The sequence below is a fragment of the Comamonas sp. genome (assembly GCF_036643215.1).
GTDB lineage: Bacteria > Pseudomonadota > Gammaproteobacteria > Burkholderiales > Burkholderiaceae_C > Comamonas.
Window position 1 is genome coordinate 57,672 of sequence record NZ_JAVXSJ010000002.1, and the last position, 56,378, is coordinate 114,049.

52 protein-coding genes and 1 pseudogene (2 of these 53 cut by a window edge) are annotated in these 56,378 nt (G+C 59.0%); 31 read left to right on the forward strand and 22 right to left on the reverse strand.

Features of this window, described 5'->3' with window-relative positions:
* The 3 genes from RSF91_RS02060 to RSF91_RS02070 form a co-directional block, all read right to left on the reverse strand.
* A protein-coding gene (locus RSF91_RS02060) for a type I secretion system permease/ATPase (protein WP_332566857.1) crosses the window boundary here: on the reverse strand, positions 1-1,113 show its 5' portion. The gene continues 1,029 nt to the left of window position 1, outside the view; 1,113 of the gene's 2,142 nt are visible here — the first part of the coding sequence; it begins with the start codon at positions 1,111-1,113; its stop codon lies beyond the left edge, outside the window.
* Positions 1,110-2,483: a TolC family outer membrane protein gene (locus tag RSF91_RS02065; protein WP_332566858.1), complete on the reverse strand. Its 1,374-nt coding sequence runs from the start codon at positions 2,481-2,483 to the stop codon at positions 1,110-1,112. Before RSF91_RS02065 ends, RSF91_RS02060 begins: the two co-directional genes overlap by 4 nt.
* Positions 2,484-2,826: 343 nt before the next feature.
* Positions 2,827-5,436, reverse strand: a complete 2,610-nt coding sequence (locus tag RSF91_RS02070; RefSeq protein WP_332567038.1) for a hybrid sensor histidine kinase/response regulator — start codon at positions 5,434-5,436, stop codon at positions 2,827-2,829.
* A 306-nt stretch (positions 5,437-5,742) separates the two neighbouring features.
* Between RSF91_RS02070 and RSF91_RS02075 the strand changes: the two genes are divergently transcribed.
* Positions 5,743-7,059 (forward strand): dicarboxylate/amino acid:cation symporter, encoded by a 1,317-nt coding sequence (locus tag RSF91_RS02075; RefSeq protein WP_332566859.1) that lies wholly within the window; start codon positions 5,743-5,745, stop codon positions 7,057-7,059.
* A gap of 104 nt (positions 7,060-7,163) precedes the next feature.
* On the opposite strand, the gene RSF91_RS02080 is transcribed toward RSF91_RS02075, so the two are convergent.
* Together RSF91_RS02080 and RSF91_RS02085 are read right to left on the reverse strand one after the other, a co-directional pair.
* Complete coding sequence (locus RSF91_RS02080) at positions 7,164-7,973, reverse strand: hypothetical protein (RefSeq protein WP_332567039.1); 810 nt, start codon at positions 7,971-7,973, stop codon at positions 7,164-7,166.
* A 68-nt stretch (positions 7,974-8,041) separates the two neighbouring features.
* Positions 8,042-9,790 (reverse strand): FMN-binding glutamate synthase family protein, encoded by a 1,749-nt coding sequence (locus tag RSF91_RS02085; RefSeq protein WP_332566860.1) that lies wholly within the window; start codon positions 9,788-9,790, stop codon positions 8,042-8,044.
* 198 nt (positions 9,791-9,988) lie between these two features.
* Here RSF91_RS02085 and RSF91_RS02090 point away from each other — a divergent pair, with 198 nt between their 5' ends.
* The 14 genes from RSF91_RS02090 (at position 9,989) to RSF91_RS02155 (ending at position 23,627) form a co-directional block, all read left to right on the forward strand.
* A complete protein-coding gene (locus RSF91_RS02090) occupies positions 9,989-10,786 on the forward strand; it encodes a YecA/YgfB family protein (RefSeq protein ID WP_332567040.1) in 798 nt (265 codons plus the stop codon).
* Between the two features lie 131 nt (positions 10,787-10,917).
* On the forward strand, positions 10,918-11,235 hold the full coding sequence (locus RSF91_RS02095; protein ID WP_332566861.1) for a helix-turn-helix domain-containing protein: 318 nt from the start codon (positions 10,918-10,920) through the stop codon (positions 11,233-11,235).
* A gap of 423 nt (positions 11,236-11,658) precedes the next feature.
* Positions 11,659-11,847: a Flp family type IVb pilin gene (locus RSF91_RS02100; protein ID WP_332566862.1), complete on the forward strand. Its 189-nt coding sequence runs from the start codon at positions 11,659-11,661 to the stop codon at positions 11,845-11,847.
* A 9-nt stretch (positions 11,848-11,856) separates the two neighbouring features.
* Positions 11,857-12,324 carry an A24 family peptidase gene (locus tag RSF91_RS02105; protein ID WP_332567041.1) on the forward strand — a complete coding sequence of 156 codons (468 nt, stop codon included), beginning with the start codon at positions 11,857-11,859 and terminating at the stop codon, positions 12,322-12,324.
* A 13-nt stretch (positions 12,325-12,337) separates the two neighbouring features.
* Entirely contained in the window at positions 12,338-12,835 is a 498-nt protein-coding gene (locus RSF91_RS02110) for a TadE/TadG family type IV pilus assembly protein (RefSeq protein ID WP_332566863.1), read from the forward strand.
* A gap of 45 nt (positions 12,836-12,880) precedes the next feature.
* On the forward strand, positions 12,881-13,876 hold the full coding sequence (gene cpaB, locus RSF91_RS02115; RefSeq protein ID WP_332566864.1) for a Flp pilus assembly protein CpaB: 996 nt from the start codon (positions 12,881-12,883) through the stop codon (positions 13,874-13,876).
* Between the two features lie 45 nt (positions 13,877-13,921).
* Positions 13,922-15,244 carry a type II and III secretion system protein family protein gene (locus RSF91_RS02120; RefSeq protein ID WP_442878780.1) on the forward strand — a complete coding sequence of 441 codons (1,323 nt, stop codon included), beginning with the start codon at positions 13,922-13,924 and terminating at the stop codon, positions 15,242-15,244.
* Between the two features lie 28 nt (positions 15,245-15,272).
* Positions 15,273-16,619, forward strand: coding sequence for an AAA family ATPase (locus tag RSF91_RS02125; RefSeq protein ID WP_332566866.1), 1,347 nt, complete (start codon positions 15,273-15,275; stop codon positions 16,617-16,619).
* Complete coding sequence (locus tag RSF91_RS02130; RefSeq protein ID WP_332566867.1) at positions 16,616-17,938, forward strand: CpaF family protein; 1,323 nt, start codon at positions 16,616-16,618, stop codon at positions 17,936-17,938. Before RSF91_RS02125 ends, RSF91_RS02130 begins: the two co-directional genes overlap by 4 nt.
* Positions 17,931-18,899 (forward strand): type II secretion system F family protein, encoded by a 969-nt coding sequence (locus RSF91_RS02135; RefSeq protein WP_332566868.1) that lies wholly within the window; start codon positions 17,931-17,933, stop codon positions 18,897-18,899. Before RSF91_RS02130 ends, RSF91_RS02135 begins: the two co-directional genes overlap by 8 nt.
* Positions 18,899-19,843: a type II secretion system F family protein gene (locus tag RSF91_RS02140; protein WP_332566869.1), complete on the forward strand. Its 945-nt coding sequence runs from the start codon at positions 18,899-18,901 to the stop codon at positions 19,841-19,843. The genes RSF91_RS02135 and RSF91_RS02140 overlap by 1 nt, the downstream gene beginning before the upstream one ends.
* Positions 19,840-21,549, forward strand: coding sequence for a tetratricopeptide repeat protein (locus tag RSF91_RS02145; protein ID WP_332566870.1), 1,710 nt, complete (start codon positions 19,840-19,842; stop codon positions 21,547-21,549). Before RSF91_RS02140 ends, RSF91_RS02145 begins: the two co-directional genes overlap by 4 nt.
* A 30-nt stretch (positions 21,550-21,579) precedes the next feature.
* Positions 21,580-22,029, forward strand: a complete 450-nt coding sequence (locus tag RSF91_RS02150; protein ID WP_332566871.1) for a DUF3613 domain-containing protein — start codon at positions 21,580-21,582, stop codon at positions 22,027-22,029.
* A 23-nt stretch (positions 22,030-22,052) separates the two neighbouring features.
* Positions 22,053-23,627, forward strand: coding sequence for a pilus assembly protein TadG-related protein (locus tag RSF91_RS02155; RefSeq protein WP_332566872.1), 1,575 nt, complete (start codon positions 22,053-22,055; stop codon positions 23,625-23,627).
* Here the strand turns inward: RSF91_RS02155 and RSF91_RS02160 are convergent.
* From RSF91_RS02160 to apaG, 6 genes are all read right to left on the reverse strand, one after another.
* Entirely contained in the window at positions 23,610-24,098 is a 489-nt protein-coding gene (locus tag RSF91_RS02160; RefSeq protein ID WP_332566873.1) for a CinA family protein, read from the reverse strand. The two genes, RSF91_RS02155 and RSF91_RS02160, sit on opposite strands and share 18 nt — an antisense overlap.
* A 23-nt stretch (positions 24,099-24,121) precedes the next feature.
* A complete protein-coding gene (locus RSF91_RS02165; protein WP_332566874.1) occupies positions 24,122-24,715 on the reverse strand; it encodes a phosphatidylglycerophosphatase A family protein in 594 nt (197 codons plus the stop codon).
* A 99-nt stretch (positions 24,716-24,814) separates the two neighbouring features.
* Positions 24,815-26,440, reverse strand: coding sequence for a DUF4139 domain-containing protein (locus RSF91_RS02170; RefSeq protein WP_332566875.1), 1,626 nt, complete (start codon positions 26,438-26,440; stop codon positions 24,815-24,817).
* Between the two features lie 59 nt (positions 26,441-26,499).
* Positions 26,500-27,477: a thiamine-phosphate kinase gene (gene thiL / locus RSF91_RS02175; RefSeq protein WP_332566876.1), complete on the reverse strand. Its 978-nt coding sequence runs from the start codon at positions 27,475-27,477 to the stop codon at positions 26,500-26,502.
* A 268-nt stretch (positions 27,478-27,745) separates the two neighbouring features.
* Positions 27,746-29,707 carry a site-specific recombinase gene (locus RSF91_RS02180; RefSeq protein WP_332566877.1) on the reverse strand — a complete coding sequence of 654 codons (1,962 nt, stop codon included), beginning with the start codon at positions 29,705-29,707 and terminating at the stop codon, positions 27,746-27,748.
* 20 nt (positions 29,708-29,727) lie between these two features.
* Positions 29,728-30,135: a Co2+/Mg2+ efflux protein ApaG gene (apaG, locus tag RSF91_RS02185; RefSeq protein WP_332566878.1), complete on the reverse strand. Its 408-nt coding sequence runs from the start codon at positions 30,133-30,135 to the stop codon at positions 29,728-29,730.
* A gap of 31 nt (positions 30,136-30,166) precedes the next feature.
* Between apaG and rpe the strand changes: the two genes are divergently transcribed.
* The 3 genes from rpe to speE all read left to right on the forward strand — a co-directional run bounded on the left by rpe (position 30,167) and on the right by speE (position 33,091).
* Positions 30,167-30,847 carry a ribulose-phosphate 3-epimerase gene (gene rpe / locus RSF91_RS02190; protein WP_099735431.1) on the forward strand — a complete coding sequence of 227 codons (681 nt, stop codon included), beginning with the start codon at positions 30,167-30,169 and terminating at the stop codon, positions 30,845-30,847.
* Between the two features lie 147 nt (positions 30,848-30,994).
* On the forward strand, positions 30,995-31,678 hold the full coding sequence (gph, locus tag RSF91_RS02195) for a phosphoglycolate phosphatase (protein WP_332566879.1): 684 nt from the start codon (positions 30,995-30,997) through the stop codon (positions 31,676-31,678).
* Positions 31,679-31,816: 138 nt separating this feature from the next.
* Positions 31,817-33,091 (forward strand): polyamine aminopropyltransferase, encoded by a 1,275-nt coding sequence (speE, locus tag RSF91_RS02200; RefSeq protein ID WP_332566880.1) that lies wholly within the window; start codon positions 31,817-31,819, stop codon positions 33,089-33,091.
* 1 nt (position 33,092) lies between these two features.
* Here the strand turns inward: speE and RSF91_RS02205 are convergent, their stop codons facing one another.
* Complete coding sequence (locus RSF91_RS02205) at positions 33,093-33,698, reverse strand: chalcone isomerase family protein (RefSeq protein WP_332566881.1); 606 nt, start codon at positions 33,696-33,698, stop codon at positions 33,093-33,095.
* A gap of 424 nt (positions 33,699-34,122) precedes the next feature.
* Between RSF91_RS02205 and trpE the strand changes: the two genes are divergently transcribed.
* The 6 genes from trpE to trpC all read left to right on the forward strand — a co-directional run bounded on the left by trpE (position 34,123) and on the right by trpC (position 38,651).
* A complete protein-coding gene (trpE, locus tag RSF91_RS02210; RefSeq protein WP_332567042.1) occupies positions 34,123-35,622 on the forward strand; it encodes an anthranilate synthase component I in 1,500 nt (499 codons plus the stop codon).
* Positions 35,619-35,954, forward strand: a complete 336-nt coding sequence (locus RSF91_RS02215) for a chorismate mutase (RefSeq protein WP_332566882.1) — start codon at positions 35,619-35,621, stop codon at positions 35,952-35,954. The genes trpE and RSF91_RS02215 overlap by 4 nt, the downstream gene beginning before the upstream one ends.
* Before the next feature lie 4 nt (positions 35,955-35,958).
* Positions 35,959-36,540, forward strand: coding sequence for an aminodeoxychorismate/anthranilate synthase component II (locus RSF91_RS02220; protein WP_332566883.1), 582 nt, complete (start codon positions 35,959-35,961; stop codon positions 36,538-36,540).
* A gap of 119 nt (positions 36,541-36,659) precedes the next feature.
* A complete protein-coding gene (trpD, locus tag RSF91_RS02225; protein ID WP_332567043.1) occupies positions 36,660-37,700 on the forward strand; it encodes an anthranilate phosphoribosyltransferase in 1,041 nt (346 codons plus the stop codon).
* Positions 37,697-37,858, forward strand: a complete 162-nt coding sequence (locus tag RSF91_RS02230) for a hypothetical protein (RefSeq protein WP_332566884.1) — start codon at positions 37,697-37,699, stop codon at positions 37,856-37,858. The genes trpD and RSF91_RS02230 overlap by 4 nt, the downstream gene beginning before the upstream one ends.
* Positions 37,851-38,651, forward strand: coding sequence for an indole-3-glycerol phosphate synthase TrpC (trpC, locus tag RSF91_RS02235; protein WP_332566885.1), 801 nt, complete (start codon positions 37,851-37,853; stop codon positions 38,649-38,651). The genes RSF91_RS02230 and trpC overlap by 8 nt, the downstream gene beginning before the upstream one ends.
* Before the next feature lie 22 nt (positions 38,652-38,673).
* On the opposite strand, the gene RSF91_RS02240 is transcribed toward trpC, so the two are convergent.
* Entirely contained in the window at positions 38,674-39,078 is a 405-nt protein-coding gene (locus RSF91_RS02240) for a winged helix-turn-helix domain-containing protein (protein WP_332566886.1), read from the reverse strand.
* 172 nt (positions 39,079-39,250) lie between these two features.
* Between RSF91_RS02240 and RSF91_RS02245 the strand changes: the two genes are divergently transcribed.
* The gene (locus RSF91_RS02245; protein WP_332566887.1) at positions 39,251-39,988 is read left to right on the forward strand and encodes a uracil-DNA glycosylase; all 738 of its coding nucleotides are present in this window, start codon (positions 39,251-39,253) and stop codon (positions 39,986-39,988) included.
* A 9-nt stretch (positions 39,989-39,997) separates the two neighbouring features.
* Here the strand turns inward: RSF91_RS02245 and RSF91_RS02250 are convergent, their stop codons facing one another.
* The 4 genes from RSF91_RS02250 to RSF91_RS02265 form a co-directional block, all read right to left on the reverse strand.
* Complete coding sequence (locus RSF91_RS02250; RefSeq protein ID WP_332566888.1) at positions 39,998-40,900, reverse strand: DMT family transporter; 903 nt, start codon at positions 40,898-40,900, stop codon at positions 39,998-40,000.
* 127 nt (positions 40,901-41,027) lie between these two features.
* Positions 41,028-41,888, reverse strand: coding sequence for a Wzz/FepE/Etk N-terminal domain-containing protein (locus tag RSF91_RS02255; protein ID WP_332566889.1), 861 nt, complete (start codon positions 41,886-41,888; stop codon positions 41,028-41,030).
* Positions 41,889-42,015: 127 nt separating this feature from the next.
* A complete protein-coding gene (queA, locus tag RSF91_RS02260) occupies positions 42,016-43,104 on the reverse strand; it encodes a tRNA preQ1(34) S-adenosylmethionine ribosyltransferase-isomerase QueA (protein ID WP_332566890.1) in 1,089 nt (362 codons plus the stop codon).
* 87 nt (positions 43,105-43,191) lie between these two features.
* The gene (locus tag RSF91_RS02265; protein WP_332566891.1) at positions 43,192-44,412 is read right to left on the reverse strand and encodes an HD-GYP domain-containing protein; all 1,221 of its coding nucleotides are present in this window, start codon (positions 44,410-44,412) and stop codon (positions 43,192-43,194) included.
* 122 nt (positions 44,413-44,534) lie between these two features.
* Between RSF91_RS02265 and recG the strand changes: the two genes are divergently transcribed.
* The 4 genes from recG to RSF91_RS02285 all read left to right on the forward strand — a co-directional run bounded on the left by recG (position 44,535) and on the right by RSF91_RS02285 (position 49,773).
* Positions 44,535-46,760 carry an ATP-dependent DNA helicase RecG gene (gene recG, locus RSF91_RS02270; protein WP_442878783.1) on the forward strand — a complete coding sequence of 742 codons (2,226 nt, stop codon included), beginning with the start codon at positions 44,535-44,537 and terminating at the stop codon, positions 46,758-46,760.
* 143 nt (positions 46,761-46,903) lie between these two features.
* Positions 46,904-47,872 (forward strand): LysR substrate-binding domain-containing protein, encoded by a 969-nt coding sequence (locus RSF91_RS02275; RefSeq protein WP_332566893.1) that lies wholly within the window; start codon positions 46,904-46,906, stop codon positions 47,870-47,872.
* Between the two features lie 145 nt (positions 47,873-48,017).
* The gene (gene ubiA, locus RSF91_RS02280; RefSeq protein ID WP_442878784.1) at positions 48,018-48,908 is read left to right on the forward strand and encodes a 4-hydroxybenzoate octaprenyltransferase; all 891 of its coding nucleotides are present in this window, start codon (positions 48,018-48,020) and stop codon (positions 48,906-48,908) included.
* A 211-nt stretch (positions 48,909-49,119) separates the two neighbouring features.
* Complete coding sequence (locus tag RSF91_RS02285; RefSeq protein WP_332566894.1) at positions 49,120-49,773, forward strand: DUF1269 domain-containing protein; 654 nt, start codon at positions 49,120-49,122, stop codon at positions 49,771-49,773.
* A 93-nt stretch (positions 49,774-49,866) separates the two neighbouring features.
* Here RSF91_RS02285 and proC read toward each other — a convergent pair whose 3' ends face one another.
* Complete coding sequence (proC, locus tag RSF91_RS02290) at positions 49,867-50,706, reverse strand: pyrroline-5-carboxylate reductase (protein WP_332566895.1); 840 nt, start codon at positions 50,704-50,706, stop codon at positions 49,867-49,869.
* 63 nt (positions 50,707-50,769) lie between these two features.
* Positions 50,770-51,959: pseudogene (locus tag RSF91_RS19795) on the reverse strand (esterase-like activity of phytase family protein).
* A 97-nt stretch (positions 51,960-52,056) separates the two neighbouring features.
* Between RSF91_RS19795 and aqpZ the strand changes: the two are divergent.
* Positions 52,057-52,755: an aquaporin Z gene (aqpZ, locus tag RSF91_RS02305; RefSeq protein WP_332566897.1), complete on the forward strand. Its 699-nt coding sequence runs from the start codon at positions 52,057-52,059 to the stop codon at positions 52,753-52,755.
* A 115-nt stretch (positions 52,756-52,870) separates the two neighbouring features.
* On the opposite strand, the gene glpK is transcribed toward aqpZ, so the two are convergent.
* From glpK to RSF91_RS02320, 3 genes are read right to left on the reverse strand one after another with little or no spacing between them, the layout of a single operon-like run.
* Positions 52,871-54,367 carry a glycerol kinase GlpK gene (gene glpK, locus RSF91_RS02310; RefSeq protein ID WP_332566898.1) on the reverse strand — a complete coding sequence of 499 codons (1,497 nt, stop codon included), beginning with the start codon at positions 54,365-54,367 and terminating at the stop codon, positions 52,871-52,873.
* Positions 54,364-54,861, reverse strand: a complete 498-nt coding sequence (locus RSF91_RS02315) for a GNAT family N-acetyltransferase (RefSeq protein ID WP_332566899.1) — start codon at positions 54,859-54,861, stop codon at positions 54,364-54,366. The genes glpK and RSF91_RS02315 overlap by 4 nt, the downstream gene beginning before the upstream one ends.
* On the reverse strand, positions 54,858-55,622 hold the full coding sequence (locus tag RSF91_RS02320) for a DeoR/GlpR family DNA-binding transcription regulator (RefSeq protein ID WP_332566900.1): 765 nt from the start codon (positions 55,620-55,622) through the stop codon (positions 54,858-54,860). Before RSF91_RS02320 ends, RSF91_RS02315 begins: the two co-directional genes overlap by 4 nt.
* A 525-nt stretch (positions 55,623-56,147) precedes the next feature.
* On the opposite strand from RSF91_RS02320, the gene RSF91_RS02325 reads away from it, so the two are divergent.
* Positions 56,148-56,378, forward strand: partial view of a glycerol-3-phosphate dehydrogenase/oxidase gene (locus tag RSF91_RS02325; RefSeq protein ID WP_332566901.1) — the start only. 1,365 nt of this gene lie beyond the right edge of the window; only the first 231 of its 1,596 coding nucleotides appear in the window; the start codon lies at positions 56,148-56,150; the stop codon falls past the right edge of the window.

Genomic DNA, 56,378 nt, shown 5'->3' on the forward strand with positions numbered 1-56,378 from the left:
CAGCCCTGATTCCGCACTGACGGCGTTGTAGTGGTTCCACTGGTTCTGGAATCTGGCCTCTGCCTGCAGCAGCTTGATGTCTTCAATGCCTTGCACGGTTTCCACCAGCATGGCGCTGCGCAGAGCAGATTCGCGCGTGCTGGCCTGCGCCAGCTGACGCAGCTTGGGCTGTGCCAGCAAGCTGGGAAGCAACAGGGCGACGAAAGCCGCCGCAGGGACCCAGACCAGTTCGCCAGCGATGAGCCAGAAAATTACGCTGAACAGCAGAAAGAAGGGAAGGTCTGCGACGGCTGCGATCGTGGTGGAGGTGAGCATTTCGCGCACAGGCTCCAGCTCACGGATCTGAGAGATGAAGGTTCCGGTTGCCTTGGGGCGGGCGCTGTTGCGAACGCGCAGCGCATGGCCAAAGACACGGTCGGAGATGCGCATGTCGGCGCGCTTGCCCAGAATGTCCGTGATGTGCATGCGCGCACTGCGCATGACCCAGGCAAACACCATGGAGAGCACAACACCACCAAACAGTACCCACAGTGTGGGCAGCGACTGGGAGGGAACCACGCGGTCATAGACCTGCATGGAGAACAGCACGCTGCCCAGCGCCATGAGGTTGGTGACGAGGGAGGCCAGCAGAATGTGGGCGTAGGGGCGCAGGTCTGCCAGGACCAGTTGGCGCAGCCAGTTGGGCTTGACGGGCTGGATATAGCTGTCGACCCGTGAATCCGGTGCGGATTGCAGGGGCCTGAGCACGGCCATGGCTTCAACCTGTGGTTGCAGCGCTTCGGCGGTGATGTTGCTTTCGGCGCCTTGGTCGCCGCTGAAGCTGATGCGCAGCCCATCCGTGGTCTTGGCCGTGATGACCGCAACCTGGTCATCTTTCAGCACCACCACGACTGGCAAACGCCAAGGGGTCAATGAGGCTAGTAACGGCTCTACTTGCTTGAAGCTGAGGCCGGCCTGCAGCGCCAACTGGTGGATCAGCTCCAGAGTGCTCTGGTTGCCACTCCATTCCGCCGCGACTCGAAGGTGCTCGCGCGAGGTGTTGAGCTGGTAGTGTGCGGCGACGGATAGCACGGTATCCAGCACGTCAGAGGTGGTGGCGTTTTTGACGGTCATGGCTTGCTTCCGTTGTTGGCGATGGGCATGTCCAGGTGGAAGGTATCGCGCAGGTGTCCGCTTTGGTACAGGCACTCCACACCCAGTCTCAGTTGCTCGTACTGGTTATCCAGCTGATCAAAGCGCGCACCGTGGTATTCCTGCTCTGCGTTGAGAAGCTCCAGCAAAGAGCGGGTGCCGAGTTGCAGATACTGATCCGCATAGAGCTGTTTGGTACCCTTGATGCTTGCTGTGCGTTGAGCCAGCAGAGGCTCTCTGGAGCGTTGACCCATAAACTGAGCCTGTGCATCCTGCAGGCCTTGCTGGGTTTGCAGTTGCGCCTGCTCGATCGAGGCTTCTGCCGCATCCAGCGCATACATGGCGGCGCGCAGGCGGGCCTGGTTGCCTCCTCCTTCATAAAGAGGGGCGCTGAAGTTCACGGTCACAGAGGTGTTCAGTCCGCTTGGGCTGTTGCTGCGGGACTGGCTGTCGATGCCGCGCTGCACGGATCCGTCCAGTGACAGGGTGGGCATGCGGGTGCTGTCAGCCACATCCACGCCGGCCCGGGCCGCATCACGCAGCGCCTGGGCGCGCAAGATGAGAGAGTTGGGCGCAGCCAGTGCTGCAGCGTTGCAAGCCTGCAAGAGGAACTGCGGCGCAGCACTGTCGGAGGAGACAAGCGTCTTGGCACCCGTGAGCTGCATGAGGCTGATGCGGTTGCGCTGAACCTGCGCAGCAATATTGATGGCCTGGGCGGCAGCAGATTCCACGCGTGACTGCGCTTGCAGGGAGTCAGAGCGGGTGCTCGCGCCTTTTTTCTCGCGCTCCATGGCCAGATTGGCCAGCGCCTTGACCCCTTCGACCTGCGAGGAGGCGATCTGGCTCATGGTCTGCTGGCGGCTGAGTTCTACCCAGACCAGTGCGGTTTCACGCGTGACCGCTTCCTGGGTCAATTGAAGCTGGTAACGGGCCGCTGTGGCCTGCGCCTGTGCCTGCGTCACCGAGTGGGAGACTTTGCCAAAGTCATACAGCATTTGTGAAACCGTCACCTTGCCCAGATTGGTGCGCGTGGAGCCGGTGCTGGTGTTTCTTTGGCTGCTGGATTCGCTGCTGATGCCCGCCCGGACTTGTGGGTAGTAGGCGGCTTTGGCGGCTGAAATGCCTTCCTGGGTCTGCTGCAACTGCCCTGTGGCGTTGCGTAAAGACGGATGCCAGTCATTGGCCGCTTTGACCGCTTCAGTCAGGCTCAAGGCCACAGGCTGGGCGGCACGCGCCGAAGGGGAGGGTGCGTCTGCCTGTGCGGCAAACGCAGGCTGCAGGCTTACGCTCAGCAGCAACGCTGTGCTGACGGTGCACAGCGGCGTAAGGTAGGGAGACTTGAATAGGGACATGGTGGACGCATGCTTGTGATGGCCGTGCGGCTCATCACAAGAAGCAACAGGCAGTTGCTGCGCCATGCTGGAGCACCAGGCAGCCTGTTGTGTTGAGGCAGCAGTGCTATTTCCAATGGCAAGTTATCCAGCCTTTTGATAGGGTGCTGCCAAATAGGATAATTCCTACATGCTAACAACTGGGTGCATGTTTGTCACCCGGCCCAAAGTAAATCCTGAGGCCAGGTATGCGCTTGTGTTGGGGCAGGGCGACAGCAAAGATTGAAAATGACAATGTCTTGCAATCGCTTTGATTTGCATAGCATTTAGCGCTTGATGGATAAGCGCTTTAGCCATAACGCATTCAGTCTCCCCCACCCTCCAGGCCGCGCAAAAACGTCTGACTCATCAGCGCCCGCAGCGCAGGCGGCCGCACCGGCTTTGCCAGAAAGCCCCAGCCGCGCTCGGCGGCCTGGCGGCGCAGGGTGCTGTCGCCTTCGGCGGTGAGCAGAATGACGGGTGGCTGCTGGCCCCAGCGGTCGCAGAGCTGGGCATAGACATCGGGGCCGTAGAGCTGGCCCAGATGTACGTCCAGCAGCACCAGTTGTGGGGCGTTGCCGGGTTTGGCGTATGCCAGCGCCTCGGGGGCGTTGGCGGCCAGCAGTACCTCGCATCCCCAGCGCTGTAACAGGGCGCAGGTGGCATCGCGCGTAGGAGGGTCGTCTTCTACGTACCAGATGGCGGCGCCTTGCAGCGGGCTGTCGCTGCGGGCGCTGGGTGATGGTTCCTGCAAGGTGGGCGCCACGGCTGCGGCATTGCCCAGTGGCACGCTGACCCAGAAGATGCTGCCTTTGCCAAGCGTTGAGCGCAGGCCGATTTCATGGCCCAGCAGCTTGCCAAGGCGCTCGACGATGGCAAGGCCCAGGCCAGTGCCGCGGTCGTCGGCATGGCCTTCGTCGAGGCGGCGAAATTCTTCGAAGATTTCTTTTTGCAGACCGGGTGGAATGCCGGGGCCTTGGTCGTGCACTTCGATGCGGACATGGTCGCCATTGGGTCGGTGTTCACGGCGGCAACCGACGACGATGCGGCCCTTGTGTGAGTAGCGGATGGCGTTGGAGACAAAGTTCTGCAGAATGCGGCGCAGCAGGGCTTCGTCACTGCGCACCACCAGCTGGCTGGGGATGCAGCGCAGGCTCAGGCCTTCATGCTCGGCCTGCAACGCAAAGTTGTTGTGCACCACTTCCAGCAGCGAGCTGACGGTGAAGTCGCGCACATGGACTTCGAGCTGGCCCGATTCCATGCGCGAGATATCGAGCAGGCTGGTGAGGATGGCGTCTTGCGATGCCAGTGATTTGTCCACGCGCTGGGCCAGCAGGCGGCCGGCATCGTCTTGCAGATAGGCGGGCAGCAGGCTGGTGAAGATGCGTGCTGCGTTCAGCGGTTGCAGCAGGTCGTGCACGGCGGATGCGACAAAGCGGGTTTTATAGCGGTTGGCACGTTCTGCCTCTTGCTTGGCCTGCGCCAGATCGTGCGTGCGTTCGGCAATGCGCTGCTCCAGCGTGTCGGCCAGATTGCGCAGCTCGCGAGCGGTGTTCTTGTAGCTGGTGATGTCGGCGTAGCTGGTGACAAAGCCGCCGTCTGGAAGTGGGTTGCCACGAATCTCCAGCACCGTGCCGTCGCCCTTGGCGCTTTCATGCAGGTGCGGGCTGCCGCTGCGCAGGTGCTCCAGCCGGCGCTGTATGGCCTGATCCACATCGCCCTTGCCCAGCAAGCCGCGCTTGGCGTTGTGGCGTATCAAGGTCTCAATGGGCTGGCCCACATGCATCAGCTCGGGTGGGTAGCGAAATAGCTCGATATAGCGTGAATTCCATGCAACCAGCCGCAATTGCGGATCGACCACCACCACGCCCTGGGGCAGATGCTGCAGGCTGCGTGAGAGGCCGGTATCGGCCTGTTTGGCGGCCTGAACAATGCCGTCTTGTGCGGTGCGCAGCTCTTGCGCGTGCTGGTGCAGCACGGTTTCCAGTTCTTTGCGGCTGCGCTGGCGCAGTGCGGCCAGCCGCTGGCGCTGGCGTATGTAGAGCACCAGCAGCGATGCAGCCAGCCACAGGCCGCCTGCGGCAATGGCGGCCCAGTGGCTGGTGGACTGGTTGTGGCCTATGTCGTGCAGCAGGTGCAGCTGCCAGCTGCTTTCTGGCAAGTCCATGCGCAGCCAGAGCACCGGGTCGGCCAGCTGGGGCTGGCTGAAGGAGGCCAGTACGCCACTGCCTTCAGAGGTCTGGTTGATGCGGTAGCTCAGCGGTTGCAGCGTCTGGTCTGCGTACTGGTGCGTGTCCTGTACTTCCTGCTCGTCTTTGGCGGAAAGCGGCTGCAGCAGGCGGTAGCGCCATTCATCGCGGTTGGACAGGAAGACCACGCCATGCTCATCGGATGCCAGCACGATGTCTGGCGACTGGCGCCATTCGCCTTCCAGCTCTTGGAGCAAAATTTTGATAGCTATGAGGCCAAGTACAGAGCCGTCATCCGCACGAATGGCTTGAGACAGAAAGTAGCCGGGCAGGCCAGTCGTCATGCCGATGCCGTAAAAGCGGCCGCTGCCATGGCTCAGCGCCTGCGTGACGTAGGGGCGAAAGCTGTAATCCTCGCCCACATTGGTGTGCGAGCCGCGCCAGTTGCTGGCGGCCAGTGCCTTGCCATTTTTGTCGATGAGGGTGAGGGTGGATGCGCGGCTGGCGCCGTTGGCTTGCTCCAGCTTGCGGTTGAGCTTGTCCACCTCCGCTGCGCTCAATGGGTGGGTGAGTGCGTCTTTGAGCTGGTGATCAAGCGCCAGCACCTCGGGCAGGGTGCGGTAGCGGTCCACGCGCTGCACCATGGCCTGCGCGTAGAGGGTGAGCTGGCGCTGCACGCTCTGGCTCTCGTCGTGCAGCGAGGTCTGCAGCGCAATGCGGCTGGCGGCAAACATGCACAGCAGCATGCCGGCCAGCACGACAAGCAAGGTCAGGAGCAGGCGGTTTCGCGCGAATTTTTGAACGAGATTGGGCACAAGGTTGGACTTGGAGCGCGGGGTGTATGGACGGTCAGGCGTCTCAGTGTGGGTGGGTAGACGCGTTCAAAGGGATTGTGGTGTACTAGGGGTTTCCCTAGGTTTGTACTCGCTCTCCTAGGGAGGCAGGCTGCATCTAATACCAATAGGTTATCGGCACAAAAACGGCGCGGGGGTACAAACGGCAACAAATCGGTGCACCACGGTGGTGCCCCCCCTAATTTTGGGAGATGCAGCATGCACTCAATACCCACTGAATCCGCTCCTCGCGAGAACCTGCCGTTTTACCGCCAACTGTACTTTCAGGTGGTGTTTGCCATCATCGTGGGCGTGCTGCTGGGTCACTTCTCGCCTGCTTATGGCGAGGCCATGAAGCCGTTTGGCGACGCGTTCATCAAGCTCATCAAGATGATCATCGCGCCGGTGATCTTCTTGACCATCGTGACCGGCATTGCCAGCATGACGCACCTGAGCGCCGTGGGCCGCGTGTTCGGCAAGGCCATGGCGTACTTCCTGACCTTCTCCACACTGGCGCTGGTTGTCGGTCTGGTGGTGGCCAACGTGATGCAGCCAGGCTCTGGCATGCACATCAACCCCGCCGATCTGGATCAGAGCGCCGTCAAGGGCTATGTGGCCAAGTCGCATGAGATGACGTTGACCGGCTTTGTGATGGACATCATCCCCAAGACCCTGGTCAGCCCATTTGTGGGTGACAACATTCTGCAGGTGCTGCTGGTTGCGGTTCTGTTTGGCGTGTCGCTGGCGCTGGCTGGCGAGGGCGGTAAGACCGTGCTGAACTTCCTGGAGTCGCTGACCAAGCCCATCTTCAAGCTGGTGAACATCGTCATGAAGTTCGCCCCCATCGGCGCTTTTGGAGCCATGGCCTTCACCATTGGCAAGTTTGGTCTGGGCTCGCTGGTCAATCTGGCCGAGCTGGTGCTGACCTTCTACATCACCTCGGCGCTGTTCGTGCTGGTGATTCTGGGCGCTGTGGCCCGTGCCTGCGGCTTCTCGGTCATCAAGCTGATCAAGTACCTGAAGGACGAGCTGCTGCTGGTGCTGGGTACATCGTCGTCCGAGTCGGCTCTGCCTTCGCTGATGCACAAGATGGAAAAGGCTGGCTGCAGCAAGTCGGTGGTGGGTCTGGTGGTTCCTACCGGTTACTCCTTCAACCTGGACGGCACCAACATCTACATGACGCTGGCTGCGCTGTTCATCGCTCAGGCCACCGATACGCACCTGACGCTGGGCCACCAGATCGCACTGCTGCTGGTTGCCATGCTGTCGTCCAAGGGCGCAGCGGGCGTGACTGGCGCGGGCTTCATCACTTTGGCCGCCACTCTGGCCGTGGTGCCTGAAGTGCCAGTGGCCGGTATGGCGCTGATTCTGGGTGTGGACCGCTTCATGTCTGAATGCCGTTCGCTGACCAACTTCATCGGCAACGCCGTTGCGACCGTGGTTGTCTCTAAGTGGGAAAACGCGCTGGACTACGACAAGCTGGATGCCGCGCTGTCGGGCAAGCCTGTTACCGCTGAAGCGGCTGCGCATGCCTGATCACGCTGCGTGCTGAACGAAAAAAGCCCTGCTCGAAAGATCAGGGCTTTTTTGCTGTCTGACGCAATCACATCAAGCGCGAGTAGCTATGATTTTTGCAGTGATCAGGGTGGCGTTCCCAGCAAGTCATACGCAGCCAGCACGCGCAGCGTATCGCGGCCCAGTCGTTTGCTGCGGGGCAGAACGCGCACCCAGCCCAGTTTTTTGACCGTACGGGCCAGAACCTGCTGTGCATCAGCAGGCAGTTGCTGAACAAAGGCTAGCCAATGCTTTTGCGCTTCTTCCATCGCCCCCGCCTGCTGCAAAAACAGAGCGGTGGACTGGGCGTAGTTCAGAGCATCACGGGCCATGCACACGGCGCGGGGCAGGTGGGCTGCGGGGTCGTCTTCAAAGTCGATAAAGCCAATTACCCCATCGGCGCAGACCACCATGTTGCGGGCCACGGCCTGGCTCAGCACCTCGCCCCTGGTGTGCGCATCATGAATCGCATCCAGCCCCTGTCGCCATAGCTTGAGTGTGGCGGCTGAGCCTTTGGGGATGGCGTCTTCAATGGCGTTGCTCAGCGACGGCGCTTCTTCGCCGGGTCTGCCCAGATGGCGCATGACAAAGGCTTGCTCCGTCGTGGCCAGCACTTCAGGCACGCGCAGGCCTTTGGCCTTGAAGTTGCGCAGGCGGCGCGCCTCGGTCTGAATGGATTCGGCCCCGCCGGGGTTGGGCACGGGTTGCAGCACGGCGGCGCCGAAGAGCTTGGCCAGCGCGCTCAGCAACCAGTAGTTCAAGGCCGGGTTGCCTTTGCTGGCGCACTTCACCCAGAGGGTTTCATGCGCCAGTTCATAACGCATGATGCTGTGGGGCTGGTTCAGATGCTCGCGCAGAAATGCTTCGTAATTGATAGCTGTCTGCGCTTTTTGCATATGGGCTTGAGCGGAATTATCCTGAGATGTCACGGCGAAGGGTCTGGCTGGCGCTGGGTTCTGGCTTCTCAGGTCCAGATACCGTTGCGCAAAGGCAAAGTCTGCGATTGTGCCGCGTTGTCGGCACTGCCCGGCGCAGATGGGCGCAGAACCGGCTCATGCAGTGGCTGAAAGCTCTGCGCTGTGGCCAGTGGCCAGTAATTCTGAAAGACCTTGTGCTGGCGCTGCAGGTTCTGGAGCAGGCAACCCGGCTCTACGCGCAGGATCAGGTTAGAAAGCAGACTGACCTGCGTATCGTCCAGCCTTCGCACAATGTGATGGGCGGTGATTTCGTTGGGGTGTTTGAGTCCGGCGGCTTGCACCAGCTCCTGCAGCGCGTGCAGCGTGTTTTTGTGGAAGTTGGCCACGCGCGTGGCTTTGTCGGGCACCACCAGCGCCTGCTGGCGCACGGCATCCTGAGTGGTTACGCCGGTGGGGCAGGTGCCCGTGTGGCAGCTCTGGGCCTGAATGCAGCCCAGCGCCATCATGAAGCCGCGCCCCGAGTTACACCAGTCGGCGCCCAGAGCCATCATGCGGGCGATATCAAAGGCGGTGATGACCTTGCCTGCAGCGCCGATCTTGATGCGGTGGCGCAGATTCACCCCCAGCAGCGTGTTGTGGACCAGCAGCAAACCTTCTTGCAGCGGCACGCCCACATGGTCCACAAACTCCACAGGTGCTGCGCCGGTGCCGCCTTCAGCGCCATCGACCACGATGAAGTCGGGGGTGATATTGGTCTCCAGCATGGCCTTGACCATGGCAAACCATTCCCAGGGGTGGCCCACGCAGAACTTGAAGCCCGTGGGCTTGCCGCCCGAGAGGCGACGCAGCTTGCCTATGAACTGCGTCAGCTCCACAGGGGTTGAGAATGCGCTGTGGCTGGAGGGCGAAATGCAGTCCACGCCCACAGGGATGCCGCGAGCTGCTGCAATTTCAGGAGTGACCTTGGCCCCGGGCAGCATGCCGCCGTGTCCAGGTTTGGCACCTTGGCTGAGCTTGAGCTCAATCATCTTGACCTGCGGATCAGAGGCGTTGGCGACGAATTTCTCTTCGCTGAATGTGCCGTCCGCATTGCGGCAACCAAAGTAGCCGGAAGCAACTTCCCAGATCAGATCACCGCCATGCATGCGGTGGTACTGGCTGATGGAGCCTTCACCCGTGTCGTGAATGAATCCGCCCATCTTGGCACCTTGATTCAGCGCCTGAATGGCGTTGCCCGATAGCGCGCCAAAGCTCATGGCCGAGATATTGAAGACGCTGGCGTGATAGGGGCGAGAGCAGGGCTCGTGCCCTTCTTGCGCCTGCTCTGGCGAGCCACCAATCCACACGCGAAAGTCGTGCGAGCCCAGCTTGGTCGGTTGCATGGAGTGGTTGACCCACTCATAGCCTTGCTGGCCTACGTCAAGCTGGGTGCCGAAAGGGCGGTTATCCACCTGCCCCTTGGCGCGCTGATAGACCAGCGAACGCTGAGCGCGGGAGAAGGGTTGAGCTTCGGTGTCGCCTTCGATGAAGTACTGGCGAATCTCGGGCCGGATGAATTCAAAAAAGAAGCGAAAGTGACCCATGATGGGGTAGTTGCGCAAGATGGCATGGGGCTTTTGCAGCAGATCGTGAAGGCCCACCAGCACCAGCACAGCCGAGGCAATCAGCCACCACAAGCCCTTGCCAGCGGTCGCTTGCGTGTAGAGCGATGCTCCAAAAACGACCACGGAAACGATCAGCGCACCGTAGCGCAGGGGCAGGCTATTGAGAAAACGATTCACTGCAGATACTCCCATGGCAGGGGGTGTTGATGGTGGCCCGTTAAAATTCAGTCCTGTACGGGGCGCATCCACACCAGATGCTTCAGTCCCCTTGGTCCATCGCCCGGCCCTGCTCTTCGATAGTGATGAAAACAGTCCGGGCCATCATAAAAGCCTTTCCCTATGCAAGAACAAGCACCTAACCCCGCCGTAGAAGATGCGGCCTCCGCCGACATGCCTGAGGGCGCACTGAGCAACGATCAGCTCGAAGAGCTGGATGCCCTGCTCGACGAAATGCGCACCCGTGGCGACGAAATCCCCCAGTGGGAGTTCTGCGACGGTTTTCTGACCGCTCTGGTCTGCACACGCCGCCCCATTGAAGCCGCCGAATACCTGCCCATGCTGCTGGGCGACGGTGAAACGCTGGACGTGGCCGCTGGTCAACCCCTGCCTAAGCTGGAAGCCTTCAAGGACGAGGCCCAGCAAGCCCGTTTCATGGAGCTGTTCGAGTTGCGCCTGAACGAAGTGCGCACCCAGCTGAATACGGACATCAAGTCTCTGGCTGACGAAGTCGCCTTCCAGCCTGAAGCGCTGGACACCCGTGGCGCCATCCTGATCCTGCCGGAAGCAGAACAGGCCGAGCTGGCTGACGAAGAGATTCCTTCCTTCTCGCAAGTGTGGGCTCTGGGCTTCATGTTTGTGGTGGAAAACTGGGCCGAAGAATGGGCTGCTCCCCGTGACAAGGAAGCTGCTCAGTGGCTGGACGCTGCAATGGAGTTCATCGTCAATCTGACCGAAGACGACACCGACACTCCAGCTCTGAACCTGTACGAAGAATCTGGCCCCGCATCGACCAGCCAGGAGCGCGTGGACGCCTTTGGCGAAGCCATCTGGGCCGTGTATGACCTGCATCGCCTGTGGAAGAGCATGGGCCCCCGTCAGGAAACCATCGTCAAGGGCGAGCAGCTCGGCCGTAACGACCCTTGCCACTGCGGTAGCGGCAAGAAGTTCAAGAAGTGCCACGGTGCATAAACCGGCTACCCCCTGAGCGGCGCTGCAGTTTCCCCTGATGGGGATGGCAGCATTGCTGCGGGGCGGCGCTTGCTAGTTGCCTCTGACAAGTCAGAGGTGGCGGCAAGCGTTGTGAGACAGGTTTTTGGTTGATGACGACGCATTTAGGTGAGCGCATACGCGCGCGGCGGCAAGAGCTGGGCTTAAGCCAGGGGCGGCTGGCGCAGATGGCGGATGTCACGGCTTCCGCTATCTCTCAGATTGAATCGGGTGCCATTCGCACCCTCAAGAACGACACGCTTTCCCGCCTTGCGGTGGGATTGCAGACAACGGCGCTGGAGCTGATGGAGGGTCTGTACAGCGAGACAGCATCGTTGCCAACCGACGAGCAGCGCTTGCTCGACAGCTATAGAAAGCTGGGGCCGCCGTTACAGGACATTGCCCTGAAACTGATTAAAGCCTTGCAGTGAATTTTTGAATTTCTGCAATTCAGGCTACGCCTTTGCTTTTCTAAAGACCTGCTGCTGGCAGGTCTTTTTGTTTTTGCAACAGATACAAAGGGTTAACCCGATTAGTCAATGTAGGACTAAATCCAATAATCTGTAGGAAACAAATGAAGATTGTGTAGCTATAAAGAGGGCTGCAGTGTGAGAGTTGTACTTGAGAGCGGTCTTCTGATCTCGCTCAGGCAAGAAAAGCGATTGTTTTTATTAGGTTTTTTGGTTTTTGAAAACTACTTATCAATGAAAAATAATTGCCAAGAGCTATGTTTTGAAGTTGTTGATAGCTATTTCAAATATTTCAAAATGTTTCCATCTCCGTAAGATCAGTTCCGCGGTGGTCGAAAAGGTCGCCACAGCGATTCTTAAACCTGAATGTTGAAGGAGCTGATCATGAAAGATCAAATCGTTAAATTCTGGCGCGATGAAGAAGGGGCAACGGCTATTGAATATGGGCTGATTGCGGGACTGATTGCTGTGGGGCTGATTGTTTCTTTGGAAGGCGTGCAGAAAGCAATAGCTGAGCTTTTTAAGAGAATTTCTGATATTTTGGGTGGTGTTTCCCCTTCAAAAGGAGGGTGAGTAGTGCTTATGGTTTTTTTATTGTGGCTTTGTGTGGCTGCAGTAATAGATGCCATATATAGAAAATTTTTTAACTGGCTTGCGATATCGGGTGGATTGGCTGCAGTTCTATGCATTTCAATCTATCCTGATTCGCATCCAGTAAATATTGAAATTTTTGACTCTTTTATTGGTGCTGCAGTTGCATTTTTTGTGCTATTGGTTTTTTATGGGCTAAAGATGATGGGCGCAGGAGATGTGAAGTTTGCAGCGGTGCTTGGGTTTTGGGTTGGGTGGAAGCTACTGCTTCCAATATGGCTCATAAGTTGTTTTTTTGCAGTGCTTCATGGGGCCTTTTCTCGAAGTTCATTGAAATATTATTTTGTGGCAACTTCATCCATGAAAGATGGGGTTGAAGGTGGTAACAGAAAATTTATTCCGTACGTGACGTATTTGAGTTTTGCATCAATTATTGTGATGGGGTTTTATAAAAATTAAAGAAGGGGGATGCATGAAGATTCAGAAAAAACAAAAAGGCGCGGCTGCGATTGAATTTGCCATCATCTTCCCAATTTTCTTTTTGATTTTCTACGCCGTTGTGACTTATGGCTTGATTTTTGCTGCACAGCAAACCATTACCCTGGCTGCTTCTGAAGGGGCTCGCGCGGCAGTTCGCTATCAAAATGGAAAAGATGCAACTGAGCGTCAAGCGCTGCGTATTGCTGAAGCCTGCAATATGTCCAATCAAGTACTTAACTGGCTGAGAAAAGCCGGCTCGGGGCAGAGTACAGGTGCGGGAGTTTGCTCCACTGGGATCACCACCACGCAAGTTACGGCGGACAAGGCGCTGTGCCCGACCTTGAATGGTGTCACCTGCATCAAGGTGCTTGTGACGTATGACTACGACAAAGCACCCCTGGTTCCAAAGTTACTGGGGCCTTTGATGGGTTTACCCACTCCAAAAACTTTGCAGGGGCAGGCTGTGGCGCAGATCAGTTTGATGGACTGAATAAAGCCGGGCCTGTAATGCCTGGCACCAAGAAGGAGGGGGGAGATGGTCAATATCGCAAAAATTGCAGTTGGGGTTTTGCTGGCTGTAGCGCTAGCTTTGGGAGTTTATGGCTGGATGTTGGCCAAAGCGCCTAAGCCTGCTGACCCGCAGGTTCAGACCTCCTCAAGCGAAGGCAAGGCAGCCTCGACTGTCAATGTGGTGGTAGCGGCTCAGGCGCTGGTTGCCGGGCAGGCTATCAAGGCGGAAGACCTGCAACTGGCGGGTCTGTCCTCTCGTCCAGACGGCGCTTATGACGATGTACCTGCCGCTGTGGGGTCGGTGCCCGCTGTCGATATTCCCAAGGGCGCTCCCATCTTGAAAGGTCAACTGGTCACGGGTCTGGCGCTGAAAGTGCCCGATGGTGAACGTGCCGTGGCGGTGAAGGTGGATGAAAGCGTGGGTGCTGGCAATCGTATTCGGCCTGGTGATTTTGTGGATGTGTTCTTTGTTCTGCGCCGTGATGGTAATGAAATTGACCAAAGCCAGGCGCGTTTGTTGTTGTCGCGCAAGCGCGTGCTGGCCTATGGCGCTGCATCCGTGGATGCGCTGACCAGCCAGGAAAAGGCGGATAGCAAGCAGCAGGGCAACGGCCCTGAAAGTGCACGCACTGCGGTGCTGTCTGTGCCGGTACAAGAGGTCAGCCAACTGGCATTGGGGGGAAGCAGCGGCAGCTTGCTGCTGGCATTGCGCAACCCCGCAGACACCAGCGAGCCGGATATGGACAAGTTCTCTCCGCTGCCCGGCGTGCTGGCCGTTTCTCTGCCCAAGGGGGCCACTGCCAATGCTCCGCTGGAAGGCGCTGATGCTGCGCAGGCAGGCGTGGCGATGAGCACCTTGGCGGGTTCCACGGGTATTCCTGCAACACGAATGAGTGCCGACAAGCCCATGACGGCAGGTGTTGCAAAGCCAGCAGTGCCCCGTACACGAACCGCGTCTGCAGACCCCTCTTTGTCGGTTGAATTTGTGCGCGGTGCTAATTCTCAAACAGTGCGGTACTGATCTATGCATCACAGGATTACTTCTACCTCTACCCGCACTTTGACGATGAATCGTCTGTCTGTTCTTTGCAGCCTGTCTTTGATGGCTTTAAGTGGCTCAGCGCTTGCGCAGCAAGCGGTAGGTGCTTCTGAAAAAATAGCAAATCAAGCAGCTGGTGCGAAAGAAATCAAGCTCGTTATGGGAACCCAGCACGAGCTGAATCTGCCCAATGGCGTAGAGCGCATTGCGATTGGTGACGATACGGTGGCGGGCGTCCATATCAAGCGCCATGGCAAGGGGGCTGCAGCCAAGATTTTGCTGAACCCGCTCAAGCCCGGTAGCACTTCATTCATGGTCTGGCCGCGCGGCGAAGCGCATGCCCAGACCTATGTGCTGAATGTGCAGCAGCGTGTGGAGCTGCGCACAGCGAAGGCATCCAGCCTGATCGAGCAGCAGTTTGCAAATGAGCTGGCCAACGCTCAGTCTGGCGACAAGGTCAAGACGGTGGATCTCTCCAGCGTGCAATTCAAGAGCAATGTGGTGCAGGTTGACGTCAAGGTGGTTGAACTCAACAAGACGCTGATGAAAAAGGTGGGGCTCAACCTTTTCAACACTGCGCCCAATAGTTCGGGCTTCAGCTTCGGTATTTTTGGCCGAGGCTCTTACGGTACAGCCGGTGGAAGTTCCATTCCCGGTTCGCCATCAAACCCCATGACAGCAGCCTTTAACTTGCTGATGCAGTTTGATAAAGCCGGTATTGGCGTCAACATTGGCATGCTCGAGGGCAATAACCTGGCGCGGGTGCTGGCAGCGCCGACGCTGGTAGCGCTGTCAGGGCAAAGCGCCAATTTTTTGTCAGGTGGCGAGGTTCCGGTGCCCGTGCCTGCTGGAACGGGTCTAGTTGCCATTCAATACAAGCCTTATGGAATTGGCCTGACTGTTTCCCCTACCGTGTTGTCCAACGATCGAATCGTGCTGAAGGTTGCCCCTGAGGCGAGTGAGCTGGACTACGCCAATAGCGTGCTCTTGAGTGGGACCTCTGTCCCGTCGATAACGACACGTCGTGCAGATACGACTGTTGAACTGGGCGATGGAGAAAGTTTTGTCATCGGTGGTTTGGTGAGCCGCACGACAACATCGGGAGTGGATAAAGTACCTTTGCTGGGCGATATCCCGGTTTTGGGCGTGCTGTTCAAACGCCAGGAGTTTCAGCAAAAGGAAAGCGAGCTGGCGATTGTGGTAACACCGCGACTGGTCAAGCCGCTGGCCCGCGATGTGAATGTGGATGCATTGCTGCCCGGGCGCACAGAGCAGCGCAATCCTTCTGTCTGGGGCCCATGGATAGCAGGAGGCCTGTCACGCAGCGTGGCGCCAGGTTTCTCGCGTTGAGAGCAAGGGTTGAGGCATGAATATGCGCATGGACTCCTCCTACCTCAACAACGCACAGCCCGCTTCAGGCGCTGGCAATGCGCGTGTAGTGCTGGTGACGCAATCGACAGCACATGCCTTCTGGTTGGCTGGCGCTTTGGGTAACGACGCTGAAGTGATTCCCGTAGTCAACGAAATCGCGTTGCTGCAATCGACGGTCTCTGCCCCCGGCATGGGAGTTGTCGTGGTGGACTTCTCTTCGCCGATGACGGACGCTGCGGTGAGTCTGGTGAGCGAGCTGCGCAGCACTTGTCCTGGCGTCGTCATCATGGGCGCAGGTGCGGCAGCAGAGCCGAGCTCCATGCGTGCGGCCTTGCGCTGCGGGGTGGCTGAATTTATTGACTGGGAGGCGACGGAAGGCGAGGCCAGCATTGTTATCAAACAGCAGCTTCAAGCCCGCGCCCAGTTACCTGTAGCAGCGGCTTTGGTGCTGGAGCCAGAGACTCAAGGCTTTGCGCTGCCTTTGCTGGGTGCGCGCGTGGGCATGGGCGTTACCACGCTGGCCACACATCTTGCGGTGATGCTGCAGGAAATGCAGGCCCACGATGTGCGCGGCGAAACGCGCCGAAAGCAGGTCGCAAGACCTTTTGGTGCCAGCCAGCTGCCGCAAGATGAGGCTGCGCATGCAGCGCTGCTCGATCTGGGTTTGCCTGCACGCGATGGCTTGCTGTATTTGAGCGTGGCGGGTGACTTCAGTTTTGTGGATGCGGTGCAAAACATCCGCCGTCTGGACTCGACGCTGATTGATTCCGCCTTTTCCAAACACTCCACGGGTACGGCCACTCTTGCCTGGCCTTCTGATCTGGGAAAGCTGCGCGATGTCAGTCCTTCTGCTGCTGCCAGTGTGGTCAGCACGCTCAAGGGCTTACTCAAGGCTCAGGTGATTGACCTGGGAGGAATGATGCAGGCCGACTTTCTCGCCCCCGTGCTGCGCGAAAGCGGGCAGGGCTGGGTGGTGTGCGATCAGTCGCTGGGCGGCATTGTTTCTACGGCGCAGCTGCTCAAGGAGCTGGATGCCAAGGGTGTGGATCGCAGCACGCTCAAGCTGGTGCTCAATCGCTTTAATGCGCAAGCCGGCCTGCCAGCAAGAGAAGTGGCGCAGCGCCTGGGGCTTGATCTGCTGCATGTGGTGCCCGACCGCGCCACCGTGCTGCTGAATGCCGCCAGCTGCGGGCAACTGCTGTCGCAAACCTTGAGAGGCGACCCCTACGTGACTGGCATACGGAGCATGGCGCGCACCTTGCTGGGCGATGCTATGGCGGGTGACAAAGCGATGGCGCCGCCAGCATCAAGCATTTTGGGGCAATGGGCAAAGCGTTTGAGGAGAGGCGAATGAGCATGGATATCGTTTTCGCCGAAAAGAACAGCAATTTTTCGGACTCCAAACAGCTGCTGCTGATCAAGAACGTCGCACATGAGCACCTGCTGACGCGTGTGGAAGAGCTGGGTGCTGTTTTTGCCAAATGGTCGACCAGTCGGGTGCGCCAGTTTGTGCACCAAGAGTTGGAGCAGTTTGTGCGCCAGCAGCGCTTTCCCGTCAACGACGAGGAAGTGCAGTGGATTGGGCAGGCCCTGAACAAAGAGCTGTCTGGCCTTGGGCCATTGGATGATCTGATGGCCGACCCCGAGGTCGAAGACATTCTGATCAACGGCTACAAAAATGTCTTTGTATCGCGCAAAGGCGTGCTGCAGCAGGAGACTCTGCACTTCACCGACAACGCCCATGTGCTGCGTATTGTGCGCCGCATTATTTCGCCGCTGGGTCGCCGCCTGGATGAATCCACTCCCATGGTCGATGCGCGCCTGCCCGACGGTGGGCGTATCAATGTGGTGATCGAGCCGCTGTCGCTGGATGGCCCTGCGGTCTCTATTCGCAAGTTCCGTAATGATCCTTTGCTGGTGCAGGATCTGGTCAATTTCGGCACCCTGGATGAAGGCATGGCCCGCCTGCTGGAGCTGGCCGTGCGCGAGCGCTGCAACATTCTGATCAGTGGGGGGACGAGCTGCGGCAAGACCTCCATGCTCAACGCGATTGCCGGTTTTATCCCGGCCAATGAGCGCGTGGTGACCATTGAAGACACGGCTGAGCTGACGCTGCCGCACCCGCATGTGGTGCGCATGGAAAGCCGCCCCGGTGGCTTTGAAGGTGCGGGCGTTGTCTCCATTCGCGACCTGCTGCGCAACAGCCTGCGCATGCGCCCTGACCGCATTGTGGTGGGCGAGGTGCGTGGTGCTGAAGTGCTGGAAATGCTGCAGGCCATGAACACGGGTCACGATGGATCTATGGCCACGATTCACGCCAGCTCGCCGCGTGAATGCCTGCACCGTATGGAAATGCTGGCGGGCTTTGCGGGCTTTCAGGGCAGCGAAGTCAGCCTGCGCCGCCAGATATCCAATGCACTCGACTTTATTGTGCAGATCAGTCGCCTGCCTAACGGCAAGCGGCGCATCACGTCGATTACTGAAGTCACCGGCATCACCGACAGCGTGATTGCGACGCAGGAGCTTTATCGACACGAGCTGCTGCCCCAGCCTGAGGGTGAAGACCAAGAGCGCTGGACCACCTTGGGCATGGTGCCGCATACGCCCAAGCTGGCACGCTTCAGGGCGGTGCTGCAGCACGCGGGCAATAACGCAGGGATGCGCCATGGCTAGCAACGCCTTCTTGCTGCTAAGTCTTGCACTGCTGATAGCGGCGGCGGCGGTGGTGCTGTGGCTGTTTGCCAGTCGGAAGCAGAAGACGCGCCAGATGGCGCAGCATCTTGCGCAAAGCCTTGAAAAAAGCGCAGCCGCTGCGGCAGGTTTTGCGGCCAGAGATGCCAGTGCCTCAGCCTTTGATAACTCGGTGGCTGATGCTCTGTTGGCCAAAGATAAAAAGGCGGGCTGGCCTGTTCCTGCTATCTTGATTGGGACGGTCAGTGCCAAGCTGTTCTATGGCGGGCTGGCGCTAATTCTTGCGACGTTTCTGGTCGTCGGTTTTACCGCTGGCTGGCTGGCTGCCAGCGCCGGAGTGGTGGTGCTGGGTATCGCCTTCTTCTTTTTTCTGTACTCGCGTGCGCAGAAGTACCGTTCCCGGCTCACGCGCCAGTTGCCGGGGTTTCTGGACAACACGGTGCGGCTGGTGACGATTGGTAATTCCATTCAAGCCGCATTCCAGATGGCGGCGGCAACAACCAAAGATCCTCTGCAGTCCGTGATGGAAAAAGCAGCTAGCCTGGCCCGTGCGGGCATGGATCTTGAAAACGCCGTGGCCCATGTGGCGCGCCAGACGCGGCTCGATGAGCTGCATTTGCTGGCGGCCATCTTGCGTATCAGCGTGCGATATGGCGGCCGGGTGGATCTGCTGCTGGAACGTGTCGCCAACTTCATGCGCGACCGTGAACAAGCCGAACAGGATTTGTCTGCCATGACGGCGGAAACGCGCATGTCTGCATGGGTGCTGAGCCTGTTGCCCGTAGCGGTGTGCGGGTTGATTATTTCCTTCAATGCAGGCTATTTTTTGAAGATGTGGAACGACGCCAGTGGTCGCAACATCATCTGGGCTGCTGCGGCGCTGCAGGTGATTGGTGTGATGCTGCTCTACCGCCTGGCCAAGTTGGATGAGGGGGCTGAGTAATGGAGAATTCGCGCCTTCTTTTAATGCTGAGCGTGGCCTTTCTGGCACTGGCTGCCTTGATTGCTGCGGGTGCAATTGCCTATACGCATCAGCGGCGTGAGCGCAGCAGCAAGGTGGTGATGGATGCGCTCAATCGCAGCGGTGTGACGGCACCTGCTGCGCCCGGTAAACCGGCGAATATTCTGAATTCTCTTAATGGCGGGGAAGCCTTGCCAGAGCACTGGCTGAACACCACGTTTGGTAAGGCGCTTGTGGCAGAAGAAGACCGTATCTTGCTGGGCCGATGTGGCTGGGGCTCTACTCGTGAGCAGTTGCAGTATTTGATAGCGCGCAGCGTATGTGCTGTGATGCTTCCACTGCTTTGTGCCTTTGTTTTCTCGGGCAGCAAACATTTTCTGCTTTCTCTTTTTGCAGCGTTCACCGTAGGATTTCTGATTCCTAAATGGGTGCTGCGCAGCGTGGCTAGCCGCCGCCGAGCCAGTGTGGCGCGCGAGCTGCCGCTGCTGGTGGATTTGCTGGGCTTGCTGCAGGGCACGGGTATGAGTCTGGATCAGACGCTGCAGGTCATTGGCTCGGACTTTGGCAACGTCATGCCCGTGCTTTCGCGAGAGGTGATGCTGGCTAACCAGCAGTACAGCCGGGGTAGTACGCGTGAGCGCTCTTTTGGTCGCATGAGCGAGGTTTATCAAAACGAAAACCTGGCCAATCTGACTTCGCTGATGGCCCAGATCGATAAATACGGCGGTGCGGTGCAAGAGCCGCTGCGCGTTTTTGGCGAGCGCTTGCGCGAACAGCGCAAGGCCAAGATGAAAGAGTTGATTGGAAAGATCTCGGTCAAGATGACGTGCGTCATGGTGGTGACGCTGCTTCCGGCCCTGATCATTATTACAGCGGGACCCGGCTTTCTGGCCGTGATCCGTGCGCTGGGAGGGATGACAAAATGAGAAGAAAAAACCAATATCTGATGCTGCCGCTGGCTGCGGTCGCCGTATCCATGCTGGCAGGCTGCTCCAGCATGGGCAGTCTGTTAGGTCAGAACCAGCCAGTGCTCTCGCCCGCAGCCAAAGCGGCTGCAGAGATTCCGCTGGAAAAAGAACCCGTGGTCAACACGCAGGAGACCTACCTCTCGCTGGTCAAGCAGATGCAGGCCAAGTCGCTCTGGTATGCATCCATCGCTCACCTGGATGCGCTGGACAAGCAATGGGGCGCTTCCAGCGATTCGCGATTGATGCGTGCAGATGCGTTGCGACAGGTGGGCCAGCTCAGTGCGGCGGCGTCTATCTACCAAAGCTTGCTGGGCAGTGCCAAGGACGGCGCTGCACGCTATGGCCTTGGCCGCATTGCGGCCGAGAAAGGCGACTTTCGCAATGCCGCGCAGCAGATGGAGCAGGCGCGCATGAGTAACCCGGTGGATTCGCAGTTGCTCACCGATCTGGGCTATGCCTATCTGCGTGCGCGTGACCTGAATGCGGCGCGCATTCCCCTCATGCAGGCTGCGCAGCTCAACCCCGAGGATGCGCAGGCCAATGTCAACCTGAGCCTGTTCATGATGGTCAGCGGCCAGGCCGCTCAGGCCGAAGAATTCATGCGCCAGCGCAAGCTGGATGCGCAGACCCAGCAGGCCGTGAAGGAGCAAGCCAGCGAATGGCTGCAAGGCGCCAAGCAGGCTGCGGCTCAAGCCGCGTCAGACTCTGCGACGCAGGCCACCGGCAAGGTCGTCAACCTCTCGCGTCCTGAAGTGACTCGGCCTGCAGAAGCAGTGGCTAAAACCACAGCACCTGCTGCTGTGCCAGAGCCTGCAAAAGTACAGGAGGTGCCCGCCGCAAAAAAATCCCTGCCGGAGCCTGAGGTTGCAAAGGCTCCGGTAATGGCTGCGGCCCAGCCACCAGCATCTGCATCGGTTGCAACGTCTGTCACTGCGCCTGCTGCCGTAGCCGAGCTGCCTTTGCCCGCAGCGCAGCCCATGCTGCCGCAAAGCGTGGCACGTGCGCCCGGTGGCGGGCAGTGGATGGTGTCCGGCAGCAGCTTCGATTCAGCGCGCCCGCGCTACCCCGGCCAGTTTATGCCTGCGGCTTCGCAAACCTATGCCTATGCAACGCCAGTGCCCGCCCAGGCGGATCCGGTTGCTCATATTCCTGCAGCGGTAGCGGTTGTGCCTCCCGCCGCAGAGGTGGCTGCAACGCGTGCGCCAGTCGAGCCAACGCCCGCGGTGCCAGTTGCCCGCCAAGCTGTGGTCGCGGTACAAGAACCTGTGAAGCCTTCTCTGGCCCCTGCGAGCGTGCAGAAAGCGCCGGTAGCTCCTGCATCTGTAGCAACAGTGGCCCCCGCAGCCGTGCAGAAACTACCTGAGCCTCAGCCGCCGGTGCTGGGTTCAGAGGCTGCAACTCCGCCCGCAAGCCAGTCCGCAGTGCCACGCCAGCCTGCAGGGCCTGCGCGATCGCTGCAAGACGGCACCGTCGTCATGGCTGTCGCCAGCCCTGCTGTCGTTCGTCAGGCCAATCCGGCCAGTGGCAGCAAGCAGACGGTACAAGCCATGTTGCCGCGTCGCACATCGTCTGGAGGATTGTTTTTTGAAACCCCGGATGTCGATGCCAGCAGCCAGCCAGCCTCTTCTGGCAAGACTGCCGCGTCAGAGCGTGTGTGGCCCTGATCCGATTGCGTGAACCTCAAAGGAAACCTTATGAACATCCAGACTCCGTCCCTCACGCTGGCTCGTGCATTCACCCTGGTTGCAATGACGGCGGGTATGGCTTCGGCGGCCCTTGCACAACAGGCTAATACCAGCACAGGCAGTAGCAGCGGCGTGACCAATATGAGCGCGCCCAGAAGCGTTGCTCCAGTATCAGCAACTCCAGCTCCGGCAGCAGCGCCAACGGCCGCTGCACAGTCTGCGGTGACTCAGTCGCCAAGCAACACATCGCTGAATCCGCCAGCTACCAACCGCGTGGGTGATGCCACCAACTATTTGCTGGCACTACAGGCGGGCGGCCAGTACGCATCGCGTAATTCCTACCCTGTGACCAGCGATGTGGCGCAGCGTACCTATACGCGCTACCTCGAAAGCTTCACCCACAAGATTCCTGAAAGCTCGGACTCGCAAGTGGGCAGCAAATCTGGCGGTGGCAAGTAAACGGCAGCAATAAGGGCTTCTGCATGCAGTCTTCCGGAGCAGGTCTTCACCGAGCGCGCACCCGTCGGCAATCCGGCGCGGTGGCGATGCTGGGCGCGCTATGGCTGATGATCGCCGTGATCTGCCTAGCAACCATTGATATCGGTAATGTGTTCTGGCAAAAGCGCGAGTTGCAGAAGATTGCGGATTTGGCGGCGCTGGCGGGGGCTGCTGGTGATTTGGATCAACAGTCTTGCGAACTGCAGTCTAAACAAAATGCAATTTTGAATGGGTATGAAGGAGCGATAAATTCTAAGCCTGGATTTTGGGTTCGTAGTGGCAGCGATTCTTACTCTCTATTTTCAGAGGGGAAAATCCCTTTTAATGCATGCCGAGTAAATGTGACAAAAAATATTCCATTTTTTTTCATTTTTGGTGCGACAGGGGAAAATGCTCGTTTGATTGAGGCTGTTGCCACAGCTAGGCAAAATAGTGCGCGAATGGCGAGGTTAAATATTAGATCGAAATTACTCACTCTAAACACTCAGCAATCTAAAATATTAAATGCATTGGTTGGTAAGATTTTAGGTGGAAATATTGATTTGGAGGTGGCTAGCTGGCAAGGACTTCTTGGAGCTAATATAAGTCTTTTAAGCTATTTAGATGCTTTGGCTGTAAAGCTTGGCGTCAATGTCGGTGATTATGATGCGTTGCTAAATACAAAAGCTGATGCTGGCGTTTTACTTGGTGTTATGGCTGATGTGGTCTCGAAGGATAAAACTCTAGGTCTTGCGGCGGATGCCCTTGCGGTCATTAAGTCTAAGATAGGTGCGTCCCTAGGAGGTTTGACGATTGGTGAACTGTTGAATTTACAAACGCCAGCAAAACAATCAGCATTGAATGCGTTGGTTAATGTTCTGGATTTGGTTCAGGTTATTGGATCTGTGGCTAATGGAAAATCGGCCGCTGAAATTAATGTGCCAATAGATATTCCTTTGTTGGACTTGTTAAATCTATTAAATGCAAATTTAACAATAAAACTCATTGAGCCACCTCAATGGAAAATTGGAGATCCAATGAAGGAGAAAGTATGGATTAAAACATCGCAAATTAAAGTTCTATTGAATGTAAAGGTTCTTTCTTTGTTAGGTATTCCTGTGGCTGAGGTGGATCTTTCTGTTGCAGGGGCCGGAGGTTATGCAGAGGTCACCAAGGCTATTTGTGATGTGGGTGGTAAACAATTAAATGTAATGGCTAAAACGTCTCTCTTGGATTTATATTTGGGTGTTAGCTTATTTGGATCAAAGCCCATTCCTACAATAAGACCCCCAAAATATGAATACATGGAGAATTTGTCTCCGTTTAATCCTGCGCTTTCAACAAAAGATGACATTTTTTTGGATAAGTACAAAAATTATTGGAAAAAAATGTCGTCACTTAGAGTAGTGGAGTCTCTGACGAATCAGCTGGTTTTTCCAATTGATTTTCTGCTTAAACCAATATCTTATTTATTAGATCAAATATTGAATCTTTTGTTTGGGGTATTGGGTATAAATTTGGCCGTAGCTGAGTTGGCTGGTCAATTGGATTGTGGATACGATTCAGACTTGGTTTATTAAATTGATGATTGCGATCTCTAAAGTGCTATGCCGCACGATGTTTCGAGGTCCTTTTAGGTGTAGTTGTTGTGTTCGCAGGGAGTTGCCTGCACACCACCCCACCCAAACCGTCCCCACAGGCTTCTCCACAGAGCCACCTCCCGGCCCTGCAATCCCCGTCACCGCAATACTGACTTGAGCGCGTGAGTGGCGAATCGCGCCTTCGGCCATGGCGCGCACAACTTCTTCGCTGACGGCGCCGTGTTTGGCGATCAGCTCGGCGGGCACGCCCAGCATCTCGGTCTTGGCTTCGTTGGAGTAGGTCACAAAGCCGCGGTCAAACCATTGGCTGGAGCCTGCGAGGTCGGTGCAGGCGGCGGCGATCATGCCGCCGGTGCAGCTTTCGGCGGTGGCCAGCATCCAGCCTTTTTCGGTCAGCTTGGCTGCCAGTTGTTGAACCAGCTCTTCAATGCTGGTTTCTTGTTCGCTCATTGTCTTCTCCATCGCTGATTTACTTAGAAGAAATGTCGCCAGAGCGCGATCACAAGTAGCGTACAAAAAGCAGCGACCAGGTCATCCCACATGATTCCCCAGCCGCCGCGCGGGCCGAAGCCTTTGAACAGGCGGTCGGCCCATTTGACGGGCTGAGGTTTGACGGCATCGAAGAAGCGGAACAGTGCAAAGCAGACGAACTGGCCCCAGAAGCCCAGAGGGGTGCACAGCCACAGAATGATCCACATGGCGACGACTTCATCCCAGACGATATGGCCGGGGTCGGCCACGCGCATGTGCTGGGCGGTGACGGTGCAGGCCCACCAGCCCACGGGGATGCTGGCGGCAATCACCCAGCCGATCTGTGTTTTATCCAGCGACTGCGCCAGTACCAGGTAGGCCAGCCAGGCCCATAGCGTGCCGAAGGTGCCGGGTGCTATGCGGGGCAGGCCTGAGCCAAAGCCCAGCGCAATCATGTGGGCCGGGTGCTGCAGCATGAAGCTGACCGAGGGGTGAGCGATGGGCGCAGTTCCCATCTCAGCGTTTGCTTTGTTATTGATAGCTGCTTGCGCTCTATCTGACTGCGCTTCAGCGATATTTGAGGGTTCATCGGTCATGACTTGATGATACGCGTGGCCTTGGCTCTGCCAATTCTCACCTGGTCAGGGCGTCGCCAAGCCTTGCCCTTTTCGCGGGCAAGGTGCGTTCAATCGCTTTTACTGAAGGCCACTGACGGGCAGGTTTTCGGGGAAGCGAATCTCGTGGGTGGCTTGAAATTGCGCTGTGCTGCGTGCGGCAAGGTTCTGTTCCCAGGAAATCATGCCGTTTTGTGCATTCCATCGGGTGCTGGTGGGCTGAGGTGCGTATTGCGATTGCACCTTGATCTGCTCATTGCCAGAGATGGGAGCCGTGTCCAGCACCTGCAGCGAAATGGGCTGGTCGTGGCGGTTTTCTACGGCGTAGCTGCGCACCACAGTGCGTTCGGTCTTGCTGCTGGCCCAGCCACTGCTGCCGGTATTACTCTGTGCGGGCAGGCGGCGCACTATCACTTTTTCATCGCGGCCAAAAGACAGGCCCTGTGCCAGTGCCTGGGCGTTGCCAAAGTCCAGCCGCCCATTACCGACCAGTGCATCGTCGCGGAACAGGGTGACAGGGCCTGCGGGCCAGATACCTTGCGGTGCCTGCAGCGTGGCGATCAGGTAGGCAGCCTCTTCCACGGCAGGGGCCGTGCGGGTGAGCAGGTTGGTGGCCAGGTTTTCCTGCCCCAGCGAGAGCGTGGTGCGCTCGGCGCTGGATGGAACGGTGATCTTGTAGGGCACGACAAACTGCGTGCTGTATGCCGTATTGATGCTGGAGACATCCAAATCAGGAAGAGCCGGCGCGGCAGCGACTTCGGCGGTCATTCTGGCGCTGGCGCGGGCCATCATGACGGGTGCTGGCGCAGGAGCAGGCGCTGCGGGGGCGATGGGCTGGATGACATCGACCACCCAAGGGCGTGGCATGGCGCCTTGTGTGTTGCGTGTGGGCTGGCCTGTGGAAAGACGCAGGCGCACATTGCTCCAGTCCTCGCCGCTGGCCTGCACGACCAGAGCCTGCCGTTCAAGCTGTACCTGATTTTTGACGGTGTTCAGCTGGGCACGGTAGGTGGGCTGCCAGCTTGGGCCGCGTACTTGATAGCTCAGTCGCACATTGGCTGCGCGGGGGCTGGCCAGTTGTACGGTGATTTTCATGACCTGTGACTGCTGACCACCGGTGCGGTCGCGTTCCTGGCGCAGCGGCTGCAATTGCGCCATCAGGTCTTGCTTTTGCCGCAGAACCTGATGGGCGCGCATGCTGTTGTCGCGGCTGCTTTGGCGCAGGACCTGACTGGTGCTCGCAATCTGCGTGGGCGTAACTCGGGCTTCGTCGCTGGGTTTGCTCACGCCCTGCAGAAAGTCGCCTACCAGCTTGGCGGCGTTTTCATCGGCTTCGATGCTGGCGAGCTGATCTTCCAGCGTGCGAATCTGCTGATCGAGGGGACTGGTGCAATCTTTGGCCGCCATCTGGCGGGCCTGCATCAGCACCTTGATCTCACCCACGCGCACGCCTTCGTCGCCGCTGATCTGCAGGCTTTGCGTGTCCACACTGGCGGGCAGGCATTCAAAGCTCAGTTGACGGGTCTGCGCTTCAATACGGGTCTCGCGTTGCACGGCGGCAATGCCGGGGTAGAGGGTGACCTCAGTAATCGGCGCGCGGCTGCCAGAGACGCTGAGGCTGGCACCATCCGCAGCCTGCGCATTCAATGCAGGCAGGGCGGCAGCAAGGCCGGCAAAGTAGACAGGCAGCAGATGGCGTGAACGCATGAGGCAGCTCTCGTTTTCAGTGAACAGGGTTTGAGCTTAACCGAGTGCGCGCACAGCGCTTAGCTGCCAAAGTGGTCGAAAGACTTCCATTGGCTGGCCAGCAAAGCGCCATCAGCGCCGATAACGCGCAGGCCTGATTCGGCATCAATGCGGCCTATGCAGGTCACGGGTGTGGCGCTGGCGGCACCGGCGGCCAGCACATCGGCATGACGGGCGGCCGGGGCGGTAAAGCACAGCTCGTAATCGTCGCCACCGGCCAGCGTGCATTGCTGCTGAAGATTCAAGCCAAATTGCCATGTAGCGCTTTGCGGATAAGCGCTGGCAGCTATCAAAGGCGTAGTAAGGCGGCTATCTACTGTGGCACCGACTTGCGACAGTTCAAGGATATGACCGAGGTCGCCCAGCAGGCCATCGCTCACATCCAGCGCGCTGCTGGCAATGCCGCGCAGGGCAAGGCCTAGGGCGACGCGTGGTGCGGGGCTTTCCAGTCGCTGGCGGGTCTGTGCAAGCAAGGCGGCTGGCAGCTGGATATGGCCCTGCAGGGCTTCCAGCGCAAGTCGCGCATCGCCCAGGTGGCCGCTGACCCAGATTTCATCGCCAGCCTTGGCGCCGCTGCGCAGCAGGGCTTGGCCGGGCGGTACTTCGCCAAACACGGTGATGCAGATATTGAGCGGGCCGCCGGTGGTGTCGCCGCCGATCAGCTCGCAGTCGTGCGCGTCGGCCAGCGCTAGTAGGCCTCCCGCAAATTCGCTGATCCATGCCTCATCAGCGCTGGGCAGCGACAGGGCGAGGGTGAAGGCGAGTGGCTTGGCACCGCTGGCTGCCAGATCGCTGAGGTTGACGGCCAGCGCCTTGTGGCCCAGCAGGCGCGGATTGACGTTGGGGAAGAAGTGGCGGCCTTCGACCAGCATGTCGCTGGAGATGGCCAGCTGCATGCCGGGGGCCGGGGCCAGCAGCGCGCAGTCGTCACCCACGCCTAAAGCAGCGCGGCGCACGGGCCGCTGGAAGTAGCGGCGGATCAGATCAAATTCACCCATGAAATCACTGGCCGCTTCAAAGGCGGCGCGTTGGGCCGCTGGTCAACGGCCGTGGTTAAAACTGTTCCAGTGCCTCGGCGTGCGTGACCGTGACATGGAGGATGGTCGGAAAGCCGCTGAAATCGAACACTTCGCAGCCATGAGACTGGGTGACTGAAGGGCGATATTGGCCTGTGCATGGCTGCAAAACAGTAGAACAAGTTCTCAGAGCATGAGAAAGCCAGATCCAGCAGTATTGAAGCTCACATTTTGGGACTGCTCTTTGGACTCATGGCCAGAAAAAGCTCCATGGCTTGCGCCACATGCGCTGGCGTATGGCTTTGTAGATGCGCGAGCGGTCCACACCGCTGACGTTGTGGGCACGCAGCGCCACGCGGAAAGCCATGTAAAAGCTCACGCCCACATTCAACGCCGCGTTGAAGGGCAGCATGGCCACGGCCCACCACAGCAGGTCGTCGTGCAGCACTTCCCAGCCTAGCGATGCAGCGGCGACGCCGATCTGGCCTGTGGACAGGGTGACGTGTCGCACTTCCATGCCCAGGCCAAAGAAGGCCGTAAATGCGGGCACCAGTCCCAGCATGAAGCCCAGCGAGATATTGGATGCGAGGCTGGAGATGTTCTTGCGCAAAAAAGTCGCCCAGCGGTCTGCACGCGCCGTGCCCAGTGTGCGTGTGATGCCTGGGTTGTAGCGAATGACCGAGTCGATATTGCGCAGCACAAACCAGTTTTCTGCACCGCCAGCAATCAGGCTACTGGTGAACAGCAGCACGCCCGTGAATGCCGCAAACAGCACCGATGGACCGAGCAGGCTCAGCGAATCCAGTACCTGCTCTGCATGCTTGGTACTGAGTGCCTGATGGCCTGTGAGGTAGGCGTAGCCAAGAGATAGCAGCAGCGCAGCGGGGAAGACGATAAGCACGTTGCCCAGAATGGCGGCGACCTGAGAGCGCACCAGATGGGCAACCTCGTCAACAAACTCCTGAATGGAGCTGTCGGTCTGGATGTCCTTGAGCTTGGCCGCCATGGCTGGCGCTGTCATGGCGGGCTGCTTGGTGGCCACCGTGAAATGCAGCATCTGGATCAGCACAAAGCTGATGGCGTAGTTGAAGCCCGCTGCCATCCCCGACCAGAAGACGGACAGACCCAGCGCATACAGCGCAAACTTGGCCAGCGTAGTGAAGGCCATCACAAAGCCGCCACCTGCGGCCTTGGCCATCATGCTGCGGTACTCGGCACCGTCGCGGGTGATGTAGTGCTCGCCCGTTTCTGCGCTGCGCTCGGCCACTTTGGCGGCCAGCAGCGATGAGTTGGTGGACATCAGCGCACGCACGCTGCGGCGTTCAATGCCCACAGCGACGAGGTTGGAGAGCAGCTCGGACGTTTCGTACGAGCGGTCGTTGGACAGCAGGCAGTCCAGCAGGCGGCGAATGCGCACAATGCGCGCGCGCACCTGGCGCAGCCTGAAGATCAGGCCTACGGAAATACCTTCAGCTTCGACATAAGAGTACACCGATGACACGGCGGCGCGGCAGGCTTCAAGGCGTTCGCGCAACTGTGCGGCAGCGGCATCGCGGCGATCTGTGGTGCGCAGCGGCAGCATGACTTCCACGCGCAGGTTTTCCACGTCGTGAATCAGTGCGTGAAATGGCTTTTCCTCGCGCGCTTGTTCACTCATGCGCAGACGCAGCTCAGGCGCAAAGCCCGTGGAGAGAATCTGGCCCGAGCAATAGGTGATGGCGTCGAGCAGATTGCGCTCCCAGAAGCTGACGCCTTCTTCCTGCTGCGGGGCCAGCAGCGCCGTGATGCGGTTCATGAGCTGGCTATCCAGCGCATGCAGCCAGCGGGCATCAAAGCGGTCGGGAAAGACCAGCATGAACAGCTCTGAGGCATCTACCGTCTCAGGCGTGCTGGGCAGCTTGTAGCGCAGGCGCTCGACCACTTCGCTGGCCATGGCGGTGCGCGGCGCAAAGCCAAAGTCGGCCAGCAAGGCGGTGATGTCAACCGTCTCCACCAGCGTCTTGCTCCAGCGGCGCAGGCGATTCAGCGCCTCGGGGTCGGCCTCGAAGGCGGCCACGATCTCTTCTACACGCCGGACAGCGCCATCCACGGATGGCTCGGCTGCGCGTATCCATTCGGCCAGATAAATCAGCCACAGATGGCGCTGTGCAAGGCCTGCGTCGGGGTCCAGAGACGTGAGCAGGCCGGGCAGGTCAAGAGTGCTTTTTTTCATGCAGTGACGGTTCTCGCGTCTTAGTGCAGAACGCGCGTTTCGGGCATGGGCATAGGCTCGCCAGAGTCGTTCATCTGCAGCACGAACAGGGGAATCTCGCACTCAAAGGTTTCACCTTCGTGACTCACGCACAGATACGTGCCGCGCATGGTTCCCGAGGGTGTGCGCAGCTGGCAGCCGCTGCTGTACTCAAACGACTCGCCGGGCTGCAGCAGCGGCTGGCGCCCCACCACGCCCAGGCCCTTGACCTCTTCGACATGGCCCAGCTCATTGGTGATCACCCAGTGCCGCGCAATCAGCTGCGCGGGCACCTCACCCGTGTTGGTCACGGTGATGGTGTACGAAAACACATAGACGCCGGCGGCCGGGGTGGACTGCTCGGGCAAATAGGCGGGCTGGACTTGAACCAGAAACTCGTGCATTGGCATGGCCCAATGTTAACTGCGACAATTGCAAACCATGAGCCCCACCTACCGTATTGCCCCCTCCATCCTGTCTGCCGACTTTGCCCGCCTGGGTGAAGAAGTGCGCAATGTCATTGCTGCAGGCGCAGACTGGATTCACTTCGATGTGATGGACAACCATTACGTGCCGAATCTGACTTTCGGCCCCATGATCTGTCAGGCTTTGAAGCCGCACGCCGTGACGGCTGATGGCAAGCCCGTGCCCATCGACGTGCACCTGATGGTTCAGCCCGTGGACGATCTGGCCACCGCCTTTGCCAAGGCTGGCGCTGACTACATCAGCTTCCACCCCGATGCATCGCAGCATGTGCACCGCAGCGTGCAAAACATCAAGTCCCACGGCTGCAAGGCCGGCCTGACCTTCAATCCCGCCGCGTCGCTGGATGTGCTGGACTGGATGATCGAAGACATCGACCTGATTTTGCTGATGAGTGTGAACCCCGGCTTTGGTGGTCAAAGCTTTATTGATAGCACGCTGCGCAAGATTGAAAAGGCCCGCAAGCTGATTGATGCTTCTGGCAAAGACATTCGCCTGGAAGTGGATGGCGGTATCAAGGAAGCCAATATCCGCGCTGTGGCCGATGCCGGTGCCGACACCTTTGTGGCTGGCAGCGCCATCTTCAACCAGCCTGATTACAAGGCCGTGATTGACCAGATGCGTAAGAACTTGGGCTAACTCGCCCTGAGCGGCTCTGGCTTGGCGTCCGTGCTGGAGTCGTTTGAACCAAAGCCTGCATGGTCTCGTCATGCAGGCTTTTTTTGAGTCTTTTGGGCTGTGAGCGCTCTATCTGATTGCGCTTATAGCTATTGAATTGATAGTTGTATGAAGCTGAACCTGCCCACTCCCGCCGCTGCACTGGATATTGATGCCGTCATGGTCGATCTCGACGGCACCATGGTCAACACACTGGGCGACTTTGCCGAAGCGCTCAACCGCATGCTGACCGATCTGTCTTTGCCCGCCATTGCGCCGCAAGCCATTGAAAACATGGTGGGCAAGGGCAGCGAGAACCTGATTCGCTCCGTGCTGGCGCATGTGGGCGTGGCAGATATCGATGCGGTTTACCAGCAGGCCTGGCTGCGCTACGAACATCACTATCTGGCTATCAACGGCCAGTTTGCCGACCTCTACCCCGGCGTTCTTGAAGGTTTGCAGGCGCTTCAATCCATGGGCCTGCGCATGGCCTGCCTGACTAACAAGCCTTTGTCTTTTGCCCAGCCGCTGCTGGCTGCCAAAGGCCTGGATGGTTTTTTTGACTGCGTGTTTGGTGGTGATTCCTTCCCGCGCAAAAAGCCCGACCCCATGCCGCTGCTCGAAACCTGCAAGGCATTGGGCAGTGAACCGGCCCGCACGCTGATGGTGGGCGATTCCAGCAACGACGCGCAGGCCGCCCACGCCGCAGGCTGCCCAGTGGTGCTGATGACCTACGGCTACAACCATGGTGAGCCCATCACGGCGGTGGCTGCCAAGGCGCACTTACATTCTTTGGCGCAGTTTGCTGCGTGATGCTGTGGCGTTGCCCGCATTTCTGGCAAAAAAGAGTGCGGATAAGCATATTTGCTAGAGTCGTTGGCTTTGCCTGAACCATGCAGACATCCCAGATGTACTGGGGTGCTGGCAGAGAACGAGGGGGACTCACGCGACATGCACGGACTGCACCTGACTGCCGATCTTTACCAATGCACAGGCCACGAGCGCTACATGCTCGATGCCGATGCCATCGCTCAGCTTTGCCGCGACCAGACTGCGGCTTCGGGCCTGACGCTGGTAGATGACACATGGGTGAAATTCCCACCCTATGAAGGTCAGCCCGGCGGGGTGACGGGGACGGTTTTGCTGGCGGAGTCACATCTCGCCATCCACACCTGGCCCGAGACCGGCAGCGTCACCATCGACGTTTATGTGTGCAACTTCTCCGATGACAACTCGGGCAAGGCCCGCCAGTTGATGGAGGGTGTGATTGCAGCCTTTGAGCCCAAGCGCGTGCTGCGTCAGCAACTCATGCGGGGTGATATCAGCATGGCCACCGCGTCAGATAAAGCGGCCGTGGACTATGAGCCTGAGACAGAGTCCAGCTGGGTGCAGGAGCAGCTGACGCCCCATAGCCGCTTTGGTTATCGCGCAACGGCCGCTGAGAGGGTTCAGACCCCGTTCCAGCAGCTGGAGCTGCTGGAGACGCCGCAATTCGGCAAGGTGCTGCGCATTGATGGGCGCTTCATGACCTCCGAAAAAGAGGAGTTTTTCTATCACGAGGCTCTGGTGCACCCCGCCGCCATGGCCCATCCATCGCCGCGCAAGGCCTTGATTCTGGGCGGTGGTGACGGCGGCGCCGCAGAAGAGCTGCTCAAGCACCCCAGCATCGAGCAGGTGGTGGTGGCTGAGCTGGATGAGGCGGTGGTGAATTTCTCGCGCCAGCATCTGCACGCCGTGCACCGTGGTGCGCTGGACGATCCCCGCGTGCAGGTTTGCATTGGTGACGGCATGGCCTTGGTGGATCGCACGGACGAACGCTTTGACCTAGCGTTCATGGACCTGACCGACCCGGATACCCCAGCCAGCGCTTTGTATGCCGGTGAATCTCTGGCTCGCATGAAGCGTGTGCTGGCGCCGGGCGGTGCCTTGGTGCTGCATCTGGGCAGCCCCGTCTTTCATGGTCCGCAGGTGACGGAGCTGGCCCGCAGCCTGCACGCGCAGTTTGCCGTGGTGCGCTGCTATGGCCTCTACATTCCGCTTTATGGCGCGTACTGGGGGCTGGCTGTGGCCTCTGACGAACTGGACCCGCTGGAGCTGAGGGAGCAGAGGGTGGCCGAGCGACTCAAGCAGCGCAATGTGGGCGATCTGCAGTACTACAACGCGCAGGTGCATGGCGCGCTGTTTGCACTGCCCGGTTATTACCGCGATCTGTTGAAGCCGCAGTGAGTCAGCCGGCTTCCCCCAGCAGCGCTTTTTTGAGCTGCTGATCGGCGGGCCTGGGGCCTAGCCAGATGCCCAGCAGGGCGTTGAAGAACTCGGGCTCTTTAAAGGCTTCGCCCTGCGGCTGCCCCTTGACGGTGACGATGCTTCCCTGACCGGGAATCCAGTCTACGGAGAAGTTCTCTCCCGTCAGCAGCTTTTTGTGCTGGCTGAACAGCTCGCTCATGCGCATCACGCCGGGAATCAGCTTGGAGAACGCGGCGCGCTCCATGTTGTCTTCCATCCCGCGTGAAAACAGCTTGCCTAGCTCTGCTGAATCAATGTCGCGCAGCATGGTCACGGTGATGCGTTTGGGGCCGCCAAGGGCTGCCACGTCCTGAAAGTTGTGGGCGGGCTTTTCCAGGTACAGACCGGCCGTATAGACCTTGAAAACCGCCTTGTAGCGCGTGCCCGCGCCGTTGAGCTCCAGCGCCTTGCCTTGCGACTGCACCGTCGGTGCATAGGTCACGCCGTGGATTTTGACGGGTTCGGTCGATGCGGCCTGCGCCAGAGAGGCGGAGCTGGCAAGCGCCACCGCGAGCAGCAGGGCACGCGTAAAACGAGAGCTGGGCATGGGGGGGTCTCCTCGGTAGGCCGGCGTTGAAGCTCTGGTGGCTGCCGGTTGGGAGGTGTATGTTTAAATTTGTAAGCGTTCACTGCAATTAGGACTCACCCCAGCGCAGCGAAGATGATTGCGGTCACGGCTCGCCGCTCTGCAAACCGCGCGAGTGCCATGGCCTGCCCCTGTATGCGCTACACTGTTTGCATCATGTTCATTCATCGCACGTTCAATGCAGGTTGTGGAGACCGGGGAGCCTGGCCCTGGCGTAAGCCTGCACATCTGAACTGCTAAAGCACCCGGCACGAGCCCGGCGTGCACTCGCGGCCTGACCTAGGGCCATGGAATGAACCGGCGCATCCCCCAGACAATCAGCGTCACCTGCCATCTCAAAAGTCAGAGCAGGTGAGCCATGCGCCATGTATCCGGAGTTTTCACCGTGATCACGGAACTGGAATTCAAGTCTCTCGCGGCCCAGGGCTATAACCGCATCCCTTTGTTGATCGAGGCCTTTGCCGACCTCGAAACCCCGCTCTCCCTCTACCTCAAGCTGGCCCACGCCAACGGCGACGGCAAGTACAGTTTTTTGCTGGAATCCGTGGTTGGTGGCGAGCGCTTTGGTCGCTACAGCTTCATCGGCCTGCCCGCACGCAGTTTTGTGCGCGCATCGGGCTTTGGTGATCAGGCCAAAACCGAGGTGGTGACCGATGGTCAGGTGGTAGAGACCGCCAGCGGCAACCCGCTGGACTTCATCGCTGCCTATCAGCAGCGCTTCAAGGTTGCCATCACGCCCGGCATGCCGCGTTTTTGCGGTGGTCTGGCTGGCTACTTTGGCTATGACGCTGTGCGCTATATCGAGAAAAAGCTCGAAAAGTCCTGCCCGCCTGACAGTCTGGGCACGCCCGACATCATGCTGCTGCAGTGCGAAGAGGTCGCCGTCATCGACAACCTCTCGGGCAAGCTCTACCTCATTGTCTACGCCAACCCTGCCGAGGCTGAAGCCTTTGGCAAGGCCAAGAAGCGCCTGCGCCAGCTGAAAGATCAGCTGCGTTACTCCGTCAGCGCGCCGCAAATTCGTGCGGGTGAGAGCTATCCCGTTGAGCGTAGTTTTGACAAGCAGGACTATCTGGCCGCCGTGCAAAAGGCCAAGGATTTGATTGCTGCGGGCGATTTCATGCAGGTGCAGGTCGGTCAGCGCATTCAAAAGCGCTTCACCGCATCGCCGCTGAGTCTGTACAGAGCCCTGCGTTCACTGAATCCCAGCCCTTACATGTACTTCTACCATTTTGGTGACTTCCATGTGGTGGGTGCCAGTCCCGAGATTCTGGTGCGCCAGGAACGTACGCCCGATGGCCAGAAGGTCACCATTCGCCCGCTGGCCGGTACCCGCCCGCGTGGCAGCACAGTGGAAGCCGACAAGGCGACTGAACAAGAATTGATCGCCGATCCCAAGGAACGTGCCGAGCACGTGATGCTGATTGATCTGGCGCGCAACGACATTGGGCGCATCGCCAAGACTGGCAGCGTGAAGGTGACCGAGGCCTTCTCGGTCGAGCGCTACAGCCACGTCATGCATATCGTGAGCAATGTGGAAGGCATCTTGCAGGACGGCATGGACAATATGGATGTCTTCAAATCCACCTTCCCTGCTGGCACGCTGACCGGCGCGCCCAAGGTGCATGCCATGGAGGTCATCGACCAGCTGGAACCCACCAAGCGCGGCATTTACGGCGGCGCTTGCGGCTACCTGAGCTTTGCGGGTGATATGGATCTGGCGATTGCGATTCGCACCGGCGTCATCAAAGACAACATGCTCTACGTGCAGGCTGCTGCTGGCGTGGTAGCCGACTCCATCCCCGAGATGGAGTGGAAAGAAACCGAACACAAGGCCCGCGCCCTGCTGCGTGCCGCTGAACTGGTGGAAGAAGGTCTGGAATGAACAAGGCAATTGACTTGGTGCAGCCCTGCACCACCATGGAAGATGTGCGTCGCAATGTGAATGCGCTGGACGATGTGCTGGTGCCGCTGCTGGTCACACGCATCGGCTATATGCAGCAGGCCGCGCGCATCAAGGGTGATGTGACTCAGGTGCGCGATGAAGATCGCATCGAAGCCATCGTCAGTCGCGTGCGTGAGCGCACGTTGCAGGAAGGCGGTCAGCCCGATGTGATGGAGGCCGTGTACCGCCATCTGATGGAAGAGTGCATCGCCTACGAACACAGTGAGTTCGCGCGCCTGCGTGCGGCTCAAAAAACGCACAATCAGGAGTAAGACCATGAAGTTACTAATGGTCGATAACTACGACAGCTTTACCTACAACATCGTTCAGTACTTTGGTGAGCTGGGTGCCGAGGTGACCGTGGTGCGCAACGATGAAGCCACCGTGGCCGAAGTGGAAGCGCTGATCGCCCGCGAGGGCATTGAGCGACTGGTGATTTCGCCCGGCCCTTGCTCGCCCAACGAGGCGGGAATATCGGTGGCTGCGATCCAGCACTTTGCGGGCAAGCTGCCGATTCTGGGCGTGTGTCTGGGCCACCAGAGCATTGGTGCAGCCTTTGGTGGCGACATCATCCGCGCGAGCCAGCAAATGCATGGCAAAACCAGCGTCATCCACACCGACCAGAAGGGCGTTTTTACCGAGCTGCCCAAGGCGTTTACGGTCAATCGCTATCACTCGCTGGTGATCGACAAAAACACGCTGCCGGAGTGTCTTGAAATCACTGCCACCAGTGAAGATGGTGAAATCCAGGGCGTGCGCCACAAAACGTTGGCGATTGAGGGCGTGCAGTTCCACCCCGAAAGCATCCTGACCGAGCATGGTCATGCCATGCTCAAGAACTTTCTCGATCAGAAGTAAACCGGGTTTCACTCATTAATCAGTAGCTGCTAGTGCTCGTCTTGTATTGGTTTCAGAATGAAAACTATAAGAAAGCCAGCAAAGACAGGCGCAAGCAGCTCTTAAAAACATAGAGAGATATTGCAATGATTACTGCCCAGGAAGCGCTGCAACGCACGATTGAGCACCGCGAAATCTTCCACGACGAGATGCTGCATTTGATGCGCATGATCATGCGTGGAGAGCTGTCCCCGGTCATGACCGCATCCATCCTTACCGGCCTGCGCGTGAAGAAGGAAACGATTGGCGAAATCTCGGCCGCAGCCGAGGTGATGCGTGAGTTCTCCCGCAAGGTGAACGTGCATGACAAAATCCATCTGGTCGACATCGTGGGTACGGGCGGCGATGGTGCTAACACCTTCAACATCTCCACCTGCTCCACCTTTGTGATTTCGGCGGCGGGCGGCAAGGTCAGCAAGCATGGCGGCCGAAGCGTCAGCAGCAAAAGCGGTAGTGCAGACGCGATGGAGGCGCTGGGCGTCAACATCAACTTGAACGCTGCGCAAATTGCGGACTGCATCCGCGATGTGGGCATCGGCTTCATGTTCGCGCCCAACCATCACCCCGCCATGAAGAATGTGGCACCCGTGCGCAAAGAGCTGGGCGTTCGCACCATCTTCAACATCCTGGGCCCGCTGACTAATCCGGCCAGTGCTCCCAATATTCTGATGGGCGTGTTTCATGAAGACCTGGTCGGCATTCAGGTGCGTGCGCTGCAGCGCCTGGGCGCAGAGCACGCGCTGGTCGTCTATGGCCGCGATGGTCTGGATGAAATCAGTCTGGGTGCAGGCACGCTGGTTGGTGAGCTGAAAGACGGCGTGGTGCGTGAATACGAAGTCCACCCCGAAGACTTTGGCCTGCGCATGGCGGGCACGCGCTCGCTTAAGGTCGAGAACCCCGAAGAATCCAAAGCCATGCTGCTGGGTGTGCTGCAGGGCGAGCAAGGCCCGGCGCGCGATATCGTCTGCCTGAATGCAGGCGCGGCGCTGTATGCCGCCAATGTGGCCAGCTCCATCGAAGATGGTCTGGATCGTGCGCAAAAGGCGGTGGATAGCGGCGCAGCGCTGGCCAAGCTCAAGGATTTGGTGAGCTATTCGCAAAAGCTGAGCACAGCGGCATGAGCCTGCTGGATGCACCGATCTGGAACGATGCTGGCACATGGATTGTGCTGGGCATCTCCCTTCTCTTTATCGTGGTTGGCATCGTGATGCACCGCGTCATCATGACGGTCTTGCGCGAGCCGCAGGACGATGCTACCAACAAGGAAAAACATGTCTGACATTCTGAAAAAAATCTGTGACGTCAAGGTCCAGGAAGTGGCTGCGGCCAAGAAGGCCATCCCCCTCACCGAGATGCGCCGCGATGCCGAAAGCCGTGTCTCCACGCGTGATTTTGTGGGTGCTATTCGCGCCAAAATTGCCAAGGGCCAGGCCGGTGTGATTGCCGAGGTCAAGAAGGCCAGCCCCAGCAAGGGCGTGATTCGCGCCGACTTTGACCCTGCCGATATCGCCCAGAGCTATATGGTGGGCGACGGCAAGATCAGTGCGGCTTGCCTGTCGGTGCTGACCGATCGCCAGTTCTTTCAAGGCCAGCCCGACTATCTGAAGCAAGCCCGAGCTAGCACGCTGCTGCCCGTGCTGCGCAAGGATTTCATGGTCGATCCGTACCAGATCTACGAATCACGCGTGATGGGTGCCGACTGCGTGCTGCTGATTGCCGCCTGTCTGGATGATGCGCAAATGGCGGAGATGGAGCAGATTGCCTTCAACCTGGACATGGATGTGCTGGTCGAGGTGCACGACGGCGAGGAACTGCAGCGCGCCCTCAAGCTCAAGACACCGCTGGTGGGCATCAACAACCGCAATCTGCGCACCTTTGAGGTGGATATTCAGACCACGATTGCCCTCAAGAAGGATGTGCCTGCAGATCGCCTGCTGGTGACCGAGTCCGGCATCCTGACCCAGGCCGATGTGCAGACCTTGCGAGGTGCAGGCATCGATGCCTTCCTGGTGGGCGAGGCCTTTATGCGTGCCCCTGAGCCGGGCGAGGCGCTGGCCAAACTGTTTCAGTAATCTGCAACAAAGCGGTGCAGGCTCAGGCCAGCACCTGCACATCCGCATCCAGAAAATAGCCTGCGCCACGCTTGGTCTTGAGCAGCGTCGGGGCGCGGTTTGATGGCTCCACCTTGCGGCGCAGGCGCAGCATCTGCACATCAATGGCGCGGTCAAAGACTTCGTCTTCAGCCTGCGTCATATCCATGATTTGTTCGCGGCTCATGATTTGCCTGGGGCACTTGAGCAAAGCTAGCAGCAGCGCGAACTCGGTTTTTGTCAGGCCCACTTCATGCCCCGCATCGCTGATGAGGCTGCGCGAGCGCAGGCGCAGTTCCCAGTCGGCAAATTTGAAGCCCTGTGGGCCCAGATTGAAAGCGGAACGGGCGGTGGCAAAGAAACCCGCTGGGGTGGTGTAACGAGCGTGGGCGGCGGAAGCGGTGTGCATAAATAACTCCTTGTTAGCTTGAGCCATCAAGTGGTCAGCTGTATTGGAGTCAATTCTTTGCAATCGGTGACAAGATGTCACTCACTGGAATCAGGTATTTTTAGCCTGAAATTCAGTAAAAACCCTTGGTTTTGTGGGCTGGGAAGCCCTCGGAAGTTGCGAAAATCCGGGCATGAACCTCACAAGCCAGAGTCTGACCCCGGACGAATTCACCCCCACGCAATTGCACAGTGCTGATCCGCAGGCCTGGCCTGTGGCATCTGGCTGGCAAGCGCTGACAGATGCATTTTTTGGAGGGGCGACGGGGCAGAAGCTGCTGCAGTTTTTGCAGCAAAGACTGGATGCGAGCGCGGTTGTCTTCCCGCCCAAGCCTTTGCGCGCGCTGGAGCTGACGGCGCCAGAGGATGTGCGTGTCGTCATCCTGGGCCAGGACCCCTATCACGGCCGAGGTCAGGCCGAGGGGCTGTCGTTTTCGGTCGCACCTGGCGTGCGCATTCCACCTTCGCTACAGAACATCTTCAAAGAAATGCTGCGCGACCTGGGTGCGCCATTTCCCGCTTTCCCCCAGCCCGGGGGCAGTCTGGTGAGTTGGGCCGAGCATGGCGTGCTGCTGCTCAACACCTGCCTGACGGTTGAAGAAGGACAGGCCGCCAGCCATGCTAAAAAAGGCTGGGAAGCGCTGACCGACTCCATCATTCGGCACGTGGCCGAACAAGGCCGTCCTACCGTTTTCATGCTCTGGGGCGCTCATGCCCAAGCCAAGCGTGTTTTCATTCCTGAGGATCGAGGGCACCTGGTGCTGATGAGCAACCATCCCTCACCGCTGTCGGCGCTGCGCCCGCCCGTGCCGTTTATCGGCAACGGGCACTTTGGCAAGGCCAAGGCGTTTCGCATCGAGCACGGGTATTGAGGCTGGGAGCTAGCGTTTTTCTCGCACCCCAAGCCAGACGCCAAGCAGGCCGCTGAGTGTGACAACACTCATGCCTGCCAGTGACAGTGCATCAGGTGTTTGCCCAAAGAACAGCCAGCCCATCAGCATGGCAAAGCCGATCTGGCTGTAGAGAAATGGCGCCACGGTGGCCGGTGTGGCGTATGTGTAGGCCTGCAGCAGCATCAGGTGGCCAATGCCGCTGCAAAGCCCCATGACTAAAGCTGCAGCATAGATTTGCCAGTGGTCGATGGGCTGCCATACCCAACCTACCAAGGGCGTGGTCAGCAAGATGGGTAGCCAAGTGGAGTAAAGCTGGGTGGTGGAAGGGGAGTCCAGACGCGAGAGGCGGCTGCCCAGCACTTGGTATGTGGTGCCGCAAATCAGCAAACCCACGGGCCAGAGCGCTGACAGGCCCAGACTATGGTCGTCATTTTCGGGGCGGACAATGACAATCACTGCGAGCAAGCCCATCACCAGCAAAGCCCAGCGTGCAGGGCTGACTCGCTCTTTAAAAATGAGCGCAGAGGCCACGACGATAAAAAGTGGAGCAGCAGACCAGATGGCGGTGAAGTTGGCCAGAGGCATGCTCTGAATGCAGAAAAATGCGCAAACCGTGGTCAACAGACCAGCAATGGCGCGCAGCAGCTGAAATTTCAGATGTTGGGTTTTGAGTGCGCCAAAGCCGTGCCGTGGCAAGACCAGAGCGCTGGTCACGCAGGCCTGAGCCAGAAAGCGTAGCCACAGCACCATGAGTACGGGTAGAAGCTGGCCGCTGAATTTGGTGGCGCTATCCAGAACCGCAAATAGCGCACAGGCTGCGACGGTGAGTGTGACGCCAAGGGCTGCAGACTGTGCTGACGGCGAGAGAAAAGAGAGCCGGCGAGAACACATGTCTGGAGCGAGTTGAGGTGACGATGGAGGTGAAGTAATGCGGGAATTTTAGGTTCGCATCACTATCCAGTGCGCTCATAAAAAAGCCCGCGAAGTTTGGCGCGGGCTTGAGAGGCGATTGCTTGATTTACCAGGGCATCGCGCTGCGAATGCGGGCCAGTTTTTCGGCTTGTTCAGGCGAAGACTCTTTGGCCGTGCGCAGGGATTGTCGAATGAAAACGAACAGCAGCAATGCAAAGGCAGTCAGGACTGCGCCGCCAATGGCCAGAAGTGATTTCTTGGGTTTGATGGATTGCTCAGGCAGGGTTGGCGCCTGAATGACGTCGTCCTTGTCCAGACCTTCGATACGGCGCTCCATATCCAGAACAGCTTTTTGGCGAGCGCTGTTGGCCGAGAGAAGCTCGCCATAAAGGCGGCTGGTCGCTTCGCTCACGCTTTTGCCAGATGCAATATTGGCGGCAGTCTCATGCTCCAGCTTGAGGGCTTCTTGCAGGCGTACTTTCTCGCTGTCCAGCTGCATTTGAAGCTGTTTCTTCTCCAGGCCGCGCGGCTTGCTGAACGGGAAAAGCGTGTCCAGCAAAGCCTGGTTCAACTTTTGAGCGGCTTCAGGCGATTTAGCTTGTGTCTCAATGTTCAGCAGCTTGTCTTGCTTGCCGACGCTGACCTTGATGCGCTTGCTGAGTTTTTTGTAGATTTCTTCGGCGGTCAGACCGTCATCCAGGCCAGCAACGGGGGCAATCTGGTGAAGAACGTCGGCGGACATCGCCAAGCTGGCGGCCATAGGGGCCGAGAAGCTTGATCCAGGGCGCTCTACTTGAACAGCTGAGCTGCTTTCGAAAGTCTTTGGAATGACAAAACCAATGCCAAATGCCGCGATTCCTGCGATTAGCGGCCCAAAAATTAAAAGCTTCCAGTTTTCTGCGAGTGTGACCAGGAGATCCAGCAGATCAAGCTCTTCATCTTGTGGGTTTTGGTTTTGTATTTCCATTGAGTTCTTACGAATGAGCAAATATTTTGACTAAACCGAGGAATCTACCACCAAGCAATGATTCAAGTTGCATTTCATGTAACTCGATATTCCAAGTGCATGAAATGCAGGTTCACTTTGCAGCAAATCAGCGCTTGCGCTCCAGCAGCATGGAATCGCCATAGCTGAAGAAGCGGTAGTGCTGGGCAATCGCATGCTGGTACATGCCCATGATGTGCTCGTAACCGGCGAAGGCGCTGACCAGCATCATCAGCGTGCTTTTGGGTAGATGGAAGTTGGTGACCAGCATGTCCACGACCTGGTACTGAAAGCCGGGAGTGATGAAGATGCTGGTATTTCCCGTAATGTTGCCGTATTTAGCCCAGGATTCCAGCGTGCGCACGGTGGTCGTGCCTACGGCGATGATTCGGCCGCCGCGCTGGCGGCAGCGCTCCATGGCGGCTAGCGTGGCCATAGGGACGTCGTACCACTCGCTGTGCATGGTGTGGTCGGCCAAGTTTTCGGTCTTGACGGGCTGGAAGGTGCCTGCGCCTACGTGCAGAGTGACGCTGGCGCGCTCCACGCCCTTGGCTTCGAGGGCAGCGAGCACGGATTCGTCAAAGTGCAGGGCGGCTGTCGGTGCCGCTACCGCACCGGGGTGGGCCGCAAACACGGTTTGATAGCGCTCGCTGTCTTCTTCTTCGTCAGGGTCATGCTCGGCGTTTTGCTGGCGCTCGATATAGGGGGGCAGCGGCAGGTGGCCGAACTGTTCCAGCAAATCGTAGGGCGACGCGCCGTTGATGCCTTTGAAGGAAAGGTGAAACAGCGGGCCGTTTTCATCGGGCCAGCGGCCCAGCAGGGTCGCTTCAAAGCCGCCGTTTTTCAGACCGCCACAGAGGTGAATTTTTGCGCCGGGCAAGGGTTTCTTGCTCACACGCATATGGGCTACGACTTCGTTGTTCTGCAGCACGCGCTCAACCAGAAGTTCAATCTTGCCGCCGCTGGCTTTTTCGCCAAAGACGCGTGCCTTGATGACTTTGGTGTCATTGAAGACCAGCAGATCGCCGCTCTGCAGCAGATCGGGCAGCTCGCGGAAGATTCGGTCGGTGGGCGGGAGGCTGCGGCCATCAAGCAGGCGCGATGCGCTGCGAACGGCGGTGGGATGCTGGGCAATCAGCGACTCGGGCAGGTCGAAGTCGAAATCGCTGAGAGTGAATTCACGGGTGCTGGAAGACATGCGGGGCTTGAGGGCCGAACGGGGCCCGTTCCAAGTTCAATCAAACAAGTGTGGGATTGTCTCAAATCACCATTAGGGCTGCAGCCCTCAGGGGTGTGCCGTAGTGAAGCCGTGCCACAGCTCTTCCAGATTCTTGAAAGGCCAGTCAGCAGGGTCTTCACGCCCGGTGATGCTGTTGCGGGCAATGGGCGTGGCCAGGTCCACAATCTCGGGGGTAATGCGCCGCTGCTCGCGCAGGCAGTAAAAGCGTTTGACCTGCGGGGTCAGCAGGCGGCTTTCAGAGACATCAATCACCACGGCCAGATGCTCGGACTGCAGGCGCACCAAGGACCCCAGAGGGTAGATGCCGACGGTCTGAACAAATTGCTCAAAGATACTCTTGTCGAACTGCTGGGGTGCCCACTGCGCCATGCGCTGTAGTGCAATGGCCGGCTGCCAGCCTTCCTTGTAAGGGCGGTCTGAGGTGATGGCGTCATATACATCGCAAATAGATGCCATGCGCGCCAGCAGGCTGATTTCGCCCTGTTTCAAGCCATCAGGGTAGCCAGAACCATCCACTTTCTCATGGTGATGCAGGCAGGCCTCGGCAATGGCCTTATCCAGCCCCAGTGGCTGAAGAATCTCGAAGCCCCATTGCGAATGCGCTTTCATGATGGCCCATTCCTGCGGGTCCAGCGGGCCGGGCTTGTTGAGAACGGCCAAGGGAACGCGGGTCTTGCCTACATCGTGCAGCAGGCCTACCAAACCTGCCTGGCGCACGCTGTCATCGTCCTGCCCCATGCGGCGCGCCAGACCGATCATCAGCGCACCCACGGCGATGCTATGCATATAGGAGTAGCTGTCGGCCGTCTTCAAGCGCGCGAGGCTGATCAGGGCATGAGGATTGCGCTTGATGGAAAGCGTCATCTCATCGACCAGTTGCACGGATGCAGGCAGATCCGGCGAGTGGCCCAGCCGGATGTCCTGGAGCATGGTCTTGAGGGTTTCGCGGGCCTGACCAATGATCTCGCGGGCCTGATGCAGCTCCTTGCTGGTGCTGGTGGGCTTGATCTGCGGGGCGGGTTGCTGATCTGCCTCATCGGCAGGCGACTCGATTTCTTCAGCGGCGACGATTTCGACCGGCAGGTCTGCGCCTTTGCAGGTATCAATCCACACCTGACGGACGGTGGTTGCACGCAGGCGCTCCAGGTCACCGGGCTGAGTGAGCAGGAAACGGGTGCGCAGAAAGGGGTGCTCCATCCATGAGCCACAAAACTCGTGCACGAACATTCCAGTGCAAAGGTGCTCGACAGCAATGCGCTTCAACATGGATTATTAGAAAAACATAGGGTAACAAATTGCGATGTTAGCGATTTTGACGGGAGCTCGCTGACAACCGGCTGCTGGAAAACGTGCAAAATGCTGTATATAAATACACTGTTTGCCTGTGAATGGGCAGTGTAGCCAAGGAGTCTGAGTTGTCTGTGTCAAAAAAGCCTGTTGCCGAGCCGAAGCCTGCTGCTAAGGCAGATTCCGCCAAGCGCGGTGCTGGCCGTGCCAAGAAGGCCGGGGCAGACACTGAGGCTGCGCCCAAAAAGACCATCAGCCCAGCCCAGCAGGCGCTCATCAAGCTAGGGCTGACGCGTGATATCGACCTGGCCCTGCACTTGCCGCTGCGCTATGAGGATGAAACCCGCATCACCCCGCTGAAGAACGCACGGGATGGCGATACGGTGCAGATTGAAGCCACGGTCACGCATAGCGAGGTCCAATTGCGTCCCCGGCGCATGCTCAAAGTCACTGTGGATGACGGCACTGGCACTTGCCTGCTGACCTTTTTCAGCTTCTATCCATCGCAGCAAAAAACCATGGCCGTGGGCGCGTGCCTGCGTATCAGGGGCGAGGTCAAGGGCGGCTTCTGGGGGCGGCAGATGATGCACCCGGCCTTTCGCGTTGCGGGTGGTGAGCTGCCCACGGCGCTGACGCCTGTCTATCCCGCCACGGCCACGCTGCCTCAGGCGTATTTGCGCCGCGCCATTGCCACGGCCTTGCTGCGCGCTGATCTGGCCGAAACTCTGCCGCATGGTGAGCAGCCCCCTGTGGCGCAGTTTTATGGCCAAAACGGCTTGCAGCCCTTTTATGACCTGCGCAATGCGCTCACCTTTTTGCATCACCCAACGGCAGATGTAGCATTGGTCACGCTTGAAGATCACTCCCACCCCGCCTGGCAGCGTTTGAAGGCGGAGGAATTGCTGGCCCAGCAGCTGTCGCAATACGAAGCCAAGCGCGAGCGAGCCAGGCTGCGTGCCCCGGTGCTCAAGCCGCTGGCGGATATGCCAGACCTGACGCAGCAATTTCTGGCCCTGCTGCCGTTTGGCCTGACCGGGGCGCAGCAGCGCGTGGTGGCCGAGATTCGTACCGATATGGAGCGCCGCATTCCCATGCACCGCCTGCTGCAGGGCGATGTCGGGTCGGGCAAAACCGTGGTGGCGGCACTTTCTGCCATGGCCTGCATTGAGGCGGGTTGGCAATGCGCGCTGATGGCACCCACCGAAATTCTGGCCGAGCAGCATTTTGGCAAGCTGGTCGGCTGGCTGGAGCCGATTTTGGGGCCTTTGGGCAAAAAGGTGGCATGGCTGGCGGGCGCGCAAAAGAAGAAAGAACGGGCCGAAATGCTGGCGCTGGTGGCCAGCGGCGAGGCCGCGCTGGTCGTCGGCACCCACGCCGTGATTCAAGACCAGGTGCAGTTCAAAAATCTGGCGCTGGCCGTGATTGATGAGCAGCATCGCTTTGGCGTGGCCCAGCGCCTGGCGCTGCGGCAAAAGCTAGCGGCGACTGGCCTTGAGCCGCATATGCTGATGATGAGCGCCACGCCCATTCCGCGCACGCTGGCCATGAGCTATTACGCTGACCTCGATGTTTCCACCATCGACGAGTTGCCGCCGGGGCGCACTCCCATCGTCACTAAGCTGATCGGTGACAGCCGCAAAGACGAGGTGATTGAGCGCATTGCTGCGCAGGTCACCAGCGGCAGGCAGGTGTACTGGGTTTGCCCGCTGATTGAAGAGAGCGAGGCGCTGGATCTTTCCAACGCCACGGCCACGCATGAGCATTTGAGCGAGATGCTGCCAGGCGTCATGGTCGGCCTGTTGCATTCGCGCATGCCCACGGCTGAAAAAAAGGCCGTGATGGAGCTGTTCTCGGCCGGCATCATGGGCGTGCTGGTCTCCACCACCGTGATTGAAGTCGGTGTGGACGTGCCCAACGCCAGCCTGATGGTGATTGAGCATTCGGAGCGCTTTGGCCTCTCGCAGCTGCACCAGTTGCGTGGGCGCGTGGGGCGCGGAGCCACCGCATCGGCTTGCGTGCTGCTTTATTCGGTGAACGATAACGGAAGATTGTCTGATACCGGCAAAGAGCGCCTGCGCGCCATGGCTGAAACCAATGACGGCTTTGAAATTGCCCGGCGCGACCTGGAAATCCGTGGCCCTGGCGAGTTTCTGGGCGCACGGCAGTCAGGCGCAGCCATGCTGCGTTTTGCCGATCTGGAGCAGGATGTGCTGCTGCTGGACTGGGCGCGAGAGCTGGCGCCGCGTATGCTTGAGCAAAACCCCATGCTGGCTGCACGCCATGTCAGCCGCTGGCTCGGCGGAAAAGCAGAGTATCTAAAGGCCTGAAAACGCTTAATGTGTGCTGAAACGTAACTGGTTATGCTGTTTTAGGAATATCTGTAATCCTTTGCCGATCCGATATGTGATTGAATGCAAGCAAAGAGATGAAGCAATGCTGTTATTGATAGTCTCAATTACCCACTCTCTAAATGACTCTTACTGAATTGAAGTACATCGTGGCCGTGGCGCGGGAAAAGCACTTTGGCCGTGCGGCTGAAGCCTGCTACGTCTCCCAGCCCACGCTGTCCGTGGCCATCAAGAAGCTGGAAGAAGAGCTGGATGTCAAGATTTTTGAGCGCAGTGCTGGTGAAGTGACGGTGACCTCGCTGGGCGAGGAAATCGTGCGCCAGGCGCAAAGCGTGCTGGAGCAGGCCAGCGAGATCAAAGAAATTGCCAAGCGTGGCAAGGACCCCCTGTCCGGCGTGCTGACGCTGGGCGTGATCTACACCATCGGCCCTTATCTGCTGCCCGATCTGGTGCGCAACTCCATCAACATGACGCCGCAAATGCCGCTGATGCTGCAGGAGAATTTCACCGTCAAGCTGCTGGAGATGCTACGCACGGGCGAAATTGATTGCGCCATCATGGCCGAGCCCTTCCCTGATACGGGTCTGGCGCTGGCGCCTCTGTACGACGAGCCCTTCATGGCCGCCGTTCCCAGCTCGCACCCGCTGGCCCAAAAGACCAGCGTGTCCACCACCGATCTCAAGAACGAGACCATGCTGCTGCTGGGCGCGGGCCACTGCTTCCGCGACCATGTGCTGGAGGTTTGCCCCGAATTTGCGCGCTACGCCAGCAATTCCGAAGGCATTCGCCGCACGTTTGAAGGCTCGTCGCTGGAAACCATTAAATATATGGTGGCGGCTGGCATGGGCGTGACCCTGGTGCCACGCCTGTCCGTGCCCGAAGAAGCTCTGGCCTCCACCGAGCGCCGCCGCCGCGTGGATGAGCCGCATATCCGCTACCTGCCCATTCATGAGGAAGACGGAATTGCCCCGCCCACCCGCCGCGTGGTGCTGGCATGGCGCCGCAGTTTTACACGCTATGAAGCGATTGCTGCACTGCGCAACGCCGTGTATGCCTGCCCGCTGCCCGGTGTGCAGCGCCTGTCCGAGTAAAACTCGCACGCAGTCGCAGACTCTTCCCAAGGCCGCTGAATGCGGCCTTTTTCATGTTCGCTGAATGGCTATGTGGCTGCTGCGGTGATGGCGCTGCGCCTATGCGCGGCACAATAAGCGCAGCCGTAAACCCCAAATTTTTGCCATGACAGCCTCCACCCCCATCGCTCCAGCAGCGCAGCGCAGCCGCCTGTCGCTGTATCTGGATTTGATTCGCTTTAACCGCCCCGCTGGCTGGCTGGTGCTGGTCTGGCCCACGCTGGTGGCGCTGTGGGTCGCGTCCAATGGCTTTCCGGGCTGGCATCTGCTCATCGTCTTTGTGCTGGGCACGGTGCTCATGCGCAGCGCGGGCTGCACCATCAACGACATTGCTGACCGCGACTTTGACCGGCATGTGAAGCGCACCACCAACCGCCCCATCACCAGCGGGCAGGTCTCGGTCAAAGAGGCGGCCATGGTGGGCCTAGTGCTCACGCTGATTTCATTTGGGCTGGTGCTGTCTACCCGCTGGGAGGCTGTGGCGTGGTCGGTGCCGGCCGTGCTGTTCACCATCCTCTACCCATTCACCAAGCGCTTTTTCGCCATGCCTCAGGCCTTTCTGGGCATTGCGTTCAACTTTGGCATCGTGATTGCCTTTGCAGCGGTGACGGGCGAGGTCAACGCCACGGCGTGGACGCTGTGGCTGGCCAATATGTTTCTGGTGCTGGCCTATGACACCGAATACGCCATGGTGGACCGTGACGATGATTTGAAGATTGGCATGAAGACCTCGGCCATCACCCTGGGCCGTTTTGATGTGGCAGGAATCATGGTGTTCTTTGCCCTGTGCTGGGGGCTCACGGCCTGGGTGCTGGCGCCGTATCAGCTGGGCTGGCCCTTCTGGCTGGGCATGGGCGTGGCTGCTGCGCAGATCGTCTGGCACTACACACTGATTCGCAACCGCACGCGCGAGGGCTGCTTTGTGGCCTTCAGCAAGAGCCACTGGATTGGAGCCAGCATTTTTGCTGGCGTGGTATTGGGGTTTGCATTCCGATAGTAAATTTTTTTGATAGCTCCTTACGCCCGTACAGCAAGCCTTTGAAGTAGTTTTGATTGATTTTTTCCGTCAAGGCATTACATGTTGTTTGGTCTTCATCAAATTTTTTTGATGCCTGTTACCTGCTTCTTCCTCTAGGCTGTTGTTCAGTCTTGCTGCACATTGGCCTGTGCAGGTTTGGGTGTTGAAAACATGAATAGGAGTGCTTGTTATGGATCAAAACGTCGTTGTTCTGAGCTTTGCCGAGGAAAGCAAGGCCTACCAAGCCTTGTCGGAGCTGAAGGCACTGGCACTTCAGCAAAAGGTACAACTGGTCAATGCTGCTGTCGTCAGCAGGGATCGCAATGGCACAGTCTCGGTCAAGGATGGAGCCAGTGACGGTGCCGATGCCACCGGGCCGCTGGCGGGCACATTAATCGGCGCCTTGGTTGGCCTGCTGGCCGGACCTCTGGGCGTATTGCTGGGTAGCGCCTCGGGGGCGCTGATTGGCAGCACGATTGCCATCGACAAAGCCAAGGACAGACTGAGCGTGCTCGAACAGATGATGGATGCCATGCCCAATGGCTCCACCATGCTGATCGCCACGGTGGGTGAGTATGCGCAAGAGGTGATCAACGGCATGGTGCAAAAGCTCGATGGTAGCGTGATGCGCCGCCCTCTGGCCGTGGTGCAGGCCGAGGTAGATGCCCAGAACGAAGCCCAGGCTGCAGCGGCCAAGGAAGCGCGCCGCGTGCTGCGCGGCAAGCAGACTGAGGAGTGGCGCGAAAAGCTCGACGACTGGAAGGACGACCTGGGCGAAGGCATAGAAAAGCTCAAAGCCCGCATAGAGCATGCTTTTAGTTCGGATAAGAAATCCGGCTCCTAAGCCCGCAAATAAAGCGTAAGCAGCTATGAAAAAAGCCAGGCATTGCCTGGCTTTTTTCTGTGCGTGGAAAGCGAGTCCGAGCGATTTGGCGGCTTAGCGGCCAAACTCCTGCGCCAGCTCCTTGGCACGGGCTTCGGCCTTGCGCATGGCTTCGATGAAATGTTCGGGCAGCTTCTGTTCCTGCATATGGGTGATGGCAGCGTAGGTGGTTCCGCCCTTGCTGGTCACGCGCTGGCGCAGCACTGCTGCGCTTTCGCTGGAGCGGGCGGCCAGCTCAGAGCCGCCGGCAAACGTGGCCACGGCCAGCTTGTAGCTTTGCTCGGCAGAAAGGCCCATGTTCACGCCCGCCTGCGTCATGGCTTCGAGGAATAGAAACACATAGGCGGGGCCGGAGCCGGAGAGCGCCGTCACGGCGTCCAGGTGCTCTTCCTTGTCCACCCAGGTGAACTCGCCGGTGCTGCCAATCACGGCTTCGATCAGGGTCTTGCCAGCGGCTTCCACCTCGGGGCGGGCGAACAGGCCTGTCATGCCCTTGCCTACCAGCGCGGGTGTATTGGGCATGGCGCGCACGATGCGGCTGGTGCCGATCCACGCGGCCACGCTATCGGTGGTGATGCCGGCGGCCACGCTCAGGTGCAGGGCGTTGCGGGTGTGGGCTGCGACCGGGACTGCTGCGTCTTTAAAGGTCTGGGGCTTGACGGCCCAGACTACCAGCTGAGCGCTTTGTAGGGCCTCACTCGCAGCGGGAAGGGAATCAATGCCCAGACTGGTTTTCAGCGCCTCGCGTGCGGCTTCAAAAGGCTCGACCACGGTGATGGAACTGGCCGCAACCCCTTGGCGAATCAGGCCGCCCATGATGGCGCTGGCCATATTGCCGCCGCCGATAAAGGCGATGGGCGGAAAAACGGTGTGGGAGGCGGAGGTCTGGCTCATGGTGATTCGATTCGGTCTGCAGTGGCGCAAATGGACGAGCCTGATTTCAGGCGCAGACCGGCACTATAAACCTGCGTCGCACTTGCCGCGCGCTTGGCGCAGGGCGATGAACTGGGTCACCTCGGCCGGGTTGAAGTTGTTGTCGCTGACCAGCAGCAATACGCGGCTGCCGTCGGCCAGCGGCGGCCCCCAGCTCATGCCCTCCAAGTTATCCACAGAGGCAAGGCCTGCATCGGCCAGATCAAGCACCAGCGTTTTGAGCACGGGCTGGTGGTTGGCTGCGGTGAGCTGGGGCAGGTCTAAGGTATCGCTGCCTGCATCCACACGGGTGCTGATGCGGTAAATGCGTGCGCCAAAGCGCAGTGGCGGGGCGAAGGAGCGCTCGAGCACCAGCAGGTGCTCAGGCCCATCGGCCAGAACATCGCTGATGCCATGGACGGCTCCGCGCTTAAGCCACAGGTCGGCAGGCAAAGCATCAGGTGTATAGGCCAGCTGGCGCAGCGGCTGCTGCGTAGCGACGTCATAGGCGGTGATGCGTATGGGGCCGCCGGGCTTTCCAGGGGCAGGCATGTCACCATCTTGTTTCAGAGGTGCTTCCGTCGCCAGCCACAGTGTTTTGCCGTCTTCGCTGAGCGCCATGCCCTCCAGCGTCAGGTTGTTGCGCTGGCCTGTGCTTTGTCTTTGTGCTGATGATGCGGGCAGACGCAGCTCTGGCGGCAGCGGCCATCGCGCTGCCAGCGCCCGTCGATGCTCGCTTGCAGCAACTGCGGGCCAAAGCCGCGTGCAAAGTCGCCCTCGCTGCTCCAAAGCATGGTCTTCCCGCCGGGCAGCAGGCGCAGGGCTTCTGCATCGGGCGTCGCAATCCCCGCCTCTGGCTTGCGGTCACTGGGGTAGGGCTGCTGGGCGGGGCTGAGCAGCGGCATGGCGTTTTGCAGGCTGACTTGGTGCAGGCCTGCTGCGTCGTAATCAATGCGCGCTGTGTAAAAACGGGCGGGTGCGTGGGTCGACCGGTCATCGCTGACAAGGTAATACAGGCCGCTGCTTGCGTCATAGTCGATTGACGACAGGCCGCCGATGGGCGTGTCCGCAAACAGCTTGTCATGCGGCCAGCGAACTTCTCCCAGCAAGGACCAGGGTATTGCCTGTGGGGGGCTGCAAATCAGGCGTTTTGCGTCTGGCGTCGTCGTGCAGGCCGCAATAAGGGTGCATAGCCATAGCGCTGCGCCCTGAAAAATATGTCGCAGATTGTTCACATTTGTGCCTTGTACTTTTCACAAGCCTCTTCTTAATATGTCCGGCGATACGTTCTGTGTTGCTTGGGGCGGCATTCATCAAGAAAAGGGGGCAATCATGGCATCCAATGTCAAAAAATGGTCGGCGGAGTTTCTGGGGACGTTCTGGCTCACCTTTGGTGGCTGCGGCAGCGCGGTACTGGCAGCGGGCTTCCCCGAAATAGGCATCGGTCTGCTGGGCGTGTCCTTCGCTTTCGGCCTGACGGTGCTGACGGGTGCTTATGCGTTTGGCCCTGTGTCTGGCGGTCATTTCAACCCTGCTGTATCGGTGGGCTTGGCGGTAGCCGGTCGTTTCAAGGCGTCTGAGCTGCCGGGTTACATCATTGCCCAGGTGCTGGGCGCGATCGTGGCGGCGGCTACGCTGTATTTCATTGCCAGTGGCAAGGCCGGTGCCAATGTGACTGATCTGGCTACCAACGGCTTTGGCGAGCATTCCCCTGGTAAGTTCAGCATGGGTGCTGCGCTGGTGACTGAAGTAGTGCTGACCGCCGTCTTCCTGCTGGTGATTCTGGGCTCCACCTCCAAGAAGGCTGCTGTAGGCTTTGCGGGCATGAGCATCGGCCTGTGCCTGACGCTGATTCACCTGATCTCGATTCCTGTGACCAACACCTCGGTGAACCCTGCTCGTAGCACGGGCCCCGCACTGTTTGGCCCGGCCATTGCTATGGAGCAGCTGTGGCTGTTCTGGCTGGCTCCCATCGTGGGAGCCATCATCGGAGCAGTGATTCACAAGGCGCTGCTGGGCGACGAAGAATAATCAGCCGTCACCACGCGCTGAATGAAAAAGGGATGCCTCGGCATCCCTTTTTTCATGCTCTTTCAGGCCTGCAGCGCTCTATAAATAAGCGCTAGTAGCTCCTGAATTGATAGTTTTACAGCGCTGTGGTCTGGCGCACGGCTTGCTCCCAGCGCTGCATCAGCTTGTCGGCGCGGTCCTTGCTCAGTGTTGGCATGAAGCGGCGATCAGCCTTCCACATGGCGGACAGCTCTTGGGTGCTTTGATAAACGCCACTGGACAGGCCCGCCAGATACGCCGCGCCCAAAGCGGTGGTCTCCACGCAGGCAGGGCGCACTACGGGAATGCCCAGCAGGTCAGCCTGAAACTGCATGAGTAGATTGTTCACGCTGGCGCCGCCATCCACTCGCAGCTCGCTGACAGGGCTGCCGCCGTTGCTGACGGCATCGCGGCTCATGGCTTGCAGCAGGGCAGCGCTTTGGTAGGCGATGGATTCGAGCGCGGCGCGGGCGATGTGGGCAATGGTAGTGCCACGTGTCAGGCCGGTGATGGTGCCACGGGCGTCGGGTTTCCAGTACGGCGCGCCCAGGCCGGTGAAGGCGGGCACCATCATCACGCCGCCGCTGTCGGGCACGCTTTCGGCCAATTGCTGCACCTGGCCGCTGTGTTCAATGGCCTGCAGGCCATCGCGCAGCCACTGCACTACGGCGCCGCCGACGAATACGCTGCCCTCCAGCGCAAACTGGGGCGCAGCGCTGGTCTGGGCGGCGCTGGTGGTCAGCAGGCCGTTGGCCGATGTCTGAAAGTGGTTGCCCGTGTGCATGAGCGTGAAGCAGCCCGTGCCATAGGTATTTTTGGCCATGCCTGCGTCAAAACAGGCTTGGCCGAAAAGGGCGCTTTGCTGGTCGCCCGCCACGCCGCCAATGTTGATGTGGCCGCCCAGCACGTCGTCAGCGGTCTGGCCAAAGTCGGCGGCTGAGGGCAGAACCTCGGGCATGAGGCTGGCGGGAATGTCCAGCAGGGTCAGCAGGTCGGCATCCCACTGGTTGCTATGCACGTTAAACAGCATGGTACGGCTGGCGTTGCTCACATCCGTCACATGGCGCTTGCCACCGGTCAACTGCCAGATCAGCCAGCAATCCACCGTGCCAAAGGCCAGCTCGCTTGCTTGTGCGGCGGCGCGTGCGCCGGGCACATTGTCCAGCAGCCACTTGAGCTTGGTGCCTGAGAAGTAAGCATCAATGCGCAGGCCGGTCTTTTGCAGAATGCTGTCGCCATGGCCTGCCTCGCGCAGTTGTACGCAGGTGGGCTCGGCACGGCGGTCCTGCCAGACGATGGCATGGTGAATGGGCGCGCCGGTTTTGCGGTTCCAGACGATGGTGGTCTCGCGCTGGTTGGTAATGCCGACTGAGCGAATGTCGCTGGCCTTGAGGCCTGCCTTGGTCAGCGCCTCTTTGGCGGTGGTCAGCTGGGTGCGCCATATCTCGCGCGGGTCGTGCTCCACCCAGCCCGGCTGGGGGTAGATCTGCGTCAGCTCTTGCTGGGCCGATGCGACGATGCGGCCCTGTGTGTCAAACACGATGGAGCGGGAGCTGGATGTGCCCTGATCCAGGGCGAGCAGATAAGTGGTCATGATGGATCTGTCGTTCTGAGGGGGAGAACAAAGCGCGCCATTTCGGCTTGCTCGCTCCAGCCCTGTTGAGGGTAGAAGCCGCGCACATAGGATGAGCGTTCGCGGTTGTTGACCAGCCAGATGCGCACGCAGCCCTTGTCGCGCGCTGCCTGCGTGGCGGCATCGAGCAATTGCTGGCCCAGACCAGCGCTGCGTGCGGCCTCGGCAATAAAGAGCTCGCTCACATAGGCTTCCCAGCCCTGCAAGACGGCAATGGGCAGCCAGTGCACGGCGCAGTAGCCGTGAATATGCTGCTGCGCGTCTTCGGCGATCAGCAGCAGGCTGCGTTCTGGTTCGGCGTGTGCGTGGTCCAGCAAAGTCTGTAAGGCCTGCTGGTTCTGGGCTGGAGTCTGGTTCTCATAGGCCTTGAACCAGCCGATGCCGTGCAGCAGCTCGGCAATGCCCGCTGCGTCAGAGGGCAGGGCGGGGCGAATGACATAGCTGGGTTCGTTCATTGCGCAATCGTGCACTGCACCTCGGCATCGCGCAGCAGGGCGTCGAAGGGGGCGGAAGGCGGTACATCGGTAAACAGGCGGTCAATCTGGTTCAGGCGGGCCAGTTCCACCATGGCCTGGCGGCTGAACTTGCTGTGATCGGCGGCTAGCCACACTTCACGCGACTGGCCGATGATGGTCTGGGCCACTTTCACCTCACGCAAGTCAAAGTCGCGCAGGCTGCCGTCGGATTCGATAGCCGAGATGCCGATCACGGCAATGTCGACCTTGAACTGGCGCATGAAGTCCACCGCAGCCTCGCCCACAATGCCGCGGTCGCGGGTGCGCACCACGCCGCCCGCTACGATGACTTCGCAATCCGCATTGCTGCTGAGGATGGCTGCCACGTTCAGGTTGTTGGTAATGACGCGCAGGCCTTTGTGGTGCAGCAGAGCCTGAGCCACGGCTTCCGTTGTGGTGCCGATATTCAGAATCAGCGAGCAGCCATTAGGGATGGAATCGGCAACGGCACGTGCAATACGCATCTTGCCCTCGGCATGCAGTACCTGGCGCTGGGTGTGGGCCAGGTTCTCCACCGTGGCGCTGGGCACGCGCACGCCGCCGTGAAAGCGCACCAGCAAGCCTGCATCGGCCAGCTTTTGAATGTCGCGGCGCACGGTTTGCAGCGTGACGCCAAGGGTTTCGGCCAGATGCTCCACCGAGGTGGACTGACGGGCGCGGACTTCTTCGACAAGCTGTAACTGACGGGGGTTGCTGTTCATGGCTTCTGACTAGTTATATATGTGACTTGGCGCATTGCCGGCCTTGGCTGGCATCAATGATGCTAGCTGTGCGCTGAGCCCGGATTGTGGGCGAATCCAAACGAACCACTAATAGGGAGATTTTCTATGGATTTGCGCGGTAAGAATCAAAAATGAATGCGCGTTGAGCTGTTGTGACGGGTTTGGAACGTTGGACGGACCGGGTGCCAAGCATGTCTTGGTCGTGGCTGATCCCGCTACATAAGCATTTTTTGAATGCCTAGCTTTATTGCGTTCAAGGACATGCGGCGGATTCTGCTTGCTTTTGGGTTGCCTTGGGGTAACAGTGGGTGTGTCCACTCAAGCCTGTCGTTACATGGCGATTGTCTTAAATCGCGCTAAAACGAATCATTATTTCTAGGGCTAAGTACCATAGAAACGAAAAAGAGCGAAAATACATGATCTGAAATTTGTTCTTTGCTTTGCGCAACACATCGCTTGGGGTGATGTGGGTGCGACTCGGCATGTCACTGCAAAAATCTTTCCATGAATCAGTCCACTCAACCCTTGGCCACAACGCGCGCGCAATTGCTGGAGCGTCTGGCGCAGTCTGAAACCTATGACCTGGCGATCGTAGGGGGCGGAGCCACCGGGCTGGGCGTGGCGGTGGATGCGGCGGCGCGCGGCTTCAAGGTGGTGCTGCTGGAGTCCATGGACTTTGCCAAAGGCACCTCGTCGCGTGCCACCAAGCTGGTGCACGGCGGTGTGCGATATCTG

Bases quoted from the DNA above. Each gene is read 5' to 3' on its own strand.
- thiL (WP_332566876.1), bottom strand. From the start codon at position 27,477: ATGGGTGAATTTGATCTGATCCGCCGCTACTTCCAGCGGCCCGTGCGC.
- recG (WP_442878783.1), top strand. From the start codon at position 44,535: ATGGGCAGTGTAGCCAAGGAGTCTGAGTTGTCTGTGTCAAAAAAGCCT.
- RSF91_RS02085 (WP_332566860.1), bottom strand. From the start codon at position 9,790: ATGGGAGTATCTGCAGTGAATCGTTTTCTCAATAGCCTGCCCCTGCGC.
- RSF91_RS02165 (WP_332566874.1), bottom strand. From the start codon at position 24,715: ATGACCGATGAACCCTCAAATATCGCTGAAGCGCAGTCAGATAGAGCG.
- speE (WP_332566880.1), top strand. From the start codon at position 31,817: ATGCACGGACTGCACCTGACTGCCGATCTTTACCAATGCACAGGCCAC.
- queA (WP_332566890.1), bottom strand. From the start codon at position 43,104: ATGTCTTCCAGCACCCGTGAATTCACTCTCAGCGATTTCGACTTCGAC.
- RSF91_RS02255 (WP_332566889.1), bottom strand. From the start codon at position 41,888: ATGGAAATACAAAACCAAAACCCACAAGATGAAGAGCTTGATCTGCTG.
- RSF91_RS02090 (WP_332567040.1), top strand. From the start codon at position 9,989: ATGCCTGAGGGCGCACTGAGCAACGATCAGCTCGAAGAGCTGGATGCC.
- RSF91_RS02230 (WP_332566884.1), top strand. From the start codon at position 37,697: ATGAGCCTGCTGGATGCACCGATCTGGAACGATGCTGGCACATGGATT.
- RSF91_RS02220 (WP_332566883.1), top strand. From the start codon at position 35,959: ATGAAGTTACTAATGGTCGATAACTACGACAGCTTTACCTACAACATC.
- RSF91_RS02155 (WP_332566872.1), top strand. From the start codon at position 22,053: ATGCAGTCTTCCGGAGCAGGTCTTCACCGAGCGCGCACCCGTCGGCAA.
- RSF91_RS02100 (WP_332566862.1), top strand. From the start codon at position 11,659: ATGAAAGATCAAATCGTTAAATTCTGGCGCGATGAAGAAGGGGCAACG.
- RSF91_RS02245 (WP_332566887.1), top strand. From the start codon at position 39,251: ATGAACCTCACAAGCCAGAGTCTGACCCCGGACGAATTCACCCCCACG.
- RSF91_RS02160 (WP_332566873.1), bottom strand. From the start codon at position 24,098: ATGAGCGAACAAGAAACCAGCATTGAAGAGCTGGTTCAACAACTGGCA.
- RSF91_RS02180 (WP_332566877.1), bottom strand. From the start codon at position 29,707: ATGAAAAAAAGCACTCTTGACCTGCCCGGCCTGCTCACGTCTCTGGAC.
- RSF91_RS02145 (WP_332566870.1), top strand. From the start codon at position 19,840: ATGAGAAGAAAAAACCAATATCTGATGCTGCCGCTGGCTGCGGTCGCC.
- RSF91_RS02150 (WP_332566871.1), top strand. From the start codon at position 21,580: ATGAACATCCAGACTCCGTCCCTCACGCTGGCTCGTGCATTCACCCTG.
- RSF91_RS02140 (WP_332566869.1), top strand. From the start codon at position 18,899: ATGGAGAATTCGCGCCTTCTTTTAATGCTGAGCGTGGCCTTTCTGGCA.
- proC (WP_332566895.1), bottom strand. From the start codon at position 50,706: ATGAGCCAGACCTCCGCCTCCCACACCGTTTTTCCGCCCATCGCCTTT.
- RSF91_RS02315 (WP_332566899.1), bottom strand. From the start codon at position 54,861: ATGAACGAACCCAGCTATGTCATTCGCCCCGCCCTGCCCTCTGACGCA.
- gph (WP_332566879.1), top strand. From the start codon at position 30,995: ATGAAGCTGAACCTGCCCACTCCCGCCGCTGCACTGGATATTGATGCC.
- RSF91_RS02215 (WP_332566882.1), top strand. From the start codon at position 35,619: ATGAACAAGGCAATTGACTTGGTGCAGCCCTGCACCACCATGGAAGAT.
- RSF91_RS02125 (WP_332566866.1), top strand. From the start codon at position 15,273: ATGGACTCCTCCTACCTCAACAACGCACAGCCCGCTTCAGGCGCTGGC.
- RSF91_RS02250 (WP_332566888.1), bottom strand. From the start codon at position 40,900: ATGTGTTCTCGCCGGCTCTCTTTTCTCTCGCCGTCAGCACAGTCTGCA.
- RSF91_RS02265 (WP_332566891.1), bottom strand. From the start codon at position 44,412: ATGTTGAAGCGCATTGCTGTCGAGCACCTTTGCACTGGAATGTTCGTG.
- RSF91_RS02135 (WP_332566868.1), top strand. From the start codon at position 17,931: ATGGCTAGCAACGCCTTCTTGCTGCTAAGTCTTGCACTGCTGATAGCG.
- RSF91_RS02120 (WP_442878780.1), top strand. From the start codon at position 13,922: ATGAATCGTCTGTCTGTTCTTTGCAGCCTGTCTTTGATGGCTTTAAGT.
- glpK (WP_332566898.1), bottom strand. From the start codon at position 54,367: ATGACCACTTATCTGCTCGCCCTGGATCAGGGCACATCCAGCTCCCGC.
- rpe (WP_099735431.1), top strand. From the start codon at position 30,167: ATGAGCCCCACCTACCGTATTGCCCCCTCCATCCTGTCTGCCGACTTT.
- RSF91_RS02320 (WP_332566900.1), bottom strand. From the start codon at position 55,622: ATGAACAGCAACCCCCGTCAGTTACAGCTTGTCGAAGAAGTCCGCGCC.
- RSF91_RS02285 (WP_332566894.1), top strand. From the start codon at position 49,120: ATGGATCAAAACGTCGTTGTTCTGAGCTTTGCCGAGGAAAGCAAGGCC.
- RSF91_RS02110 (WP_332566863.1), top strand. From the start codon at position 12,338: ATGAAGATTCAGAAAAAACAAAAAGGCGCGGCTGCGATTGAATTTGCC.
- RSF91_RS02275 (WP_332566893.1), top strand. From the start codon at position 46,904: ATGACTCTTACTGAATTGAAGTACATCGTGGCCGTGGCGCGGGAAAAG.
- RSF91_RS02065 (WP_332566858.1), bottom strand. From the start codon at position 2,483: ATGTCCCTATTCAAGTCTCCCTACCTTACGCCGCTGTGCACCGTCAGC.
- RSF91_RS02205 (WP_332566881.1), bottom strand. From the start codon at position 33,698: ATGCCCAGCTCTCGTTTTACGCGTGCCCTGCTGCTCGCGGTGGCGCTT.
- trpC (WP_332566885.1), top strand. From the start codon at position 37,851: ATGTCTGACATTCTGAAAAAAATCTGTGACGTCAAGGTCCAGGAAGTG.
- RSF91_RS02105 (WP_332567041.1), top strand. From the start codon at position 11,857: ATGGTTTTTTTATTGTGGCTTTGTGTGGCTGCAGTAATAGATGCCATA.
- RSF91_RS02095 (WP_332566861.1), top strand. From the start codon at position 10,918: ATGACGACGCATTTAGGTGAGCGCATACGCGCGCGGCGGCAAGAGCTG.
- RSF91_RS02240 (WP_332566886.1), bottom strand. From the start codon at position 39,078: ATGCACACCGCTTCCGCCGCCCACGCTCGTTACACCACCCCAGCGGGT.
- RSF91_RS02070 (WP_332567038.1), bottom strand. From the start codon at position 5,436: ATGCTGCTGTGCATGTTTGCCGCCAGCCGCATTGCGCTGCAGACCTCG.
- ubiA (WP_442878784.1), top strand. From the start codon at position 48,018: ATGACAGCCTCCACCCCCATCGCTCCAGCAGCGCAGCGCAGCCGCCTG.
- RSF91_RS02075 (WP_332566859.1), top strand. From the start codon at position 5,743: ATGCACTCAATACCCACTGAATCCGCTCCTCGCGAGAACCTGCCGTTT.
- cpaB (WP_332566864.1), top strand. From the start codon at position 12,881: ATGGTCAATATCGCAAAAATTGCAGTTGGGGTTTTGCTGGCTGTAGCG.
- RSF91_RS02080 (WP_332567039.1), bottom strand. From the start codon at position 7,973: ATGCAAAAAGCGCAGACAGCTATCAATTACGAAGCATTTCTGCGCGAG.
- RSF91_RS02170 (WP_332566875.1), bottom strand. From the start codon at position 26,440: ATGCGTTCACGCCATCTGCTGCCTGTCTACTTTGCCGGCCTTGCTGCC.
- aqpZ (WP_332566897.1), top strand. From the start codon at position 52,057: ATGGCATCCAATGTCAAAAAATGGTCGGCGGAGTTTCTGGGGACGTTC.
- apaG (WP_332566878.1), bottom strand. From the start codon at position 30,135: ATGCCAATGCACGAGTTTCTGGTTCAAGTCCAGCCCGCCTATTTGCCC.
- RSF91_RS02130 (WP_332566867.1), top strand. From the start codon at position 16,616: ATGAGCATGGATATCGTTTTCGCCGAAAAGAACAGCAATTTTTCGGAC.